Annotated in this window: 53 protein-coding genes (2 of these 53 only partly in view); 28 read left to right on the top strand and 25 right to left on the bottom strand. The window is 71.2% G+C overall.

The genetic code is table 11. From position 1 onward, the window contains the following. Positions 1-1,155, bottom strand: the 5' portion of a protein-coding gene (locus OG897_RS03720; protein ID WP_266656549.1) for an amidohydrolase family protein. 75 nt of this gene lie to the left of the window's left edge; 1,155 of the gene's 1,230 nt are visible here — the first part of the coding sequence; it begins with the start codon at positions 1,153-1,155; its stop codon lies off the left edge, out of view. Between the two features lie 243 nt (positions 1,156-1,398). On the opposite strand from OG897_RS03720, the gene OG897_RS03715 reads away from it, so the two are divergent. The 3 genes from OG897_RS03715 (at position 1,399) to OG897_RS03705 (ending at position 5,327) form a co-directional block, all read left to right on the top strand. Further along, entirely contained in the window at positions 1,399-4,353 is a 2,955-nt protein-coding gene (locus tag OG897_RS03715) for a BTAD domain-containing putative transcriptional regulator (RefSeq protein ID WP_266652834.1), read from the top strand. Between the two features lie 246 nt (positions 4,354-4,599). After that, positions 4,600-4,782, top strand: a complete 183-nt coding sequence (locus OG897_RS03710; RefSeq protein ID WP_266652832.1) for a hypothetical protein — start codon at positions 4,600-4,602, stop codon at positions 4,780-4,782. A gap of 179 nt (positions 4,783-4,961) precedes the next feature. Further along, positions 4,962-5,327, top strand: a complete 366-nt coding sequence (locus tag OG897_RS03705; protein ID WP_266652831.1) for a DUF6247 family protein — start codon at positions 4,962-4,964, stop codon at positions 5,325-5,327. An 18-nt stretch (positions 5,328-5,345) separates the two neighbouring features. Here the strand turns inward: OG897_RS03705 and OG897_RS03700 are convergent, their stop codons facing one another. Next, a complete protein-coding gene (locus tag OG897_RS03700) occupies positions 5,346-6,935 on the bottom strand; it encodes a FadD3 family acyl-CoA ligase (protein WP_266656547.1) in 1,590 nt (529 codons plus the stop codon). A 164-nt stretch (positions 6,936-7,099) separates the two neighbouring features. Here OG897_RS03700 and OG897_RS03695 point away from each other — a divergent pair, with 164 nt between their 5' ends. From OG897_RS03695 to OG897_RS03685, 3 genes are read left to right on the top strand one after another with little or no spacing between them, the layout of a single operon-like run. Next, positions 7,100-8,251, top strand: a complete 1,152-nt coding sequence (locus tag OG897_RS03695; RefSeq protein WP_266652829.1) for a lipid-transfer protein — start codon at positions 7,100-7,102, stop codon at positions 8,249-8,251. Between the two features lie 5 nt (positions 8,252-8,256). Beyond that, a complete protein-coding gene (locus tag OG897_RS03690) occupies positions 8,257-8,721 on the top strand; it encodes a Zn-ribbon domain-containing OB-fold protein (RefSeq protein WP_266652827.1) in 465 nt (154 codons plus the stop codon). After that, positions 8,718-9,515, top strand: coding sequence for an enoyl-CoA hydratase/isomerase family protein (locus OG897_RS03685; protein ID WP_266652826.1), 798 nt, complete (start codon positions 8,718-8,720; stop codon positions 9,513-9,515). Before OG897_RS03690 ends, OG897_RS03685 begins: the two co-directional genes overlap by 4 nt. Positions 9,516-9,683: 168 nt before the next feature. Here OG897_RS03685 and OG897_RS03680 read toward each other — a convergent pair whose 3' ends face one another. After that, entirely contained in the window at positions 9,684-10,292 is a 609-nt protein-coding gene (locus OG897_RS03680) for a hypothetical protein (RefSeq protein WP_266652824.1), read from the bottom strand. Between the two features lie 221 nt (positions 10,293-10,513). On the opposite strand from OG897_RS03680, the gene OG897_RS03675 reads away from it, so the two are divergent. Continuing rightward, positions 10,514-11,038 (top strand): hypothetical protein, encoded by a 525-nt coding sequence (locus OG897_RS03675; protein ID WP_266652823.1) that lies wholly within the window; start codon positions 10,514-10,516, stop codon positions 11,036-11,038. A 120-nt stretch (positions 11,039-11,158) separates the two neighbouring features. Here the strand turns inward: OG897_RS03675 and OG897_RS03670 are convergent, their stop codons facing one another. Next, positions 11,159-13,552, bottom strand: coding sequence for a PQQ-binding-like beta-propeller repeat protein (locus tag OG897_RS03670; protein WP_266652821.1), 2,394 nt, complete (start codon positions 13,550-13,552; stop codon positions 11,159-11,161). A gap of 163 nt (positions 13,553-13,715) precedes the next feature. Then, the gene (locus tag OG897_RS03665) at positions 13,716-14,555 is read right to left on the bottom strand and encodes a VOC family protein (protein ID WP_266652819.1); all 840 of its coding nucleotides are present in this window, start codon (positions 14,553-14,555) and stop codon (positions 13,716-13,718) included. A gap of 329 nt (positions 14,556-14,884) precedes the next feature. Between OG897_RS03665 and OG897_RS03660 the strand changes: the two genes are divergently transcribed. Continuing rightward, positions 14,885-15,532, top strand: coding sequence for a TetR family transcriptional regulator (locus OG897_RS03660; protein ID WP_266652817.1), 648 nt, complete (start codon positions 14,885-14,887; stop codon positions 15,530-15,532). Positions 15,533-15,714: 182 nt separating this feature from the next. Here the strand turns inward: OG897_RS03660 and OG897_RS03655 are convergent, their stop codons facing one another. Both OG897_RS03655 and OG897_RS03650 read right to left on the bottom strand, forming a co-directional pair. Further along, complete coding sequence (locus OG897_RS03655) at positions 15,715-16,203, bottom strand: nitroreductase family deazaflavin-dependent oxidoreductase (protein ID WP_266652815.1); 489 nt, start codon at positions 16,201-16,203, stop codon at positions 15,715-15,717. Then, the gene (locus tag OG897_RS03650; RefSeq protein WP_266652813.1) at positions 16,203-17,309 is read right to left on the bottom strand and encodes an acyl-CoA dehydrogenase; all 1,107 of its coding nucleotides are present in this window, start codon (positions 17,307-17,309) and stop codon (positions 16,203-16,205) included. The genes OG897_RS03655 and OG897_RS03650 overlap by 1 nt, the downstream gene beginning before the upstream one ends. Before the next feature lie 106 nt (positions 17,310-17,415). Here OG897_RS03650 and OG897_RS03645 point away from each other — a divergent pair, with 106 nt between their 5' ends. From OG897_RS03645 to OG897_RS03635, 3 genes are all read left to right on the top strand, one after another. After that, positions 17,416-18,600 (top strand): acetyl-CoA acetyltransferase, encoded by a 1,185-nt coding sequence (locus OG897_RS03645; protein ID WP_266652811.1) that lies wholly within the window; start codon positions 17,416-17,418, stop codon positions 18,598-18,600. Positions 18,601-18,736: 136 nt separating this feature from the next. Further along, the gene (locus tag OG897_RS03640) at positions 18,737-19,996 is read left to right on the top strand and encodes an FAD-dependent monooxygenase (protein ID WP_266652809.1); all 1,260 of its coding nucleotides are present in this window, start codon (positions 18,737-18,739) and stop codon (positions 19,994-19,996) included. A gap of 16 nt (positions 19,997-20,012) precedes the next feature. After that, positions 20,013-20,708, top strand: a complete 696-nt coding sequence (locus OG897_RS03635) for a pyridoxal 5'-phosphate synthase (RefSeq protein ID WP_266652807.1) — start codon at positions 20,013-20,015, stop codon at positions 20,706-20,708. 37 nt (positions 20,709-20,745) lie between these two features. On the opposite strand, the gene OG897_RS03630 is transcribed toward OG897_RS03635, so the two are convergent. After that, on the bottom strand, positions 20,746-21,150 hold the full coding sequence (locus OG897_RS03630; RefSeq protein WP_266652805.1) for a Zn-ribbon domain-containing OB-fold protein: 405 nt from the start codon (positions 21,148-21,150) through the stop codon (positions 20,746-20,748). A 244-nt stretch (positions 21,151-21,394) separates the two neighbouring features. On the opposite strand from OG897_RS03630, the gene OG897_RS03625 reads away from it, so the two are divergent. Beyond that, positions 21,395-22,588 (top strand): NAD(P)/FAD-dependent oxidoreductase, encoded by a 1,194-nt coding sequence (locus OG897_RS03625; RefSeq protein ID WP_266652803.1) that lies wholly within the window; start codon positions 21,395-21,397, stop codon positions 22,586-22,588. Positions 22,589-22,631: 43 nt separating this feature from the next. On the opposite strand, the gene OG897_RS03620 is transcribed toward OG897_RS03625, so the two are convergent. The 3 genes from OG897_RS03620 to OG897_RS03610 form a co-directional block, all read right to left on the bottom strand. Beyond that, complete coding sequence (locus tag OG897_RS03620) at positions 22,632-23,297, bottom strand: nucleotidyl transferase AbiEii/AbiGii toxin family protein (RefSeq protein ID WP_266656545.1); 666 nt, start codon at positions 23,295-23,297, stop codon at positions 22,632-22,634. Between the two features lie 5 nt (positions 23,298-23,302). After that, positions 23,303-23,695 carry a hypothetical protein gene (locus OG897_RS03615; RefSeq protein WP_266652801.1) on the bottom strand — a complete coding sequence of 131 codons (393 nt, stop codon included), beginning with the start codon at positions 23,693-23,695 and terminating at the stop codon, positions 23,303-23,305. 122 nt (positions 23,696-23,817) lie between these two features. Next, on the bottom strand, positions 23,818-24,276 hold the full coding sequence (locus OG897_RS03610; protein WP_266652799.1) for an ATP-binding protein: 459 nt from the start codon (positions 24,274-24,276) through the stop codon (positions 23,818-23,820). Positions 24,277-24,508: 232 nt separating this feature from the next. On the opposite strand from OG897_RS03610, the gene OG897_RS03605 reads away from it, so the two are divergent. The 8 genes from OG897_RS03605 (at position 24,509) to OG897_RS03570 (ending at position 31,676) form a co-directional block, all read left to right on the top strand. Then, positions 24,509-25,387: a helix-turn-helix transcriptional regulator gene (locus OG897_RS03605; protein ID WP_266652796.1), complete on the top strand. Its 879-nt coding sequence runs from the start codon at positions 24,509-24,511 to the stop codon at positions 25,385-25,387. A gap of 11 nt (positions 25,388-25,398) precedes the next feature. Next, positions 25,399-25,599, top strand: coding sequence for a DUF397 domain-containing protein (locus OG897_RS03600; protein WP_266652794.1), 201 nt, complete (start codon positions 25,399-25,401; stop codon positions 25,597-25,599). Positions 25,600-25,615: 16 nt separating this feature from the next. Then, positions 25,616-25,798, top strand: coding sequence for a DUF397 domain-containing protein (locus tag OG897_RS03595; protein WP_266656543.1), 183 nt, complete (start codon positions 25,616-25,618; stop codon positions 25,796-25,798). A 279-nt stretch (positions 25,799-26,077) separates the two neighbouring features. Beyond that, complete coding sequence (locus tag OG897_RS03590) at positions 26,078-26,923, top strand: NmrA family NAD(P)-binding protein (protein WP_266652792.1); 846 nt, start codon at positions 26,078-26,080, stop codon at positions 26,921-26,923. A 79-nt stretch (positions 26,924-27,002) separates the two neighbouring features. Beyond that, positions 27,003-27,548 (top strand): DinB family protein, encoded by a 546-nt coding sequence (locus OG897_RS03585; protein WP_266652790.1) that lies wholly within the window; start codon positions 27,003-27,005, stop codon positions 27,546-27,548. Between the two features lie 157 nt (positions 27,549-27,705). Next, positions 27,706-30,009: an acetate--CoA ligase family protein gene (locus OG897_RS03580; protein ID WP_266652788.1), complete on the top strand. Its 2,304-nt coding sequence runs from the start codon at positions 27,706-27,708 to the stop codon at positions 30,007-30,009. A 70-nt stretch (positions 30,010-30,079) separates the two neighbouring features. Then, complete coding sequence (locus OG897_RS03575) at positions 30,080-30,922, top strand: enoyl-CoA hydratase/isomerase family protein (RefSeq protein ID WP_266652786.1); 843 nt, start codon at positions 30,080-30,082, stop codon at positions 30,920-30,922. Between the two features lie 82 nt (positions 30,923-31,004). Then, positions 31,005-31,676 carry a flavin reductase family protein gene (locus tag OG897_RS03570; protein WP_266656542.1) on the top strand — a complete coding sequence of 224 codons (672 nt, stop codon included), beginning with the start codon at positions 31,005-31,007 and terminating at the stop codon, positions 31,674-31,676. 80 nt (positions 31,677-31,756) lie between these two features. Here OG897_RS03570 and OG897_RS03565 read toward each other — a convergent pair whose 3' ends face one another. Together OG897_RS03565 and OG897_RS03560 are read right to left on the bottom strand one after the other, a co-directional pair. Then, positions 31,757-32,584 carry a hypothetical protein gene (locus OG897_RS03565; RefSeq protein WP_266652784.1) on the bottom strand — a complete coding sequence of 276 codons (828 nt, stop codon included), beginning with the start codon at positions 32,582-32,584 and terminating at the stop codon, positions 31,757-31,759. A gap of 45 nt (positions 32,585-32,629) precedes the next feature. Continuing rightward, positions 32,630-33,907, bottom strand: a complete 1,278-nt coding sequence (locus OG897_RS03560) for an MFS transporter (protein WP_266656541.1) — start codon at positions 33,905-33,907, stop codon at positions 32,630-32,632. A gap of 112 nt (positions 33,908-34,019) precedes the next feature. Here OG897_RS03560 and OG897_RS03555 point away from each other — a divergent pair, with 112 nt between their 5' ends. Then, positions 34,020-35,024, top strand: coding sequence for a GlxA family transcriptional regulator (locus OG897_RS03555; protein WP_266652782.1), 1,005 nt, complete (start codon positions 34,020-34,022; stop codon positions 35,022-35,024). A gap of 167 nt (positions 35,025-35,191) precedes the next feature. Here the strand turns inward: OG897_RS03555 and OG897_RS03550 are convergent, their stop codons facing one another. Both OG897_RS03550 and OG897_RS03545 read right to left on the bottom strand, forming a co-directional pair. Continuing rightward, entirely contained in the window at positions 35,192-36,241 is a 1,050-nt protein-coding gene (locus tag OG897_RS03550; RefSeq protein WP_266652780.1) for a Zn-dependent alcohol dehydrogenase, read from the bottom strand. Next, on the bottom strand, positions 36,238-37,176 hold the full coding sequence (locus tag OG897_RS03545) for an SDR family oxidoreductase (RefSeq protein WP_266652779.1): 939 nt from the start codon (positions 37,174-37,176) through the stop codon (positions 36,238-36,240). The genes OG897_RS03550 and OG897_RS03545 overlap by 4 nt, the downstream gene beginning before the upstream one ends. A gap of 117 nt (positions 37,177-37,293) precedes the next feature. Here OG897_RS03545 and OG897_RS03540 point away from each other — a divergent pair, with 117 nt between their 5' ends. Beyond that, entirely contained in the window at positions 37,294-38,220 is a 927-nt protein-coding gene (locus tag OG897_RS03540) for a cyclase family protein (protein WP_266652778.1), read from the top strand. 282 nt (positions 38,221-38,502) lie between these two features. Here OG897_RS03540 and OG897_RS03535 read toward each other — a convergent pair whose 3' ends face one another. From OG897_RS03535 to OG897_RS03525, 3 genes are all read right to left on the bottom strand, one after another. Beyond that, positions 38,503-39,258, bottom strand: a complete 756-nt coding sequence (locus OG897_RS03535; protein ID WP_266652777.1) for an anti-sigma regulatory factor — start codon at positions 39,256-39,258, stop codon at positions 38,503-38,505. Between the two features lie 446 nt (positions 39,259-39,704). Continuing rightward, positions 39,705-40,622 (bottom strand): acyl-CoA dehydrogenase family protein, encoded by a 918-nt coding sequence (locus tag OG897_RS03530; protein ID WP_266652775.1) that lies wholly within the window; start codon positions 40,620-40,622, stop codon positions 39,705-39,707. A gap of 10 nt (positions 40,623-40,632) precedes the next feature. Next, positions 40,633-41,775 carry an acyl-CoA dehydrogenase family protein gene (locus OG897_RS03525; RefSeq protein ID WP_266652774.1) on the bottom strand — a complete coding sequence of 381 codons (1,143 nt, stop codon included), beginning with the start codon at positions 41,773-41,775 and terminating at the stop codon, positions 40,633-40,635. Between the two features lie 250 nt (positions 41,776-42,025). On the opposite strand from OG897_RS03525, the gene OG897_RS03520 reads away from it, so the two are divergent. Further along, entirely contained in the window at positions 42,026-43,570 is a 1,545-nt protein-coding gene (locus OG897_RS03520; RefSeq protein ID WP_266656539.1) for a class I adenylate-forming enzyme family protein, read from the top strand. A gap of 623 nt (positions 43,571-44,193) precedes the next feature. Here OG897_RS03520 and OG897_RS03515 read toward each other — a convergent pair. Then, on the bottom strand, positions 44,194-44,724 hold the full coding sequence (locus OG897_RS03515) for an EF-hand domain-containing protein (RefSeq protein WP_266652773.1): 531 nt from the start codon (positions 44,722-44,724) through the stop codon (positions 44,194-44,196). A gap of 130 nt (positions 44,725-44,854) precedes the next feature. Beyond that, positions 44,855-45,229 (bottom strand): STAS domain-containing protein, encoded by a 375-nt coding sequence (locus OG897_RS03510; protein WP_266652772.1) that lies wholly within the window; start codon positions 45,227-45,229, stop codon positions 44,855-44,857. A gap of 264 nt (positions 45,230-45,493) precedes the next feature. Here OG897_RS03510 and OG897_RS03505 point away from each other — a divergent pair, with 264 nt between their 5' ends. Both OG897_RS03505 and OG897_RS03500 read left to right on the top strand, forming a co-directional pair. Beyond that, a complete protein-coding gene (locus OG897_RS03505; protein ID WP_266652771.1) occupies positions 45,494-46,108 on the top strand; it encodes a sigma-70 family RNA polymerase sigma factor in 615 nt (204 codons plus the stop codon). 29 nt (positions 46,109-46,137) lie between these two features. After that, positions 46,138-47,259, top strand: a complete 1,122-nt coding sequence (locus tag OG897_RS03500; RefSeq protein ID WP_266656538.1) for a zf-HC2 domain-containing protein — start codon at positions 46,138-46,140, stop codon at positions 47,257-47,259. A gap of 159 nt (positions 47,260-47,418) precedes the next feature. Here OG897_RS03500 and purU read toward each other — a convergent pair whose 3' ends face one another. From purU to OG897_RS03480, 4 genes are all read right to left on the bottom strand, one after another. After that, positions 47,419-48,306, bottom strand: coding sequence for a formyltetrahydrofolate deformylase (gene purU, locus OG897_RS03495; RefSeq protein WP_266652770.1), 888 nt, complete (start codon positions 48,304-48,306; stop codon positions 47,419-47,421). A 29-nt stretch (positions 48,307-48,335) separates the two neighbouring features. Beyond that, a complete protein-coding gene (locus tag OG897_RS03490) occupies positions 48,336-48,851 on the bottom strand; it encodes a hypothetical protein (protein ID WP_266652769.1) in 516 nt (171 codons plus the stop codon). Positions 48,852-48,928: 77 nt separating this feature from the next. Then, on the bottom strand, positions 48,929-50,221 hold the full coding sequence (locus OG897_RS03485) for a hypothetical protein (RefSeq protein WP_323187978.1): 1,293 nt from the start codon (positions 50,219-50,221) through the stop codon (positions 48,929-48,931). A gap of 507 nt (positions 50,222-50,728) precedes the next feature. After that, on the bottom strand, positions 50,729-52,117 hold the full coding sequence (locus tag OG897_RS03480) for a transcriptional regulator (RefSeq protein ID WP_266652767.1): 1,389 nt from the start codon (positions 52,115-52,117) through the stop codon (positions 50,729-50,731). 285 nt (positions 52,118-52,402) lie between these two features. Between OG897_RS03480 and OG897_RS03475 the strand changes: the two genes are divergently transcribed. Genes OG897_RS03475 through OG897_RS03465 form a run of 3 tightly spaced genes read left to right on the top strand, consistent with a single transcriptional unit; the run spans position 52,403 to position 55,592 of the window. Continuing rightward, positions 52,403-53,098, top strand: coding sequence for a bifunctional DNA primase/polymerase (locus OG897_RS03475; protein ID WP_266656536.1), 696 nt, complete (start codon positions 52,403-52,405; stop codon positions 53,096-53,098). Between the two features lie 41 nt (positions 53,099-53,139). Continuing rightward, complete coding sequence (locus tag OG897_RS03470) at positions 53,140-53,958, top strand: ABC transporter ATP-binding protein (protein ID WP_266652766.1); 819 nt, start codon at positions 53,140-53,142, stop codon at positions 53,956-53,958. Further along, positions 53,955-55,592, top strand: a complete 1,638-nt coding sequence (locus tag OG897_RS03465) for a transporter (RefSeq protein WP_266652765.1) — start codon at positions 53,955-53,957, stop codon at positions 55,590-55,592. The genes OG897_RS03470 and OG897_RS03465 overlap by 4 nt, the downstream gene beginning before the upstream one ends. 31 nt (positions 55,593-55,623) lie before the next feature. Here OG897_RS03465 and OG897_RS03460 read toward each other — a convergent pair whose 3' ends face one another. Beyond that, positions 55,624-55,789, bottom strand: the 3' end of a protein-coding gene (locus OG897_RS03460) for an alpha/beta fold hydrolase (protein WP_266656534.1). The gene runs 713 nt beyond the window's last position; 166 of the gene's 879 nt are visible here — the last part of the coding sequence; its start codon lies beyond the right edge, outside the window; its stop codon occupies positions 55,624-55,626.

Below are 55,789 nucleotides of genomic sequence, written 5' to 3'. Positions count from 1 at the left end.
CACGTCCGCGTCCAGATGCCCCATCTGGGACTCCCCGACCTCCTTCGACTTCGGCCAGGTCGAGTCCGAGTGCGGGTAGTCCGTCTCGTACAGGACGTTGCCGACGCCGATCGAGTCGAGGTTCTTCAGGCCGAACGCGTCGTCGAAGAAGCAGCCGTAGACGTGCTCGGCGAAGAGCTCGGACGGGGGGCGGTGGACCTTGTCGGCGACTCCGCCCCAGCCCCGGTTCTCCTCCCAGACCACGTCCGCGCGTTCCAGGATGTACGGGATCCACCCGATCTGGCCCTCCGCGTACATGATCTTCAGGCCCGGGAACCGCTCGAACTTCCCGCTCATCAGCCAGTCCACCATCGAGAAGCAGCAGTTGGCGAAGGTGATGGTCGAACCGACGGCGGGCGGTGCGTCCGCCGAGGTGGAGGGCATCTTCGAGGAGGAGCCGATGTGCATCGCGATGACGGTGCCGGTCTCCGCGCAGGCGGCGAGGAAGGGGTCCCAGTCGTCCGTGTGGATGGAGGGGAGGCCGAGGTGCGGGGGTATCTCGGAGAAGGCGACCGCGCGGACGCCCCGGGCCGCGTTGCGGCGGACCTCGGCGGCGGCCAGTTCCGCGTCCCAGAGGGGGACGAGGGTGAGGGGGATGAGGCGGCCGTGGGCTTCGGGGCCGCACCACTCCTCCACCATCCAGTCGTTGTACGCCCGCACCCCGAGGAGGCCCAGCTCCCGGTCCGGCGCCTCCGTGAAGGTCTGGCCGCAGAAGCGGGGGAAGGTCGGGAAGCAGAGGGCGGACTGGACGTGGTTGACGTCCATGTCGGCGAGGCGGTCGGGGACGGAGAAGGATCCCGGGCGCATCTGCTCGTACGTGATGACTTCGAGCTTGATCTCGTCCCTGTCGTAGCCGACGGCCGTGTCGAGCCGGGTGAGCGGCCGGTGCAGGTCCTCGTACACCCACCAGTCACCTATCGGGCCCTCGTCGCCCTTCTCGCCCATGACCGGGGCGAACTTGCCGCCCAGGAAGGTCATTTCCTTCAGGGGCGCACGGACGATGCGCGGGCCGATGTCCCGGTACTTGGCGGGAAGGCGGTCCTGCCAGACGCCGGGGGGCTCCACCGTGTGGTCGTCCACCGAGATGATCTTCGGGAAGGTTGCCGTGTCGTCCATGTCTTCCATGTCGTACGTCTCCCTGTTCGTCACCGCACCGGGCTCCATCGATCGTCACGGTACCGTCGATCTGACGATCCGTCAGGTGGCTGGACGTACCGGGGCTACCGCACTTTCCGCCCGCATTCTTGAGGTTCCTCTGAGGTTTGCGTGCTGACGCGCTCGGCATGGACAGGGCAAACTGGCACTGTCAACAAGGGCTGCAACAAGGGCGCTACGGGAAGTACCGGCAGGAGGAGTGCGATGGACGGCATACCGGGCGGCGGCGTACCGGGCGAGGCCACTCCCCACACCACCCCCGACCTGCGCTTCAGCATCCTCGGCCCGGTCCGTTCGTGGCGCGGCGGCGAGCCCGTCCCGGCCGGTTCCCCGCAGCAGCGCGCCCTCCTCGCGCTGCTGCTGCTGCGTGAGGGCCGCACCGCCACCGCCGCCGAACTCATCGACGGGGTGTGGGGCGTGGAGCCGCCCTCGCAGGCACTCGCGGCGATCCGTACGTACGCCTCCCGCCTGCGCAAGGCGCTCGGTGCGGACGTGCTGGTCAGCGCGGCGGGCGGGTACGCGATCCGGCCCGCGCCCGGGGCGCTCGACCTGTCCGTGGTGCGGGAGCTGGCGGCCGACGCGGACAAGGCACGGGCGGGCGGCGACCGCTGCGAGGCGCGCGCCCTGCTCGCGAAGGCGCTCGGGCTGTGGGACGGCGAGGCGCTGGCCTCCGTACCCGGACCGTACGCGGACTCGCAGCGGGCGCGGCTGGAGGAGTGGCGGCTCCAGCTCACGGAGACCCGGCTCGACCTGGACCTGGAGGTCGGCTGCCACGCGGAGGCGGTGTCGGAGCTGACCGCGCTGACGGCCGCCCACCCGCTGCGGGAGCGCCTGCGCGAGCTGCTGATGCTGGCCCTGTACCGCTGCGGGCGGCAGGCCGAGGCGCTCGCCGTGTACGCGGACACCAGGAGGCTGCTGGCCGACGAACTCGGCGTCGACCCGCGCCCCGAGCTGTCCCGCCTCCAGCAGCGCATCCTGGAGGCCGACGAGGAACTCGCCCAGCCGGTCGAGAGCCCGACGGCAGCGGCCCCCGCCCTTGTCCGGCCCGCCCAACTCCCCGCCTCCGTACCGGACTTCACCGGCCGCACCTCCTTCGTACGCGAACTCGGCGAGCAGCTCGCACAGGCCGAGACCAGCGTGATGGCGGTCTCCGCCCTCGCCGGAATCGGCGGCGTGGGCAAGACGACCCTCGCCGTGCACGTCGCCCACGCCGCACGCCCGCACTTCCCGGACGGCCAGCTGTACATCGACCTCCAGGGCGCGGGCTCCCGCCCCGCCGAACCCGAAACCGTCCTCGGTGCCTTCCTCCGCGCGCTGGGCACCCCGGACACCGCCATCCCTGACTCCCTCGACGAACGCGCGGCCCTCTACCGCTCCACCCTCGACGGCCGCCGCGTCCTCGTCCTCCTCGACAACGCCCGCGACGCCTCGCAGGTCAGGCCCCTGCTCCCCGGCACGCCGGGCTGCGCGGCGCTCATCACGGCCCGTACGCGCATGGTCGACCTGGCGGGCGCGCACCTGGTGGACCTCGACGTGATGTCCCCCGAGGAAGCGCTCCAGCTCTTCACGCGCATCGTCGGCGAGGAGCGCGTCGCCGCCGAACGCGAGGCCGCGCTCGACGTGGTCGGCGCGTGCGGATTCCTCCCCCTCGCCATCCGCATCGCCGCCGCACGCCTCGCCTCGCGCCGCACGTGGACGGTCTCGGTCCTCGCCGCGAAGCTCGCGGACTCGCGGCGCAGGCTCGACGAGCTCCAGGCGGGCGACCTGGCCGTCAAGGCCACCTTCGAGCTGGGTTACGGCCAGCTCGAACCCGCCCAGGCCCGCGCCTTCCGCCTGCTGGGCCTGGCCGACGGCCCGGACATCTCCCTCGCGGCGGCCGCCGCCGTACTGGACCGGCCCCTTTACGACGCGGAGGACCTGCTGGAGGCCCTCGTCGACACGTCGTTGCTGGAATCGGCCTCCCCCGGCCGCTACCGCTTCCACGACCTCGTACGGCTCTACGCGCGTGCGTGCGCGGAGCGGGACGAGCAGCCGGAGGAGGAGCGGGGGGCGGCGCTGTCGCGGCTGCTGGACTTCTATCTGGCGACGGCGGCGGGGGTGTACGCACTGGAGCGGCCGGGGGATCGGTTGGTGGATCACCTGGAGCCGTCCGACCGCACCGGCCTGGTCTTCACCGACCGGCACGCGGCACAGGACTGGCTGTACCGGGAGGCGGGTCCGCTGCTGGCGTGCGTACGTCAGTCGACCGAGGCGGGGACGGTGCGGCGGGCGGTGGATCTGCTGTGGGCGGCGCTGGACCTGGGGGAGTCGGGGGCCAACGCGAGGGAGTACGAGTCGACGGCCCAGTCCTTGCGCACGGCGGCACGCGCACACTCCGACGGTCGTGCCGAGGGGCGGGCTCTGGTGGCCCTGGCCGATGTACACCACACCTCGGGGCGCTTTGCGCAGGCCGAGCAGGAGGCCGAACAGGCCATGCAGCTAGCCAGTGACGCCGGGGACCCGCTGCCCACCTGCTGGGCCCCCAACGCGCGCGGCATCATGGCGCTCTACCAGAACAGGCACCAGGACGGCGAGACCCATCTCACCGCTGCCATCGCCAACTTCCGCAGCATCGACGACCGCCCCGGCGAGGCCAGCGCGCTGTGCAACCTCTCGCGCATCCACCTGGCGACCGGCCGCACCAGCAGTGCCGTGTCGCTCGCACAGCAGGGGACTGACATCTATGACGGGATGGGGCATTCCTTGCGCGGGGCCAACGGCCGTTACGCGCTCGGTCTGGCACTCGCCCAGGACGGACAGCGCGCAGCAGCCCAGACTTGCCTTGTCGAGGCCCTCGAAGTATTCCGGAACAGCCGCCAACGGCTCTGGGAAGGCATGACCCTGTTCCGCCTTGCCGAGGTCGACCTGACCGAAGAGCAGCCCGCCCAGGCGGCGACAAAGGCAGAACAGGCTCTGAACGTCCTGCGTGGCATCGGCGGCGAGTGGCGGCGCGGCCAGGTGCTCACGACACTGGGCGACGCCCTCGACGAAGTGGGGCAGAGCGGCCGGGCCCAGGTGTGCTGGCGTGAGGCACTCGCCATTTTCGATACGGCGGATGCGCCGGAGGCCGATGCCGTGCGCAGGAAGCTGGTACTCGGGCCGAAGTCCAGGTCGGCCTGAAGGTCCGGACGGTTCCGGTCTCGCCCTGCCCCGGACCCGGGCGGACCCGGGCGTTCATCATTCGTTTATCGCCGTCCGGCATGCTCCTTTCCATCGGATCCGTCGCGTCGGGGGGCAGGCGGGACCGAGCCCGGGGGCCCTCACTATCGTGAACGTCCCTGATCAGGAGCCCGTCTTGCCGTCCACGGGGGAACGACCGGGCGGGCTCCGCCCACCTGCCAAGCACGGACACAACGGGAGCACCTCATGAGCGACGCCAAGAAGACCGAGGCCGACATCAAGCCGCTCGATATGCACGCCACGTCGGAGCCCGCCAAGACCGACGACATGCACGCCACGTCGGAACCGGTCGCGGCCAAGGACATGCACGCCACGTCGGAGCCCGCCAAGACCGACGACATGCACGCCACGTCGGAACCGGCCAACTAAGACCTTCCTGCACGGGGATCGGCCGCGGCGGCGCGGAGGGGGAGCCGCCGCGGCCGTCTGGTTTCCCGGGCCGGGCCCGCCTCGGCGTCGTATCCGCAGGTCAAATGGGTACGAAAGTGAGGCAACCCGCGCCCCCGTTCCGCCCTCCTCCCGTACGAGACTGCCTCGGAAGGACCGGAATGACCGCCCAGCGCCACCCTTCGCCCGCCTCGGAACCCCTCCTCCCCCGCCCGGACCGCACGACGGCCGCCCTGCGCGCGGCGGTGGCGCGGCTCATGCCCTCTCAGCTTCCCGAGATGGAACGCCAGATGGAGGAGGCCCTCTCCTCGGCCGCACGCACGGGCCGCCTGTCCCCGCTCACGTCGTTCCTGGACAGCTGGGCGGTGGCAGTGGAGACAGCCCGCATTCCGGAGGCGGCGAAGCGACTGCGGGACGCGGAACGCGCGGTACGGGCGGCCGGCCCGGGATCGGCGGAGTGGCGGTCGGCGATGGAGGAGATCGGTGCGGTGCAGGGCGAGGCACGGCGGGCACTGGCGGAGGACTGAGGGCTGGGGGCTCAGGGCTCAGGGCTCGGGTAGGACCCGCCCCCGCAGCTCCCCCTTCACCACCTTTCCGCTCGCGTTCCTCGGCAGCTCCGCCACGAATTCGACCTCCCTCGGGACCTTGTAGTTGGCCATTTCGCGGCGGGCCCACGCGATCACGTCGTCCGAGGTCAGCGTGGTGGCGGAGGGGCGGCGGACGACGTACGCCTTGCCGACCTCGCCCAGGCGGGGGTCCGGGATGCCGATGACCGCGACGTCCGCGACCGACGGGTGCAGGCCCAGGAGCTGTTCGATCTCGGCGGGGTAGGCGTTGAAGCCGCCGACGATGAACATGTCCTTGATGCGGTCCGTGATGCGGAGGTTTCCGGAGGGGTCCAGGACCCCGACGTCGCCCGTGCGGAGCCAGCCGTCCGGGGTGCGGGAGGCGGCCGTGGCGGACGGGTCCTCGAAGTAGCCGCTCATCACGTTGAAGCCTCTGACCAGCACTTCTCCCGGTTCACCTGGGGGGGCCTCGACCCGTACCTCGGTGCCGGGGATGGCCCGTCCGGAGGTCGTGGCGATGGTGGAAGGGGCGTCGCCCCGGCGGCACATCGTCACGATGCCGGACGCCTCCGAGAGGCCGTACGCGGTGAGGACCGTCGCGATGCGGAGTTCGGAACGGAGGCGTTCGACGAGTTGGAGGGGGACGACCGCCGCGCCGGTCACGACCAGGCGGAGGGCCGTGAGGTCGTGGGATCCGCGGGAGGGGTGGTCCAGGAGGGACTGGTGGAGGGTCGGGGGGCCGGGGAGGACGGAGATGCGTTCGGCGGCGATGTTGGCGAGGACCGTGTCCACGTTGAAGACGGGCTGCGGGATCATCGTCGCGCCCCGGGTGAGGCAGGCGATGATCCCCGCCTTGTAGCCGAAGGTGTGGAAGAAGGGGTTGACGATCAAGTAGCGGTCGCCTTCGCGGAGGCCCGCCAGGTCGGCCCAGATGTCGTAGGCGCGCAGGGTCTGGGTGTGGGTGATGACCGCGCCCTTGGGACGGCCCGTGGTGCCCGAGGTGTAGACGATGTCGGAGGGGGCCGACGCGGAGATCTCCGTCGCGCGGGCGCGGACTGCGGCGCCGCTCACCGATTCACCGCCTGCCAGGAAGTCCTTCCAGGTCAGGAAGGTGGAAGGGGCCGCGTCGTCGGAGAGGACGACGACGTCGGTGAGGTGCGGGAGGGCGGGGAGCGGACCGGTTGCCGGGCCCTCGGCGGTCGCGCGGCGGAGAGAGGCGACGTACGAGGTGCCGAGGAAGGTGCCCGTGATGAAGAGGAGCTTGGCGCGGGACTGGTCGAGGACGTAGGCCGCCTCGGCGCCCTTGAAGCGGGTGTTGAGGGGGACGAGGACCGCTCCGGCGGTCACCGCGCCGAGGGCGGAGACGATCCAGTCGAGCGTGTTCGGGGCCCAGATGGCCACCCGGTCGCCGCACTGGACGCCCCGGGCGAGGCAGGCCGCCGCCGCGCGTTCGACGCGCTCGCCGAGTTCGGCGTAGGAAATGCGAGTGCGGCCTTCGACGACCGCCTCCCGCTCGCCGTACCGCTCGGCGGCGTGCCGTACCAGTTCGGGGACCGTGCGCCAGGGCATCTCGGTGGTGCCGCCTCGGCCCTCGGCCCCTGCTGTCCCGTCGTCCTGTGCGTCGTCGAACTGCATCGGAAGCCCTCCCACACCACTAGCTGACTATCCGTCAGATTAGCTGTAGCCTGTCGCGCTGTCAGCAGTCAGGACGATCGCGGAGGGGGCCGGGAAGCATGCCAGCAGCACTCAAGGACGCGACTGCGATAGTCGGGATAGGGCAGACCGCATTTGCCAAACAACTCCCGCAGAGCGAGAAGGAGTTGGCCTGCCGGGCGATCCTCGCCGCACTCGACGACGCGGGAATCGACCCTGCCGAGGTCGACGGCTTCGCCTCGTACACCATGGAGGAGACGGACGAGGTCGAGGTCGCGAAGGCTGTCGGCACCGGGGACCTCACCTTCTTCTCCAAAGTGGGCTTCGGGGGCGGCGGTTCGTGCGCGACCGTCGGCCACCTCGCCTCCGCGATAGCGACCGGGCAGGCGAGCGTCGGGGTCGCCTGGCGTTCGCGGAAGCGCGGGAGCGGGCCAAGGCCCTGGAAGAATAAGGCGGTTCAGCTTCCCACCCCCGCCCAGTGGACCCGCCCCTTCGGCCTCCTGCGCCCCGCCGACGAGATCGGCATGCTCGCCCGCCGCTACCTGCACGAGTACGGCGCGACCCGCGACCACCTCTTCAACGTCGCCCTCGCCTGCCGCAACCGGGCGAACCAGAATCCCGCCGCCATGATGTACGAGCGCCCCCTGACCCGGGACATGTACATGAACGCCCGCTGGATCAGCGAACCCCTCTGCCTCTTCGACAACTGCCTGGAGACGGACGGCGCGTTGGCGTGCGTGATCGTCAGCGCGGAGCGGGCCCGTGACTGCCGAAGGAAGCCCGTGTACGTGCACTCCGTCGCCCAGGGCCTGCCCGCCCAGCACCACGGCATGGTCAACTACTGGAACGACGACCCGCTGACCGGGCCTGCCTGGACCGCCGCCCGACACCTGTGGAAACAGGCCGACTTCGGGCCGGACGACGTGGACGTGGCGCAGATATACGACGCGTTCACGCCTCTCATCCCGCTCTCCCTGGAGGGGTACGGCTTCTGCGGGCGCGGCGAAGGGGCCGCCTTCACGGAGGGCGGGGCGCTGGAGAGCGGCGGGAGGCTGCCCATCAACACGGGCGGCGGCGGCCTCAGCGAGGCGTACGTCCACGGCTTCAACCTCATCAACGAGGGCGTCAAGCAGCTCCGAGGCACCTCCACCGCCCAGGTCCCCGACGCCTCCACCTGCCTGGTCACGGCGGGCGAGGGCGTGCCGACTTCCGCACTGCTCCTGAGGAGTTGAGCCCCTTGCCGAACTCGACGGACTCCGCGACCGGCCTCCTCTCCCCCGCCGTCGACGCCGACGGGGCCCCCTTCTGGGAGTACGCCGCCCAGGGCGAGCTCCGCGTCCAGTCCTGCGCCGAGGCCGACTGCGGCGAGCTGCGCTTCCCGCCCCGCCCGTGCTGCCCGCACTGCCACTCCTTCGCCTCGACGTGGCGGCTGATGAGCGGGCGCGGCACGATCTGGTCGTACGTCGTGCCCCATCCGCCCCTCCTGCCCGCCTACGCGGCACAGGCCCCGTACAACGCGGTGATCGTGGAGCTGGCGGACGCCCCGCGCATCCGGCTCGTCGGCAACATCGTCGCCTCAGCGGACGCGGCGCTCGACTCGGTCGATCCGGGGCGGCTGCGGATCGGGGCGCGGGTGCGGGTGGCGTTCAGCGAACTGCCGGACGGGACGACGGTCCCGCGCTGGCTGCTGGAGCGGCCATGAGCGTGCGCAGCACAGAAAGCGCAGGAAGCGTACGAGTGGACCGCGACAAGGGCACCGGGGTCGCGGTCGTCACGCTGGACCGCGAGGCGAAGCTGAACGCGATCGATCTGCCGATGGCAGCTGAACTCGCCTCCACCTGGCGGGAGTTGCGCTTCGACGAGACCGTGCGGGCGGCCGTCCTGACCGGCGCGGGGGCGCGGGCCTTCTGCACCGGGATCGACCGCTCGGTGGACGTCCCGCAGCCCTCTTCCCCGTACTCCGTCGACGATCCGCTCCTCACCATCGGCCCGAAGGCGAACGACCTGTGGAAGCCGGTGATCGCGGCGGTGCGCGGGATGGCGTGCGGCGGGGCGTTCTACCTGCTGGGCGAGGCGGAGTTCGTGGTGGCGGGCGAGGGCGCGACCTTCTTCGATCCGCACACGACGTACGGCATGGTCAGCGCGCACGAGACCGCGCTGCTCGCGCAGCGGATGCCGTACGGGGAAGTGGCCAGGACGGCGCTGATGGGGACGGCCGAGCGGATGTCGGCACGGCGGGCCTACGAGGTGGGGTTCGTCTCGGAACTCACCCCTGACGGGGGCGAGTTGGAGGCGGCCGTGCGCTCGGCGGAGGTGATCGCCGGGTACCCGACGGAGGCCGTGCAGGGGACGGTCCGGGCGGTGTGGGCGACGAAGGAGGGGGCGCGGGCGCAGGCGTACGCGCAGGCGCCGCAGTTGATCGCGCTGGGGAATCTTCCGGCGGAGCGGCAGGCGGAGCTGTTCGGGAAGCGGGGGGCCGACTTCCGGATGCGCTGAGCTTCGATCGTTCGCCTGGGAGGCGGGCATGGCGGAGGGCGATCTGCTCGCGCTCGTACGGGCGAACCTGGCGGGCTGAAGCGTGCCGCCCGCTCCTGGGCGGACGGGCGAGGGGCCCGGCCGGGTGCGTGGTGCGCACCCGGCCGGGCCCCCGGTGGGACGTACGGCTCAGGAGCTGGTGCGGGTCGGGTACTTGACCTCGCAGCGGCCCGAGAGGGTCTCGGTGGACTTCTTCACGTACACGGTGGAGACGTCGACGGAGCGGGACTGGCCCGGGGCGACGGCGACGATGCTGGTGGTGCGGGAGCCCACGGTGGAGCCCTGGTTGGTGAAGCGCACCGTGAAGTTGTAGGTGTAGGTGCTCGACGAGCTGCTGTTCGTGGCGGTGATGGTGGCGAGCATGCCGCGCGACGGGTCGTACTTGCAGTCGGAGATGCGCAGGTCGCGGTTGGCCGCGTTGCTGCCGCCGCCGCTCACGCCGGGGACCGAGCCGCCGGTGCTGCTGGAGCTGGACGAGCTGGAGCTGTCCGAGCTGCCGCCCGTGGTGGAGGAGCTGGAGCTGCTGCCGTCGTAGCCACCCGTGGACGCCTGGTAGTCGCCGCCCGATGAGGAGCTGGAGCTGCTGGAGTCGCTGCCCCCGCTGCTGCTGGAGCTGCTGGACGAGCCGCCGTGGCTGGAGCCTCCGCCGCAGCTGCCACCGTGGGAGCCACGGGCTCCGGTGAGCGCGACGACGGCTATGCCGAATACGGCCACTGCGCGGACATGGCGGAGCTTCATGCTTCCAACCCCCGTTGATGTGAAGCGAGATGAGACGTCATGGGATGTACCGAAATCGGACGACTCTGGCAGGAGTCGCCATAAATAAAGATCCCGTAAGGGCGAGTGCATGACACCCTAGCAGCGCCTGTCACATGGCGTGTCCCGAACACCGGGCGTAGCGTCGAAGCTCCGCAGACCCTCACAAAACCCCTCGCAGAACTCGACACGAGGAGCCCGAGATGGTCAGAAACGCCCTCGGTGCGGTCCTTGCGCTCGCCGGCGCGACGGCCGCCGTATGGAGCCCCTTCCGGGCCTGGAACGACGGTCGGCACGGTCGTGACTACCGCATCGAAGACCTCTTCAACGGGATCACAGACGTCAAGGCGTCGCTCGTCGGTTCCCTGCTGCTGCCGTTCGTTTTCGCGGCCGTCGTGGTCCTGATCGCGGTGTTCCTGCGGTCCCGGTTCCTGGTGGCGCTGGCGGGGCTGGTCGTGCTCGGCTTCACCGTGCTGTGGATGGTCCGCCAGGGGCAGGCGGCGGACGGCATCGCCGTCAACGCGGACGGTTCCGGCCTCGGGATGGGGGTGGCGAGTGCGGCGGGCGGCGGCGTGCTGATGCTGCTGGCGGCGGTGGTCATGAACGGGCGCGGGCGGCGCCCCCGGCGTCCCCGCAAGGACGCTCCGGCTCCCTACGACCACGAGGGGGCCACCTACGAGCCTCCGCCGCAGGTCCCGACCATGGACGGGGAGCGTCCGGGCCAGTAGGTCTCGCCGGTCGCGGGGCTGGAGTCACTGCCTGGGGCTACGCCCCTCGCCCCCTGCACGGCTTCGCCGCGCGTCCTCAAGCGCCGGACGGGCTGAAGGTGCGTGACGGGCTGGGAGCCTTCACCGCGCCCGGCCCGTCGCCGTGCCCTTGACCGCGTCCAGGGCGTACACACAGCGGTCCTTGCTGCACGCGTACACGATTCCGCCCTCCGCGACCGGAGACCCCGTGATCTCTCCGCCCGTCTTCAGCTTCCAGCGCAGCTGACCGCCCACCGCGTCCACGGTGTAGAGGCAGTGGTCCGCCGACCCGAAGTGCACGCGCCCGTCGGCGACGACCGGAGCCCCCACCAGCTCGCCCCCCGCCGCGAACCGCCACTTCGGCGTACCCGTCACGGCGTCCAGCGTGTACAGCGCGCTTCCGCTGCCCACGTGCACGTGGCCGCCCGCCACCAGCACCGGCTCGATCGACTGCCGCGACTCGGTCGCGATCCGCCACCGGTCCTTGCCGGTCGACGCGTCCAGCGCGTAGACGGTGCCGAGGTAGTCGGCGAGGTAGACCCCGCCGCCCGTCACCGCGGGGCCCGGTGCGAAAGCGGGCGGGGACAGGAAGACCGCCGGTGCCTCGAAGTGCCACCGCACGTGTCCCGAATCCTGGTCGACCGCCAGCACCCGCGTCCCCGCGGACACGTACACATGGCCGTCCTCCGCGGAGGTCACCCGCACCGGCACGTTCCCGCACGAGGCGGCGTCCCCGATCGGATACGACCAACGCTCCACCCCGGACCGGGAGTCGAGCGCCCGGAGCCGCGCGTCCTGCCACACGTACACGGTGTCGCCGTGCACGTCAGGGCCTGCCTCCGGCGTCTCGAAGTCGGTCTGCGCGCCGGTGATCTCCCACAGCTTCTGCCCGTTGGACGCCTCCCACGCCTGGACCCCACCGCCCCGGGTCCCCGTCACGACGGTCCCCCGCGCGGCCTTCAGCGAGTACACCCACGCGTCCGTCTGGAGCCGCCACCGTTCCGTACCGTCCGCCGCGTCCAGCGCGTAGAGCGTCGGGCCGTCGGAGGCGTGGATGCGCCCACCGGAGACCGCCATCGCCCACGCCACGTCCCGCGTCTTGAACTGGCGGCGGCCCGACGCCACGTCCAGCGCGTGCACCTCGAACGAGGTGACGTAGACCAGGTCGCCCGCGACGGCCGGAGTTCCCCACACGTCGTTCGACATACGGAACCGCCACGGCCGCCACCCGGAGGGCGAAGGCCCCTCCGGCGGCTGCGGGGGTACGGAGGCGGGCACGGCCGGAGCGACCGGAGCGCCGTTCACCGCCACCCCGCCCGGCGGGCGTACCCAACCGGTCGCCGGACCCCCGGCCTCCGCCACGGCGGCAGCAGCTGCCGCGCCGAGCCCGTCGGCCACCCGGGGCCCGGGTCCGATCGGCACCTTCGCCCCGGCGAGCCGGATCGGTCCGTCCGCGTACGACGGCGGGGGCGGGGCGGCCTGGCCGGTACGCGGGTCGGCGTACCGGTCGCGCTGCGGCGGCGGGTAGGGCGGCGGGTTCTGCGGGCGCGGCGGCGGGGCCGGGTCGCGGCGCGGCTGGACGACGGGGGCGGGGGCGACCCGGCCACCGCCCCGGCGCTGCTCGATCATCGCGGTGGCCCGGCCGGGCAGCCACGCCGAAGCCGTGCCGGAGTCGTCGCCGCCCGAGGAGAAGAGGTGCGGGGCGAGCTGCGCCTGGAGGTCGGCGGGGCTGGGGCGCATGGCCGCCTCCATGCCCATGCAGGACTCGATCAGCGGACGCAGTTCGTCCGGGAGTCCTTCCAGGTCAGGGCCTTCGCGCAGCAGCATGAAGACGGTCTCGACCGGGTTCGCGCCGTGGAAGGGGGCGTGTCCGGTGGCCGCGAAGACGAGGGTGGAGCCGAGCGAGAAGATGTCGCTCGCCCCGGTCACGCTCCGCGAGTCGCGGGCCTGCTCGGGAGACATGTACGCCGGGGTGCCGACGGCGACGTTCGTCATGGTCAGGCGGGTGTTGGAGACGCCGGACGCGATGCCGAAGTCGATGACGCGGGGGCCGTCCTCCACCACCAGGACGTTGGATGGCTTGAGGTCGCGGTGGACCAGACCCGCCCCGTGGATGGACTGGAGGGCCTCGGCGATTCCGGCGGCCAGCCAGCGCACCGCGTTCGCGGGCATGGGCCCGCACTCATTCACTATTTCTTCGAGGGAGGGGGCCGGGACGTACGCCGTCGCCAGCCACGGCACCGCCGCCCTCGGGTCGGCGTCCACCACGGCCGCCGTGTAGAAGCCGGAGACCGCGCGCGCCGCCTCGACCTCCCGCGTGAAGCGGACCCGGAACAGCTGGTCCTCGGCGAGTTCCGTCCGTACGGTCTTGATCGCCACCCGGCGACCCGACGCGGACCGCGCCAGATAGACGAGCCCCATCCCGCCGGCCCCGAGCCGTCCCAGGACCTCGAACGGGCCGATCCGCCGCGGATCGTGCTGCGTCAGCTGCTCCACTTGCCTGCCACCTCCCCGTACCAGGCCGCGAAACACAGCCCCGAGGGGCATTCTTCCTGTCGGAGGCTGTGGTGGCTAACCCGGGGCCGGAATGGAATGTTTCCCCCCATTCCGCACACGTTTGGTGGAGATTCCGGTCGCAAGTGGAAGGGGATGCCCCTCCTTATGCGTCTGAGGGCCCGCCCTCAGGCTCCGCCAGCATCGCGAACACCGCGCCCTGGTCGTCGACCACGATGGCCATCCTCCCGTACGGAATGTCGAACGGCGGGTGGGTGACCCGGCCGCCGAGCCGCCGCACCTCCGCCGCCGCCCGGTCGCAGTCCTCCACCAGGAAGTACGAGAGGAAGTGCGGCGGCATCTCGGCCGGGAACGCGTCGTGGATGACGGTGCGTCCGCCGACCATCGAGTCCGGGCCCGGCTCGGCTCCGGCGGGCGACCAGCCCAGGTAGTCCACGCCGCCGCCGTCCTCGGAGAGGTCGGTGCCCCGGAAGCCGAAGACCTTCTCGTAGAAGGCGTCGACGCGGTCCCTGCCGGGTGCGCGCACGAACACCTCGGTCCAGCAGAAGGCACCGGGGGCCGCCGTCTGCTCGAAGCCGGGGTGGCTGCCGCCCTGCCAGACGCCGAAGACCGCGCCGCCGGGGTCGGCGATCTGCGCCATCGTGCCGTATGGGCCGACGGCCACGGCGTCCGTGACGATCTGTCCGCCCGCCTCCCTCGCGCGGGCGACGAGGGCGCGGGCGTCCGGGGTGGCGAAGTAGACGCCCCAGGCCGTGGGCATGCGGCCGTCGGCCTTGGCGGCGAGCCCGGCGACGTTCTTGCGGGCCTCGCCCTCGCCCACGTACGCCTGCGTGTAGTAGCCCTGGCTCTTCTCCGCGGGCTCGTCGAAGGTCCAGCCGAACAGTGCGCCGTAGAAGCGCCTGCCCGCCTCGATGTCGGGGAGGGAGACATCGATCCAGCAGGGCACGCCCTCCGCGAACGAGGGTCCTTCGGCGAATGCGGTCATGGACCGATCCTTCCCGCTTGGGGAAATCCCCGCTCGGAGATATCCACCGATGTTGTCCACAGGCTGTTGATAACACTATTGGGGGAGGCTGCCGGGTGCCCTGCCGCATACCGCCATTCGAAGTCCCCACCCTGCGGAAGCGCCACCGGAACACCGCCGGAGCCCAGCCGGAGCCCAGCGGGAGGCCAGTCAGAGCCCGGCGGGAGCCTCCCCGGCCCCTTTGCCCCCGCCCTTCACACCGCAACCGGCCCAAGATGCCTCAACTCTGGCCGGAAACCCATTTGCACTCGCCGAATCGCGCTCCGATCACCCCTCGGTAAGCTGACGGCATGACAGGACAAGTACGCACCGTCGACGGCCGCGTGGCCGGTCGACGCGGTCAGGCGACGCGGCAGAAGCTGCTCGACTGCCTCAGTGAAATGCTCAGCTCGTCCCCTTACCGGGACGTCAAAGTCATCGACGTGGCTCGCAAGGCCGGGACTTCGCCCGCGACCTTCTACCAGTACTTCCCCGACGTAGAGGGCGCCGTCCTCGAAATCGCGGAGGAAATGGCCAAGGAGGGCGCGGGGTTGACCGACCTCGTCGCCGGGCGCTCGTGGGTCGGCAAGGCCGGAGCGCAGACCGCCGAACAACTCGTCGACGGCTTCCTCGACTTCTGGCGGAAGAACGACGCGATCCTGCGTGTGGTCGACCTCGGCGCGGCGGAGGGCGACAAGCGGTTCTACAAGATCCGCATGAAGATCCTGAACTCCGTCACCAACTCCCTCACGGATTCGATGAAGGAGCTCCAGGCGAAGGGCAAGGTCGACAAGGACGTGTCCCCGGCGGCGATGGCGGGCTCGCTCGTCGCGATGCTCGCGGCCGTCGCCTCGCACCAGAAGGGCTTCACGACCTGGGGCGTCAAGCAGGCCGAACTCCGCCCGAACCTGGCGCAGTTGGTTCACTTGGGCATTACGGGTAAAAAGCCCGCCAAGTAGCAGTACCCGTACCGGACGAACCCCCACCAAGTCCTGTCACCCGATGGCGGATCACGCATGTGGTCCGCCATCGGCGTTCCCAAGGGACCTCGGGCAGGGCCACCGGACAAAGGGGTCACGAGGTCAAGGAGTCACGAAGCCAAGGGATCACGGGGTCTAGGGATCACCTGGCCGACGAACCGTCAGCGCCGTTCGATCCGGAACAGCCGGATCTCCCTCTCGATCCGCTTCTGGTACGTCGCGTACGGCGGCCAGAACCCCAGCACCGCCCGCCACGCCTCCGCCCGCTCCTCCCCCTTCAGCAGCCGCGCCCGCACCGGGATGTCCTGCCCCTCCCAGCTGACGGAGACCTCGGGGTGGGCCAGCAGGTTGCCGGTCCAGGCGGGATGCCCCGGACGGCCGAAGTTGGACCCGATCAGGATCCAGGTCCCCTTCTCCGGCTCCGGCATGCAGGCCAGCGGTGTCACCCGGGGCTGCCCGCTCTTCGCCCCCTTCGCGGTGAGGACCACCCCCGGCAGCATCCGCGTGCTCATCATCGTCCTGCCCCTGCTGAGCCGGTGGACGGCGCGGTCCATGGCCGGGATGACGTGCGGGGCGATCCTCGCGAACGTACGCGTGGAGGACACCTTCTGCATCAGCTTCACACCGCGCGCACCCGTCGTCGCCGCCATCACACGGCCTCCCTCTCGTCCGCCTTCTCGTCCGCCGACCCGTCCCCCGTGCCGCCGCCACCGGCCGGGCCGAACAGCCCCGACACCTCCACCGCCCACGCCCGCAGCCGCTCGACCGGGCCGAACAGCACCTCGTCGCGCGCCACCCGCGCGAAGCACGCCTGCGCGTCGCGCGTCTGCGCCTCGTGCGCATCGCCCTCGCCCCGCATCGCCTCGGTCGCCGCGGAACGGAGCGCCTCCAGGCCCTGCGCGAGGGCGAGCCCGCCGCCGCCCGCGTCCACCGGGTTCCACACGGTCCGGTACGCGGCCGAGCGCGCCGCCTCCACCGCCGCGTGCACCTCGGCGAGCCGACCCTCGCCACCCCTCCCCCGCGCCCGGGCGACGGTCCGCCCGAGCAGCCGTTCCGCGACCCCGACGGCCTCTGCCGCGAGGACGGCCGCAGCGGCCCGCCCCACCCCGGCGAGCGCTTCCGCCACCCCCTCCCCCGAGCCCAGCAACTCGCCCTCCACGTCCCGGAGTTGCAGCGTGGCCAGCGGCCGGACCTCGTCCGAGGCCGCCTGCCGTACGCGCGCCAGCCCGACCGCGTCCTTCGCCCGTACGAGAAAGAGCAGGACCCGCCCGCGCGCGAAGCCCCCGGCGTGCGCGGCGACGAGCAGCAGGTCGGCGCTGTGCCCGTCGAGCACTTGGTCCGCCTGCCCGTACAGCACCCAGCCCTTCTCGCCGCGCCGTGCCTGCACGCCGCCGGAACGGCCGCCGCCCGCCCAGTCCCCGGCGGCGTTGGAGCCGGTCAGGCCGAGCGCGACGGACAGCGCGCCCCCGGGCACGGCGAGCGCGGCACTGCTGCGACCTGCGGTGATGTCCGGCAGGAGGGTGTCCTTCTGCACCTGCGACCCGAGGGTGGCGATCAGCGGCGCGGCCAGTACGGACGTCGCGAGGAGCGGTGGCGAGAGCGGCGCACGTTCCAGTGCGTCGGCGAGCCGCCCCCAGAGTTCCCGGCGGCGCTCCCCCTCGGCCCTCGTGACGAACAGTTCGTGCAGAGCGTCGTGCAGAGCTTCGTGCAGAGTGCGGCGGATCGCGTCCTGCTCCGCGGTGAAGGCGGCATCCATCCGGTGTGCTCCTCCCCTGAATCTGACGGGGCGTCATGCTAGGCGGCGTCCGCACCAATTCCCATAGTCACGTGCACACGTGAACACCTGATGTACCGTCAGATTCATGACATCACCCTCGCGCAAGGCCCACCAGGTCCGCAAGGTCGCTGTCGCAGGTGTCGCGCTCGCCGACTGCGGCCGGGTGGACGAAGCCACCCCGTACGCGCTGCACGCCCAGGCCGCGCGCCGCGCGCTCGCCGATGCGGGCCTCGACCGCTCCGTCATCGACGGCTTCGCCTCCGCCGGGCTCGGCACGCTCGCCCCGATCGAGGTCGCCGAATATCTGGGCCTGCGCCCCCGCTGGGTGGACTCCACCTCGGTCGGCGGCGCCACCTGGGAGGTCATGGCCGCACACGCCGCCGACGCCATCGCCGCAGGTCACGCCAGTGCCGTACTCCTCGTGTACGGATCCACGGCACGTGCCGACATCAAGGCGGGCCGCCGCACGTCGAACCTCTCCTTCGGCTCGCGCGGCCCGCTCCAGTTCGAGGTTCCGTACGGGCACACGCTGGTCGCGAAGTACGCGATGGCCGCGCGCCGTCACATGCACGAGTACGGGACGACCCTGGAGCAGCTCGCCGAGGTGGCGGTGCAGGCGCGGGCGAACGCGGCGACGAACCCGGACGCGATGTTCCGCACCCCGCTCACGGTGGACGAGGTCCTGTCGGGCCCGATGATCGCCGACCCCTTCACCAAGCTGCACTGCTGCCTGCGCAGCGACGGGGGCTGCGCGGTGCTGCTGGTCGCCGAGGACTACGTACCGGACATGGCGAAGGAGCCGGTGTGGGTGCTGGGGACGGGGACGTCGGTGTCCCACACGACGATGTCGCAGTGGGACGACTTCACCGTCTCCCCGGCGGCGAGGAGCGGCCAACTCGCTTACGAACAAGCCGGATTGAGCCCGTCGGACGTGGACGTGGCAGAGATCTACGACGCCTTCACCTACATGACGCTGGTGACGCTCGAAGACCTGGGCTTCTGCGCGAAGGGGGAGGGCGGGGCGTTCGTGGAGAAGGGGCGGCTGCTGCGCGACGGGGAGCTGCCGGTGAACACCGACGGGGGCGGCCTGTCGGCCTGCCATCCGGGGATGCGGGGCCTGTTCCTGCTGGTGGAGGCGGTACGGCAGCTGCGGGGCGAGGCGGGGGCCGGGCAGGTCCGCAAGGCGGGCGGGCGGCTGCCGGAGGTGGCGGTCGCGTCGGGGACGGGCGGCTGGTTCTGCTCGTCGGGAACGGTGCTGCTGGGGCGGTGAACATCAGCGGAACGACCACCTCCAGATAGATCTATACAAGCGTCATAGACAAGCGTATAAAACGCTCGTACAGTCGAGTCATCGGCCGCCGCACCCACGCACCGGCCGACACGAACTCGCTGACGAGGAGCCCGACATGGGACACCACACGACCCCCGAGCCCATCCGCACCGCCCGCACGGTCCTGATCTCCGGCGCGAGCATCGCGGGCCCCGCCCTCGCCCTCTGGCTGCACCGGTACGGCTTCGTGCCGACCGTCGTGGAGCGCGCCCCCGAGCTGCGCTCCGGCGGCTACAAGGTCGACCTGCGCGGCACGGCCGTCGAGGTCTGCAAGCGGATGGGCATCATGGACGAGGTCCGCGCCCACTCCACCGACATGCAGACGGGTTCCTACGTCGACGCCGACAACAAGACCGTCGGCGAGCTCCCGGCCGAGATCTTCGGCGCCCGGACCGGCGAGGACGACGAGATCATGCGCGGCGACCTGGCCCGCATCCTCTACGACCGCACCCGCGACGACGTCGAGTACCTCTTCGACGACTCAATCGCCTCCCTCACAGAGGACGAGGACGGCGTCCTGGTCACCTTCGAGAACGCCCCGCCCCGCCGCTTCGACCTGGTCGTCGGCGCGGACGGCATGCACTCCCACACCCGCCGTCTCACCTTCGGCGACGAGCAGCAGTACAGGCGCCACCTGGGGGCGTACATCTCGATCTTCACGGCGCCGAACGACCTGAACCTCGACCGCCACGAGGCGTACCACGCGCTCCCGGACAAGCTGGTGTGCGCGTACAGCTCGCGCGGCCAGACGACGGCGAAGAACATGTTCGTCTTCGCCTCGCCGGAACTCTCCTACGACCACCGCGACACGGCCGCCCAGAAGCGACTGCTGACCGACGCCTTCGCGGCGGACCGGGGCTGGCAGATCCCGCGCCTGCTCACCAACGCGGCAGCGGCGGACGACTTCTACTTCGACTCGATGAGCCTGATCGAGCTGGACCGCTGGTCGAAGGGCCGCGTCGTCCTCCTCGGCGACGCCGCGCACTGCACCTCACCCGCCTCCGGCCAGGGCACGGGCCTCGCCCTGATCGGCGCGTACACCCTTGCCGGTGAACTCGCCGCCGCAGACGGTGACTTCGCCCGTGCCTTCGCCGCGTACGAGAGCCACCTGCGTCCGGGGGTCGAGCACACGCAGACCTTCGCGCGGAAGTTCGTCGGCGAGATGACGATGGACCGGAAGTGGAAGATCCAGCTGCGGCTGCTGATGGTGCGGATGCTGCCGAAGATGCCGTGGAAGGGGTTCATCGCCAAGAAGATCGCGGAGGACGTACAGAAGATGGCGCACGCGGTGCCGCTCAAGGAGTACGCGGGGGTCGTCGGCCACCGCGCGGCGTGACGGGCACAATCGCCCCATGACGTACGACGACGAAGCCCGTGACGAAGCCGGAGCCGCCCGCGACTTCCGCACGCTCCTCCACTCCCTCCGGGTCTGGGACGGCATCGACCTCCCGCACTTCGCCCCGGAGGCCGCCCCCGCCACCCCGCTCCCCCTCTTCCGCGCCTGGCTGCGCGAAGCGGCCGAGGCGGGCCAGCCGGAAGCCCACGTCATGACCCTCGCCACCGCCGACGCGGACGGCCGCCCCTCGACCCGGGTCCTCACCCTCCACGACGCGGACGAGGACGGCTGGCACTTCGGCACCCACAGCACGAGCCGCAAGGGCCGGGAGCTGGCCGCCCGCCCGGACGCGGCCCTCGGCTTCTACTGGCCGGTCCAGGCCCGCCAGGTCCGCGTCGAGGGGCAGGTACTCTCCGGCACGCCCGAGGCGGCGACGGCCGACCTGCACGCCCGCTCGACGGGAGCCCTGGCCGCCGCCCTCACCGGCCGCATGAGCGACGTACTCCCTTCCCAGGCGGAGTTGAGGGAGGCTTCCGAAGCCTCCTGGACGCGCGCGGAGGCCGACCCGACCCTCACCGCCCCCACCTGGACGCTGTACGCGCTCGCCCCGACGGCGGTCGAGTTCTTCCAGGGCGACGCCCGGCGTCAGCACGTACGACTGCGCTACCGGCGGGACGGCGAGCGCTGGGTGCGCGAGCTGCTCTGGCCGTAACGCCGCATCCTGTCGAGGACCTCAGACCAGGAGGACCTCAGACCAGCCGGAACACCGGCACCGCGTACCCCTCGCCCGCCCGGAAGACCACCTCCACCTCGGCCCCGATCCGCAGCGCGGCCTCCTCGCAGTCGACGACCTCGGTCATCATCCGGGGCCCTTCGGCGAGGTCGACGACGGCGGCCACGTACGGGACCCGTTCCCCGTACGGGGGCAGGTCGTTGCGGTGCACGACCGACCAGGTGTAGAGCGTCGCCCGCCCGCTCGCCCGCTCCCAACTCCCGTTCTCACTCCAGCAGTACGGGCAGAACTCGCGCGGATAGTGGTGTGCGCGCCCGCAATCGGCACACCGCCGCACCAGCAACCGCCCTTCGGCGGCGGCTTCCCAGTACGGCCGGGTGAAGGCATCGATGTCGGGGACGTCAGCAGCAGTCGTCGCCATCGTCAGAACCATCCGATCGCATGATCGAGGGACCAGGTCTGCCAGGACGTCTCGAACGGTCTGCACAGGAACAGCCCCTTCAAGCGCTTCTGACGGTACGTCAGTTCACCGGACGAGCCTCCAGTCCGCAAGGCCCCCGCACCAACCACCCACCACACCCCCACCCCGCGTGATCAATTCGCAACCCGATTCCCCTCTTGACCGAGACCTATCAACCGAGCACGCACGGTTACGCTCACGCCTCATGGCCTCCAGCGACCGCAACCCCGGCTCCCCCGGCATAGCCACCACCAACGACCGCCCGGTGTACGTCATCGGAGCGGGCCCCGGCGGTCTGGCAGCGGCGGCAGCCCTGCGCGCCCGGGGCGTCCGTGCCGTGGTCCTGGAGAAGTCCGACCAGGTCGGGGCGTCCTGGCGGGCCCACTACGACCGACTGCACCTGCACACCACCCGCGCTCTGTCGGGCCTCCCGGGCCTGAAGATGCCGCGCTCGTTCGGCCGCTGGGTCTCCCGGGACGACGTGGTCCGCTACCTGGAAAAGTACGTGGACCACCACGAGTTGGAGATCGTCACGGGCGTCGAGGTCTCCCGTGTCGACCGCACCCCGGACGGCTCCGCCTGGCTCCTCCACGCCAGCGGCGGCCGCGAGCTGACGGGCTCCGCCGTGGTCGTCGCCACCGGCCACAACCACACCCCGCACCTCCCGGCCTGGCCCCACTCGGCCTCGTACAAGGGCGAACTCCTCCACGCCGCCGACTACCGCAACCCAACTCCCTTCCAGGGCAAGGACGTCCTGGTCGTTGGCGTCGGCAACACGGGCGCGGAGATCGCCGCCGACCTCGCCTCGGGCGGTGCTTCCCGCGTACGCCTCGCCGTCCGCACACCCCCGTACATCCTGCGCCGCACCACGGCGGGCTGGCCCGCCCAGCGCACGGGCATCCTGGTGCGCCGCCTCCCGGTGGGCCTGGTGGACCGGGCGGGCGACGTGGTCTGCCGCCTCTCGGTCCCCGACCTCTCGGCCCAGGGCCTGCCCCGCCCCACTCGCGGGTTGTACTCGCGAGTGAACGAGGGCGCGATCCCCGTCCAGGACGTGGGCCTGATCGCCGCGATACGGGCGGGCGAGGTCGAGCCGGTCACCGCACTCGACTCCTTCGACGCCGCGACGGGCGAAGCCCTCCTCGCGGACGGCTCCCGCCTCGCCCCGGACGTGATCATCGCCGCCACGGGCTACCGCCGCTCCCTGGAGGGGCTGGTCGGCCACCTCGGCGTGCTGGACGCACAGGGCCGCCCCACCGTCCACGGACCCCGCACGTCCCCCCAGGCCCCCGCCCTGCACTTCACGGGCTTCACGAACCCGATCTCGGGAATGTTCCGCGAAATGGCCCTGGACGCGGAACGCATCGCGCGGGCGGTGGCACGCGCTCCCCGGCACCGCTGAATCCCCTTACGCCCGCGAGCTGGCCCACCACGTCCTCTGTCAGTCAGTGCCCGAAATCATCGGAATCCTCAAGGAGCCGGGCGGCGAGATCGTCGGCCCATTCCACGGCCCACACTCGGAGAGCGGAGATCGCGGCGTCGTTGAGGCCGTAGGCGGCGAAGGCTTCGTCGTCAGTCCACTCGGCTCCGGCAAGGTTTGCCTGCAGGTCTTCCTGTTCGAAGCGGCCACGGGCATGCCGACGGCCGAATTCCTCCAGGTCGGCAGCGCTCCAACGACGGGAGGCTGCGAACACGTCGATGAGATCGCGTGGCGCACCACGGTCGGCGAGGGCACGGACCTTGGTGCCGATGACATCCTCCTCAGCGAGAACGGGCCCGTACGGACTCCTGACGACTGGCCGCCAGAAGACTTCCTTGAGAATGTCGACTTCACACTCCTGCCCCGTATTCGGGTCAGCCACGGTGAAACGGGCGGAGAGCGGGGCGGTCTCAAGCGCCGCCACCCTCCAACCCCGACCTTCGAGCCCGGCACGGAGCGTGGCGGCGATGTCGGCCATGGGTGCCGGGTTTTCGGTGGCGACGTCGAGGTCCTGGCTGGGACGGTTCACCAGGCGGTGCGCCCGCACGGCGTATCCACCGGTGAGAACCAGCGGATACGGGGACCCGAGCGCGATCACATCCGCCAGGAGCCGTGTGTGCAGCTCCGGCATGTCCGTCACGCGGCTGCTCGGGCGCGAGATGCGAGCTGGGGAAAGGCTTCTTCCCATACGGTGCGCACGGTGCGGCCGACGAGGGTGCGCAGCACGGGCCACAACTCTTGGAGCAGGTTCTCGTTGAGGTAGCGCGGAAGGTCCTCGCGCAGGCCCTCGTGCAAAACCGTGCGGTACAGCCCCATGCGCTGGCGGGGCTTGCCCAGGTCGTACGAGGTCATTCCGGACCAGGCCAGGTGCAGCGGCAGCTCCACGATGCCCTGGCTCGGGCCGCGCAGCTCATCCAGGGAGTCCGGCAAACGGCGCAGGAACTTTTCCCGGTACAGCGCCAGGTCCTCGGTGGCCGCGCCCGAGAACCCCATCGTCGCAGGAGCGAGGTGCTGTGGTCTGGAGGACATCTCCCCATTATCCCCTCTGCCTCCTCCGCGGCGACTCCCCAGGCAGGGCCGCACGGCAAAAGATCCCCGGACACCACCCTGCTCGAAACGCCGCCCCTCCTCCGTCACCGGCTCGGCCTCCATCACGGCAGCCACCCCTCGAACCGGTACCCGCGCTCGAACCGCCCCAGCTCGAACCAGGTGGCCTTGCCCTCCCCAGGCCCGTGCGCGCACACGCCCCATGCGTCGGCCCCGCCCGAGACGAGCTGCATACCGCGCCCGCCCTCGGAATCCGGGGCCGGACTCTGGCACTGGGGCCGCCCCGGAGCCTCGTCGTGCACGAGGACGCGGAGGAGCTTGCCGAGGTCGGTCCACCCGGCGAAGAGGGTGATGGGCCCGGCGGTGCCGCTCAGGGTGCACGCGGCGATGGAGTTCGTGACCACCTCGGACGTCAACAGCACGGCAGCGTCGAGGAGTTCACCTCTCCCGGCGGCTTCGACGAGGGTCCGTACGGTCTCCCGGGCGTTACGGACCCAGGCGGGGTCGGGCGGAAAGACCAGGGATACGTCGGCGGTGAGGGCGGGTCGGTTCCGGTTCCGCATGCTTCCTCCTCGGCGTGCGCTGGCTCGTACGGTCACGTACGGGCAGGTCGCGGTGACCAGGTCCGCCCGTCAACTTCCGTGAGGGTGGGGGTACTTCCGCTCTTCGAAGGTAGGGAACCCGTTCCGAGAGTTGCAACCGTTTCCGAGGAATGTCACCGATGTGAGTGACGTACGAATAACCACGTGGCCCACGCCAGTTGGCCCCGGCACACTGCTTCGCAGGAGGTCAGACATGCCACCCAGGAGCAATCCCAGCGAACGACACCGCCGCCTCGGCCTAGAACTCCGCAAACTGCGGAACAGCGCGGGCCTGTCCGGCGACCGCGCCGGTGCCCTGCTCGACGCCGACCGCACGCGCATTAGCAACATTGAGGCGGGCCGCGTCGACGTGTCCCGGAACCGGCTCTACAAGCTGCTGCGCGAGTACGGCTGCCCACCGGGCCCGTACTTCGACGGGCTTATGGAGATGGCGCAGGCCACGGGGAAGGGGTGGTGGGACGAGTTCCGGGACACCGTCGCGCCCTCCGGCATCGACCTTGCGGAGCTTGAGTTCCGATCGAGCCGGATCAGAATCCACGAGCCGCTGTTCATCCCCGGCATGCTGCAAACCGCCGACTATGCCCGTGCCGTACTCGCAACCATGGAGGACGAGTCAACGCTCGACCGCTTCACCCGGTTCAGGATGGAACGGCAGCAGATCCTCGATGGCGAATCGCCCATGAGCTACCACGCGGTCATCCACGAATCGGCGCTGCGCGTCAGGGTGGGCGGAGCGCAAGCCATGCGCAAGCAACTGCTCCGCCTCATTGAGGTTGCACGACTCCCCAACGTCACGATCCAGATCTTCCCGTTCGAAGCGGGGGTCTACGCCGCATTCAGCCGTCCCTTCATCCTCTTCGGCGGCGCGACCCAGGAGCTTGACACCGTCTATCTGGAACACCCTTTGAACTCCGCCTTCTTGAGTGAGGTCGGGACATTGGACGAGTACGCGAGGATGTTTGACCGGCTGAGCGAACTCGCACTCGCACCGATCGACCCGGAAGCCAAGCCCGAGTCCCATGACACCCAGGACTCGATTAGCCTGATCCAGCACGTGATGTACAGCCTGTAAGAAGGAGCCTGATGCCTCAGCTCAGTTGGCAAAAGTCGTCGTTCAGCACAGGGGGCTCGCAAGAGTGCGTCGAGCTGGCGATCGACCCAACGGGCCGCATCCACCTCCGCGAGAGCGACGACCCCACCCACGTCACCACCGTTACGCCTAACGGCCTGACCGGACTGCTGCGTACCGTCAAAGCAGGAGCGTTCTCTAGCCCTACGAGCTGACCAGGAGCATCCCGTGATGGAACCCGACTGGCAGAAGTCCAGCTTCAGCGGCAGCAGCGGCCAGGGCGAATGCGTCGAGCTGTCCGCATCCGCAACGGGCCGCATCCACCTCCGCGAGAGCGACGAGCCGGGCCGGATCGTCACGCCCGCCCCCGCCGCCTTGGCCGCCCTCCTCGGCACCCTCAAGCGCCAGCACTGAGCACCAGACACCCAGCCCTGTCAGGGGAGGCCACCGAAACCGGTCTCCCCGTACCCGGCCCCCGCCGCCGGGAGCGGGGAAGCTCCACCCCGTGCCCCACTCCTCGCCAGGGTGACGCCAGCTACCCGCACCGTGCGGAACGGGCCCCACCCGGACCGGAGCCCGGACCAGCCGCACAGGATCGGCAACTGGGCCAATACGCGGCCTAGTTGGAGCCTAACCTCGTCCACAGCCGGGCAACATGACAGCCCCGGCACCGATCACCCGACGAGGAGCCGCATGACGATTCTGGTAACTGGTGCCACGGGAAACCTGGGCCGCCTCGTGGTCGAGCACCTCCACAGCACCGGGCACCCGGTCCGCGCCCTCACCCGCGACGCGAGCGCAGCCGGGGCCGGGGCCGCCCGCCTCCCCGACGGCGTCGAGATCGTCGAGGGTGACCTCACCAAGCCGGACACCCTCGCCGCAGCCCTCGACGGTGTCAGCGCCCTGCACCTCCTCGGAGCCACCGGGCACGACCACACCCCTCTCACCACGGGCCCGGAGATCCTGGCCCTCGCCACCGAAGCGGGCGTTCAACGCCTGACGGTCCTCGCGGTCGGCGACGACGAGAGCGGTCTGACCACGGCGGTCCGCACCAGCCCCCTGGAATGGACGTTCGTCTGGCCGATCGACCTCATGTCCAACACCCTCGGCTGGGCCGACACCATCCGCACCACGTCCGAGGTCCGCGAACCGTACGCCGCCCGCCGGACCGCCTCCGCCGACGAGCGGGACGTCGCCGAGGTCATCGCCGCCGTACTCACGAGCACGAACGGCAGCCACGCGGGACGCAGCCTCCACCTCACGGGCCCCGAAGCCCTCACCCCGGCCGCCAAGGTGGCGGCCATCGCGGCGGCGACAGGCCAGGAACTCCGCTTCACGGAACTGACCGACGACCAGGCCCGCGAACAGTGGCGTGCGGAGGGCTGGCCCGACGAGGGCATCGACTTCATGCTGCACATGTGGGCGACCGTGCCCGCGTCGGTGGCCGACACGACCTCGGCCGTCGAAGACGTCCTGGGCCGCCCGCCCCGCCCCTTCGCCGCCTGGGCCGCCGACCACGCCGCCGCCTTCCGCCCCTGACCCGCCCCACCCACGCACCGGCCTCGGTACCAGCCCCGGTACCGAGGCCGACGCACCCACACCCACCGGAGGGACCCGCATGCCCGACGCACCCGACGACCTCACCCTTGGCCTCTTCCGCCGCGTACGAAGGGAGTTGACCGCCGCCGTCGAGGGCCTGGACGACGACGCCCTCATCTGGCGGCCCTCCCCCGCCACCCACTCCATCGGTTGGCTCGCCTGGCGCATCACACGCGGCCAGGACCGGAACCTCTCCGAACTCATGGGCATCCCCCAACTCTGGCTTTCCGACGGCTGGGCCGACCACTTCCACCGCCCCGCCGACCCCTCCGACACCGGCCTCGGGCACACCCCGGAACAGGTGGCGGCCTTCCACGCCCCGGGAAGCAAGGACCTCCTCGCCTACCACGACGTCGTCCACACCCGCACCGAGCGCTATCTCACCGAGGCCCCGGACCACGACCCGGCCCTCACCGTCCCGAGCCCCACCCTCCCCTACAGCCCCGCCGCCCAGGAACGCCTCCAGGGCCTCCTTGCTGACTTCTTCACCCACCTCGGCCAGATCACCCTCCTCGTCAACCTCCTGCCCGACCACGCCCGGACCGCGAGCGGCACCGGGACCTGACCGGCATCGCCGGGCTGATCACTGACCCCCGCTCCGGCACCGGAATCCGAACAGGTCCCTTCCGCCCTGTTCCTGACGTACCGTCAATTCAGTAATCTGACAGAGCGTCAGTGAATTGCCATTCCGGTCTCCACAACGAGCAGGAGCGGGCTCAGCGATGCTTGGATCAACACACGGCACCCTCACCTCCGGCCTCCGCGCCCGCGTCGTCGCCTGCGGGGACGAAGCCCGGTCCGCCTCCGTCCACGGCACGACCGCCGCCGCGACCCGGGCCCCCGGCGCCCCGGGGACCACGACCGCCGACGCCGCCGCCTCCGGGGTCGGTACCGCGACCGCCGCCGACCTGGACGTCAGCGGGCGCCCGCTGTACGCCCCGGTGCCGGATCTGGACCGGTTCTTCCGGCCCGAGTCCGTCGCCGTCGTCGGCGCTTCCGATGCCGAGGGCCGCCCCAACACGGGGATCACCCGCCAGCTCATCGCCTGGGCCGAGCGTGTGGGGGCCCGCCTGCACCCCGTGCACCCGTCCCGGGAGTCCGTATTCGGGCTGCCGTGCGTGCCCTCCGTCTCCGATCTGCCCGAGCAGGTCGATCTCGCCGTGCTCCTCGTGAAGAACCCCCTCCCTCTCGTCCATCAACTGGCCGACGCCAAGGTCAGCTTCGCTGTCGCCTTCGCCTCCGGTTTCGCCGAGACCGGTGAGGACGGGGCCGCCGCCCAGGCCCACCTGGCCGCCGCCGTCGCCGCCACCGACTCCGGACTACGTCTCCTCGGTCCGAACACCAACCTCAACGCCTTCGAAGCCTTCCGGGACGATCTGGAAGGACCCGCCATCGCCCTCATCACCCAGTCCGGCCACCAAGGACGCCCTGTCTTCTCCCTCCAGCAGATCGGTGTGCGGCTCTCGCACTGGGCTCCCACCGGTAACGAGGCCGATCTGGAGACCGCGGACTTCATCTCGTACTTCTCCACGCGACCCGAGGTCGGCGCCATCGCCGCCTACATCGAGGGCCTCAAGGACGGCCGCTCCTTCCTCCTCGCCGCCGACCGCGCCGCCCGCAGCGGCGTGCCCGTCGTCGCCGTCAAGGTCGGGCGGACCGAGGCCGGAGCCCGTACCGCCGCCTCCCACACCGGGAAGCTGACCGGCGCGGACGACGTCGTCGATGCGGCGATGCGGCAGTTCGGTGTCATCCGGGTGGACGGTCTGGACGAACTCCAGGACACCGCCGCCCTGTTGGCCCGCGCCCGCAAGCCCCTGGCCGACGGTGTCGTCGTGTATTCGATCTCGGGCGGAACGGGCGCGCACTTCGCGGACCTGGCGACGGCGGCGGGTCTCGACCTTCCGGCGCTGGACGCCGCCAAGCAGGCGGAGCTGCACGAGTGGATACCGGAGTACCTGAACGTGGCCAACCCGGTCGACAACGGGGGTCACCCCGTCGGGGACTGGCGCGGCCGGAAGATCATCGACGCGATCCTCGCCGATCCGGCGGTGGGAGTGCTGATCTGCCCGATCACAGGCCCCTTCCCTCCCATGAGCGACAAACTGGCCCAGGACCTCGCGGACGCCGCCGAGGCGACGGACAAGCTGGTGTGCGTGGTGTGGGGGTCGCCCGTCGGCACCGAGGCCGCGTACCGCGAGACCCTGCTCGGCTCGTCCCGGCTGGCCACCTTCCGCACCTTCGGCAACTGCATCACCGCCGTCCGGGCCTACCTCGACCACCACCGCTTCACGGCCTCCTACCGCTCCCCCTTCGACGAGGCGCCGCGCACGCCTTCGCCCTCGTTCCGCAAGGCACAGGCACTGATGCGCCCGGGCCAGCAGCTCAGCGAGCACGCGGCGAAACAGTTGCTGCGGGCGTACGGCATTCGCGTACCGCGTGAGCAGCTGGTGACCAGTGCGGCGGCGGCCGTGCGCTCGGCCGCGCAGGTCGGCTACCCGCTCGTGATGAAAGCCTCCGGTCCGCAGCTCGCCCACAAGACCGAACTCGGGCTGGTGAAAGTCGGGTTGACCTCGGCCAGTCAGGTCCGGGACGCCTATCGCGAGCTGACCGACATCGCCGCGTACGAGAACATCACCCTGGACGGAATCCTCGTCTGCCAGATGGTCGCGCGGGGCGTGGAAATGGTCGTCGGCGCGGGCCGCGACGCGCTCTTCGGGCCCACCGTCACGGTCGGTCTGGGTGGCGTGCTGGTGGAGGTACTCGGGGACGCCGCCGTACGCGTACCGCCCTTCGGGGAGCCGGATGCCCGCGCGATGCTCGGCGAACTGCGCGGGCACGCCCTGCTGGAAGGCGTTCGGGGGGCGCCCCCGGCAGACGTGGACGCCCTCGTCGAGGTGATCCTGCGCGTCCAGCGGATGGCCCTGGAACTCGGCGACGACCTCTCCGAGCTGGACATCAACCCGCTCATGGTCCTGCCGCGCGGACAGGGCGCGGTGGCCCTGGACGCGCTGGCCGTCTGCCGTTGACACCGCCGCCCCCAACCTCGTCGAGATCGTCGACCACGCGCTTCTCCACCCGAACCGGAGCCGTACACCCATGACTTCCCCCACTTCCGCATCGCCGGACAGCTCGTCACTCTCCGTGCATTCATTGATACTCCACGCCACTGACAACGGGGTCTCCTGGATCACCCTCAACCGCCCCGAAGCCATGAACGCCGTCACCTGGGACCAGCGGGAACGCATCATTTCGCTGCTCGCCGAGGCTTCCGCCGACCCCGCGATCCGGGCCGTCGTGATCACCGCCACGGGCAAGGGCTTCTGCGCGGGCGCGGACCTGCGGAGCAACAACCCGGCCACCGCGGGTCGCGAGCGCGTCCCCGGCGACGTCGCCCGTACGATCCGGCTCGGCGCGCAGCGGCTGATCACCGCCGTACTCGACTGCGAGAAGCCGGTGATCGCCGCCGTGAACGGCACGGCGGCCGGTATCGGGGCGCACCTCGCCCTCGCCTGCGACCTCGTCATCGCTGCCGAGGAGGCGAAGTTCATCGAGGTTTTCGTACGGCGGGGCCTCGTCCCGGACGGCGGCGGGGCCTATCTCCTCCCCCGCCTGATCGGCCCGCAGCGCGCGAAGGAGCTGATGTTCTTCGGGGACGCGCTCCCGGCGGCGGAGGCGGAACGCCTGGGCCTGGTCAACCGGGTCGTCCCCGCCGACGACCTCGACAAGACCGCCCGCGCCTGGGCCGAACGCCTCGCCGCGGGTCCCACCCGGGCGCTCGCCCTCACCAAGCAGCTCGTCAACGCGTCCCTCGACTCGGACCGCAGCACGGCCCTGGCTGCCGAAGCCTCGGCCCAGGAGATCAACATGACCACCGCCGACGCCAACGAGGGCGTCGCCAGCTTCGTCGAACGCCGCACGCCGCGTTACCGGGGCCTGTAATCGCACTCCTGCCCACGCCCTCGCGCGTCTTCCTATCTGACGGGCCGTCAGCTTCAATGGAGAGGTGATGGGACACGCAGGGATGGCGGCCACCGCCGTCCGATACCTCAGGTCCGTCGGCGCCGCCACGGTCGCCGAGCCGCAGGCAGTGGAAGCTCTGCCGCGCCCCGACCTGCGGGCCGTCCGCCCGGACGAACGGCTTCCACTTGATCCCGTCGAATTCCGGCGCGTACTCGGGAACTTCGCGAGCGGCGTTACCGTTATCACGTCACCGGGCAGTACCGCACCGGTGACCACCGCACCGGGAGCGGCAGCCGCTACGGGACCGGACGACGAACCACCCGCCGGGTTCGCCTGCCAGTCCTTCGCGTCACTGTCGCTCGACCCGCCACTGGTCGTCTTCATGGTGGCCCGTACGTCGACGACCTGGCCCCGTATCGCCCGCGCCGGGGTCTTCTGCGTCAACGTCCTGGGCGCCCACCAGGGCGAGCTGTGCCGAGGCTTCGCCCGAAGCGGCACGGACAAGTTCGCGGGCGTCGAGTACGACGCCGCACCCGTGACGGGTTCGCCACGGCTGGCGGGCGTACCGGCCTGGATCGACTGCACGATCCAGACCGTGCACACGGGCGGCGACCACCTGATCGTGGTCGGCCGCGTCGAAGCCCTGAGCGCGACCGCCCCGGACGCCCCGGAGAGCTCCCCCCTGCTCTTCCACCGGGGCGCCTTCGGTGGCTTCAGCGGCTTCAGCGCCTAAGGGGACTGGTCGGACTCGGGCTGGCTGGGCTCAGGCTGGCTGGGCTCGGGCCGGTTGGGCTCGGGCCGGTTGGGCTGGGGCTAGCTGGACTTGGGGTTCGGTTTGAGGCCCCAGGTCAGCTCCACCGTTGTCTTCGCGCCGCCGAACAGGACCACGTGGCCCTTGTCGCCGTACTTCTTGCTGCGCCAGTCCGCGAACGTCTTCGCCTGGAACTCGCACTGCTCCTGGAACGGGCCGCAGCCGGAGGCGATGCGGGCCTCCATGACGTCGCTGTTCTCGGGCCTGCGGATCTTGACCATGCGGATTCCGCGGATGTCGTCGAGGACTTCGTCGTCCTTCGTGGAGGGCGTCGACTTGATGTACGCCGTGAACTCGGTCTTCATGCCGTACCAGCGGTGCGCGCCCACCGTGGGGACGCCGTTGACGCGGTGGGGCTCCTGGGAGGGGTCGTTCTTCCCGTAGTCGGGGCCCCAGCACTCGCTCGGCCCCTCGGGGAGGCCGTCGTCACCGGTGCCCGGGTCGGAGGTGAGGTCTTCGCCGGTGCCGCCCACGTCCTCCGACGTCAGATCCTCGCCGGTGCCCCCGACATCCTCCGAGGTCAGGTCCTCCCCCGTACCCCCCACATCCTCCGACGTCAGGTCCTCCCCCGTACCCCCCACGTCCTCCGACGTCAGGTCCTCACCCGTACCCCCCACGTCCTCCGACGTCAGGTCCTCGCCGCCCCCGCCCGTCATCGGGCCCGGTGTGCTGCCGTCCGGGCAGACGATTTCCTTGCCCGTCGCCGCCCCCGCGCCTGCGGCCCCCGCGTGTTGCGTGCCGCAGGACGTCAGCGTCGTGGCGCACAGCGCGGCGGTGGCTGCCGTGAGCAGCGCGCGGCGGGTGGCTTTGGATATGCGGGTCCTGGTCATGGTGTTCCCCCACTTTTGCCCTGGTCAGGGGCCTCGTCAGTGGGGCTATCCTGCCATTTCGGGTTTCCGCGTCGGCCGCTTTTGGATGATGAGGGCCATCAGCGCGGCCATCGCGCACAGGGCCCCCGACGCGTACCAGACGACGTCGTACGACCCGAAGACGTCGCGCGCCAACCCGCCCAAGAACGCCACCAGTGCCGCCCCCACCTGGTGCGAAGCCAGTACCCAGCCGAAGACGATCGCGCTGTCCTCGCCGAAGTACTCGCGGCACAGCGCGATCGTCGGCGGGACCGTGGCCACCCAGTCCAGGCCGTAGAAGACGATGAAGAGCACCATCGGGGGATGGACGGAAGGGGCGAGCAGGAGGGGGAGGAAGAGGAGGGAGATGCCCCGGAGCGCGTAGTAGACCGCCAGGAGGCGACGGGCCTCGAAGCGGTCGGTGAACCAGCCCGAGGCGATCGTGCCGATCACGTCGAAGACGCCGATGACGGCCAGGAGTCCTGCTGCCGCCTGCACCGGCATGTGCGCGTCGTGTGCGGCGGGCACGAAGTGCGTCTTGACCAGGCCGTTCGTGGAGGCTCCGCAGATCGCGAAGGTCCCGGCGAGCAGCCAGAAGGGGCCGGTGCGGGCCGCCGAGAAGAGGACCTTGACCGCGCGACGGGCCGCACCCTGGACGGGTGCGGGCTTCGGGACGAACGCGCTCGCACCGTACGGGGCCAGGCCGACGTCCGCCGGGTGGTCGCGCAGCAGCAGCCACACGAAGGGGACGACGGCCAGCGCGGCGAGCGCGACGGTGATCGATGCGGGTTCCCAGCCGTGGTTCTCCACCAGCCAGGACAGGAAGGGGAGGAAGACGAGCTGGCCGGAGGCACCGGCCGCCGTCAGGATGCCGGTGACCAGGCCCCGGCGGGCGACGAACCAGCGGTTGGTGACCGTCGCCGCGAAGGCCAGGGCCATCGAGCCGCTGCCCAGGCCCACCAACACCCCCCAGAAGAGGATGAGTTGCCAGGCCGCCGTCATGGTGACGGTGAGCGCCGAGCCGATGGCTATGACCGTCAGCGCGCAGGCGACGACCCGGCGGATGCCGAAGCGGTCCATCAGTGCGGCGGCGAAGGGTGCGGTGAGTCCGTACAGCGCGAGGTTGACCGAGACCGCGAAGCCGATCGTGCCGCGCGACCAGTCGAATTCGCGGTGCAGCGGCTCGATGAGCAGACCGGGGAGCGAGCTGAACGCGGCGGCGCCGATGATCGTCACGAAGCCGACGGCCGCGACGAACCAGGCGCGGTGGATGCGGGGTTGGCTGGGGGTCTGAGGTGCGGGAATCGGCTCGTCGACCGGCCGTACGGGGGGTGTCGTCTGGGTCACGGGATCAGCTTGCGGGAGTCGCCCACGGCGATCGAGTGGCCCGAGGGACAGCATTCGTTACGATCGGGCCATGAGTACTGACGATGGCACCTCGGCCGGGAACCTCCATCGCGTCGCCGTCCTCGCCCTCCCCGAGGTGATTCCCTTCGAGCTCGGGATCCCGCACCGGATCTTCGGGCGGGCATACGACGCGGAGGGGGCGCGGCTGTACGAGGTCGTGACCTTCGGGACCCGGGCCGGGCAACTGATCGACACTCAGGCCGACTTCAAGCTGTACGTCGAGCACGGGCCCGAGGTGCTGGCGGCGGCGGACACCGTGATCGTCCCGGCCGCGTACGAGCCCTCCGAGCTGTACGAGGAGGGGCGGCTGCCCGAGGAGATCGCCGATGTCCTACGGCTCGTACGGCCCGGGACCCGGCTCGCCTCCATCTGCACCGGCGGCTTCGTGCTCGCCGCCGCCGGGCTTCTCGACGGGCGGCCCGCCACCACGCACTGGCACTGGGCCGAGCGCTTCCAGCAGTTGTTCCCCGCGGTGCAGGTCGATCCCGAGGTGTTGTACGTCGATGACGGCGATGTCCTCACCTCGGCGGGGGTCGCGGCGGGCATCGACCTCTGCGTGCACATGGTGCGGCGGGACTTCGGGGCGGCCGTCGCCAACGACGTGGCGCGGCGGAGCGTGGTGCCGCCGCACCGGGACGGGGGTCAGGCGCAGTACATCCGACGGCCGGTGCCGGAACCGCAGTTGGCCACGACCATGGCGGCGCGGGCCTGGGCGCTGGGGCATCTGCACGAGCCGATCCAGTTGCGGGACATGGCGGAGCAGGAGTCGATGTCGGTACGGACCTTCACGCGGCGGTTCCGCGAGGAGGCCGGGGTGAGCCCGGGGCAGTGGCTGGCGCAGCAGCGGGTGGAGCGGGCGCGGCATCTGCTGGAGTCGAGTGATCTGGACATGGAGCAGGTGGCGAGGGAGGCGGGGTTCGGGACGGCGCAGTCCATGCGGGGGCATTTGCAGGGGGCTCTTGGGGTGTCGCCGATGGCGTATCGGCGGACGTTTCGGATGGGGCGGAGCGGTTGATCGGGGGGGTGGGTGCGGCTAGTTGCGGGCTGGCGTCACAGACTGGGGCTACGCCCCTCGCCCCCTGCACGGGCTTCGCCCGCGCGTCCTCAATCGCCGGACGGGCTGGAATGGGTGCCCCCGCCCGCCCTCGATCGTCGTACGGGCTGATTTGCCCCGCCGGGCGGTCAGAAGGTCAGTACACCCCGCGCCACCCTCCCCTGCTCCGCGTCCTGGGCCGCCTTCGCGAAGTCCTCCACCGGGTACGTCTCCGTCACCAGCTCGTCCAGCAGCAACCGCCCCTGCCGGTACAGCTCCGCGTACAGCGGGATGTCGCGCTGCGGGCGCGACGAGCCGTACCGGCAGCCCAGGATGGACTTGTCCAGGAACATCGCGGCGGGGATGAAGGTGGCCTCCTCGGCCGGGGCGGTCATGCCGAGCAGGATGGCCTGGCCGTGCCGGTCGAGGAGGTCAATTGCGGCACGAATCAAGGAGGTTCGGCCGACGCATTCGAAGACGTGGTCCGCGCCGGTCGGGAGCAGGTCCCGCACCGCGTCCGTCGACGTCAGGAAATCCGTCGCGCCGAAGAGGCGGGCCGACGCCTCCTTCGCCGGGTTGGTGTCGACGGCGACGATCCTGGACGCGCCCGCGATGCGCGCGCCCTGGATGACGTTCAGACCGATGCCGCCCGTGCCGATGACGACGACCGTCTCACCGAGGGCCACCCGCGCCCGGTTCAGTACCGCGCCGACCCCCGTCACCACGCCGCAGCCCATGAGTGCGGCCGACGTGAGCGGGATGTCGGAGGGGATCTTGACGGCCTGGACCGCCTTCACCAACGTCCGTTCCGAGAAAGCGGAGTTGGAGGCGAACTGGTAGAGCGGCGTGCCGCCGCGTGAGAACGGCTGGCCCGGCATTCCGATCGCCTTGCGGCACATCGTCGGCCGGCCTCGGTCGCACTCCGTGCACGCCCCGCAGCCGGCGAGGGTGGACAGGGCGACGTGGTCGCCGGGTGTGACGTGGGTGACCCCGGCGCCCACCGCCTCCACCACGCCCGCGCCCTCGTGGCCGAGCACCACCGGCACGGGGAAGGGGATCGTCCCGTTGGTGACCGAGATGTCGCTGTGGCACAGACCCGCCGCACGGATGCCCACCAGGACCTCCCCCGGGCCCGGGTCGCGTATCTCCAGGTCGTCGACGACCTCGACCTGCTTCCCGTCAAAGACGACCGCCCTCATCGCTCTCCCCCTTCAGTCCCCGTCGCGTTGGGCCGTTCCTTCTTCGCCGCCGCCTCGCGCATCGCCTCCAGCTGCGCCAGCATCGGCATCGGGTCCACGCCCACCGTGCCGGGCAGGAAGTCCGCGATCGATTCGGGCGTCCAGGAGCCGGAGGCCGCGTACCCCGCGCGCAGTTCGCGGGGCTGCGCCCACACCGCGATCTTGGGTCCGGCGATCGTGTAGACCTGGCCGGTGATCCCCTCGGCACGGGCCCTCTCGGAGAGGAGGTAGACGACGAGGGCGGCGACGTCCTCGGGCTCGCCGATCTCCTTCAGCTCCATGGGTACGTTCGCCGACATGCGCGTACGGGCCACGGGCGCGACCGCGTTCGCCGTCACACCGTACTTGTGCAGGCCGAGCGCGGCGCTCCGTACGAGGGAGATGATCCCGCCCTTGGCCGCGCTGTAGTTGGCCTGCGCCACGCTGCCCTGGTGGTTGCCGCTGGTGAAGCCGATGAGGGTGCCCGAACCCTGCTTGCGCATCACGGCGGAGGCCGCCCGGAAGAGGGTGAAGGTGCCCTTGAGGTGGGTGGCGACGACGGGGTCCCACTCCTCCTCGGACATGTTGAAGAGCATCCGTTCGCGGAGGATCCCGGCGACGCAGACGACTCCGTCGATACGCCCGTACTGGGCGAGGGCGACGTCAACCACCCGCTGGCCGCCCGCCATGGAGGAGATGTCGTCCGCGACGGCGACGGCCTCCCCGCCGTCCGCCTCGATCTCCTTGACCACCTCCATGGCGACCTCGCTGGTCGGCTCCGCGCCCTCCATCGAGACCCCGTAGTCATTGACGACCACACGCGCGCCCTCCGCCGCGCACGCCAGCGCCACCGCCCGCCCGATCCCACGACCCGCCCCGGTCACCGCTATGACCTTTCCGGTCAAGAAGTTCCCCATCACCACGCCTTCCCAAGGTTTCTGACGGACCGTTAGATTTTATGGCCCGAGCGTCGGTCCTGCACAAGACCCGAGACGCACCGGACCGGAGACGCACCAGACCTGGGAGGCCCGCACATGTCGCTGCCCGCCGAGTTCCACGACATCGCCAAGCGCGTGAACAACTGGGGGCGTTGGGGAGCGGACGACGAGATCGGCACCCTCAACCTGATCACCGACGACGTCGTACGGGCCGCCGCGCGGACCGTGCGCACCGGCCGGCGCATCCCGCTCGCGCTGCCCCTCCAGCAGGACGGCGTGCAGACCGGAGTCATCCCGGGGCGGGTCAACCCACTGCACTCCATGGTTCAGATCAACCAGGAACTGTTCGGCCCCGGAACCGTCGCCACCAGCGACGACGCCGTGACCATGGGCCTCCAGGCGGGCACCCACTGGGACGCCCTCACCCATGTCTCGCACTCGGGGAAGATCTACAACGGCCGCCCCGCCGACACCATCGCCCCGCACACCCGTGCCGCCTTCAGCGGCATCGACAAGGCCCGGCACGTCGTCTCGCGCGGCGTCCTGCTGGACGTGGCCCGCGCCCGGGGTGTGGAGCGGCTCGCCGGGGACCACGCCGTCACGCCCGAAGACCTGGAGGCGGCCGAGGAGTTGGCGGGCACGAAGGTGGGCGCGGGCGACATCGTGCTCGTACGGACGGGGCAGATCCAGGTGTACCTGGGCGGGGACAAGCACGGGTACGGGTATCCGTCGCCGGGGCTTTCGATCCGTACGCCCGAGTGGTTCCACGCCCGGGACGTCGCCGCCGTCGCGAACGACACCCTCACCTTCGAGATCTTCCCGCCGGAGATCGAGAACCTCTGGCTGCCGGTGCACGCCCTCGACCTGGTCGAGATGGGGATGCTCCAGGGACAGAACTGGAATCTCGAAGAGTTGTCCACAGCCTGTGCACAAGAGAAGCGGTACGCGTTCCTGCTGTCCGCGATGCCGGAGCCGTTCGTCGGCGGAACAGGCACACCGGTCGCCCCGGTCGCGATCCTCTAGCCGTACGCCCGCCCGTACCTCCACCCGTGCGTCCGGCCCCGCAGCCGTACGCGCGGCGCTTCCGGTCGTACGCACGAGCAGGCGACCGTACGTACGAGAAGGCCACCGCATTCCCGCCGCAGCGGAAGGCGGCCGTCCCCCAGGACGGCCGCCACCACGTTCCGACCCGCACTCGTCGAGGAGGGCGGTGCGGCCGCCTCGACGTCCCCTCGCTCACGAATCGCTCGTTCAAGCGTGATCAGGAGGCCGGGAGGCGTCAACAGCACCTCGACGAAACGCGCGCTATGTGCGATTTGTGACGGCGCACGACGGCTTGTACGAGGGCTCGAAGGGGGGCTCGAACGGCTTCTTGAAAGGCGACTCCGCCACCGGCTCGCGCCGCGCCTCCCGCGACGTGTCCCGAGGACCCTCCCAAGGGGTCTCCCGGGGCGTCTCCCGGCGAGCCTCGCGCGCGGCATCCCGTCCGGCGGACTCGGACCCGTTCGCCCCGGCCGCCCGGGGCGGCAGCACCTGCCGGTCCACCTCGCACCAGATCCGCTTGCCCGCACCCTCGGTCTGCCAGCCCCAGCGGTCGGCGAGACCGTCGACGAGCTCCAGACCGCGCCCGTTCGTGTCGTCGCCCTCCGCGTGCCGGGGCCTCGGCGGGCAGGCGCTGGAATCGGCGACCTCCACCCGCACCGTGCCGCCCGAAGCCGCCAGCACGCCCGCTGCGGTGCCCGAAGCGGAACCGGAGCCCGGCGTCCCGTTCAGGCACGTTTCCCCGGTAAGCCACTCACCGGGAGGCCCGTCGCCGGACGCCCCCTCCCCGGCGGTCCCCTCGCCGGGAACCCCGGGCAGCAGCATCCGCAGCACCGCCGGACAGCCCGTGTGCACGACGGCGTTGGTGACCAGCTCCGAAATGAGCAGGACCAACGTCTCGGCGACGGGTTCGTCGGCCTCTATGCCGCACCCGACGAGCCGGGAACGTGCCCACCTACGGGCTCGTCCCACCTCCGAGGGGTCGGCCCCGACCTCCAACTGCACCTGAAGCACCTGCACCGCTCACACCATCCGAACCGGCGGACACAACGCCTCGCGTCTCCACAGGGTCACGGAACGTGATTCCCTTGTGGGACAGCATGGTTGACGTACAGTCACCGCAACAAGCGCTTCAGGCATATTCCAGCGCGAAGGAGTACGCGTCCTGCATACTGTGCGACGCACGCTGCGGAGAGTCGAACGTGAGCGCTCGTGACGCCTTCGCCCGACGCGAGAAGTGGTTCGGACGAAGCGCGTCGCCCGGTCCGGAGCCGCCGTACAGGCCGCACCGGGAATCCCGCGCTCCACCACCACTCGCATCTGACGGAGCGTACCCGAGCGATGACCCGACTCCGGCCCGTGACGACTCCTGCAAAGGACACAACCCGATATCGACACAGGGTGACCCGTTCATGACTCCTTCTGGCAGCGGCCGTTCACGTCGTTTCGCCCAGAAGTACGGCCCCTCACACGCCGTCGGCCAGAAGTGCGGCCGCCAGTTCCTCTTCCGTCTCCGCCTTCGACGGGCCGCGCCCGGCCCGTACCCATGCTCGCTTCAGATGCAGATGTACGTCAGCCTCCCACGTGAAGCCCATGCCCCCGCACACCTGGAGGCAGTCGCGCGCGTTGCCCACGGCGGCCTCGTCGGCGAACAGTCCGGCCGCCGCTCCGTCGACGTCCGACCCCGTGACCGCCGCCGCGTACACGGCCGCACGGGCCGTCTCGACGCGCACCAGCATCTGCGCGCACAGGTGCTTCACCGCCTGGAAGGCCCCCACCGGCTGCCCGAACTGCTCGCGCTCGCACGCGTGTTGGACGGCGAGCTCAAGCGTGCGGGCGGCCGTCCCGAGCTGCTCGGCGGCGGTCAGGAGAACGGCTTCCCTCGGGTACGGGTGCGAGGTCGGCCCGTCGAGCCGGTGCAGCGGCGTCAGCGGATCGACCGAGCGCACCGGCTCGACGGCACCGCGCAGGTCCGCCGCACCCGCACCCGCCCCCCGTACGACGTCCGCGTCGGCGAGGTGCGCGACGAGCCGCCCGTACGGAGCCGTGACGACCGCCTCCCCCTCCGCCGCGCCCTTCACCTCGCCCGCCGCGAGGTGCGTCTCGACGAGGGGCCCCGGCAGCAGCACCCGGCCCGCCTCCTCGAAGAGCAGCACCGCCTCCGGCATCCCGAGGCCGACGCCGCCCTCGGACTCGGGGAGGCGCAGGGCGAAGAAGCCCGCCTCGCCGAGGGTGCGCCACAGGCCCCGGTCCAGCGCCCCACCGCTGCTCGACGAGGCGCGGTCGACCGCCGCACGCAGGGCCTCGCGGTCGAAGCGCCGCGCGAGAAGCTCCCGGACGCCGCGCTTCAACGCCCTCTGTTCATCGGTCAGTTGAAAGTCCATGCGACTCCCCTCACCGGCCCTTCGGGAGGCCGAGGATGCGCTCGGCGACGATGTTCCGCTGGATCTGGGAGGTACCGGCGGCGATGGTGTACGAGAGGGAGGAGAGCCGGTCGAGGGTCCAGTCGTGGCCGAGGTCGAAGGACCCGGCCCCCAGGACCTCGGCGGCCGTGTCGTACAGCTCCTGACGGGCGTGCGAGTAGCGGAGCTTGAAGACGGAGCCACCGGCTCCCGGAACGCCGCCCGTCTTCTGCGCCTCGCTCACGTTCCACTGGGTCAGCCGCCACAGCGTCATGAACTCAGCGTTGAGCCGCCCCAGTTGGCGCCTGATGACCGCATCGTCCCAGGTGCCGTTCGCGCGCGCCTCACGGGCGACCGCCGCCAGGGTGCGACGGCAGGCGACGACCTCGCCGACGAAGGCCGTACCCCGCTCGAAGGAGAGCGTGACCATGGTGACGCGCCAGCCGTCGTTCTCCGCGCCGACCCGGTTCGCGACCGGCACCCGCACCTCGTCGAGGAACACCTCCGCGAACTCGGTGGACCCGGCGAGGGTGCGCAGGGGCCGGACGGTGATGCCGGGCGCGTCCATCGGCATGGCGAGCCAGGTGATGCCCTTGTGCTTGGGGGTTTCGGGTGTGACGGGAGTGGTGCGGACGAGAAGCTCGCACCAGTCGGCCACCTCGGCGTGCGAGGTCCAGATCTTGGACCCCGAGACCACGTACTGATCCCCGTCCCGGACGGCCTTCGTCCGCAGCGACGCCAGGTCGGAGCCCGCGTCGGGCTCGCTGAAGCCCTGGCACCAGACCTCGTCGCCGCGCAGGATCGGCGGCAGCCAGCGCGCCCGCTGCTCCTCGGTGCCCTCGGCGGCGATGGTCGGCCCCGCGTGCAGCAGCCCGACGAAGTTCGCGCCGACGTACGGGGCCCCGGCGCGCTCGGTCTCCTCCAGGAAGATCAGGTGCTGGGTCGGAGTGGCCTCGCGCTGGAGGTCGGCGTACCCGGCGTCGTACAGCATCCGCTGCCAGGCGGTGTCGTACGCGCGCCTGCCGGGCCAGTCGAGGGGGTCGGGCCGCTCCGGCAACCCGGGCAGCACCTCCCCGAGCCACCTCCTCAACTCCTGCCGGAATCTCTCCTCTTGCTCCGTATACGTGAGGTCCATCAGCGCGCCCGCCGCTCCTGTCCAGGCCCATTCCGGGCATCCTGATCGCCTTGCCGCGCATCAGCCGGTGGATCATCCCGTCGTCGAGTCCCTCGACCGACGTGGCCGAGGGCGACCTCCTTGGTCTGACGACCCGTCAGAACCGAGGCTAGCCCGCACACCTCTGGACCGACAAGGCGTAGCGCCCTACGCTCACGGCCAGTTCTGACTATCCGTCAGTTGCCTACGGGAGCGTGAAGTGACTTCACCCATGCACACCGCCCGCGCACTCGACGGGGCCCCGACCCTGTGGGATCTCGTCTCCCGCCGCGCCGACCTCACCCCACACCGCCCGGCGCTGCTCCAGGAGGACCGCTCCGTCACCTTCGGCGAGCTCAGGGACCGCGCGGAACGGGTCGCGGCGGGGCTGCACGAGCTGGGGGTACGGGCCGGGAGCGTGGTCGCCTGGCAGCTCCCGACCCGCGTCGAAACGATCCTCTTCTCCCTCGCGCTGGCCCGCCTCGGCGCGGTCCAGTCACCCGTCATCCCCTTCTACCGGGACCGCGAAGTGGGCTTCGCGCTGCGGGAGTCACAGGCGGACTACTTCGCCGTGCCGGGCGAGTGGCGGGGCTTCGACCACGCCTCCATGGCGCACCGCCTCGCGCTGGAACTCCCGCGCCCCCTCCTCGTGCTCCAGGCGTACGACGACCTGCCCGACGCGGACCCGAACCTTCTCCCCCCGACCCCCTCCGACGGCACGTCGGTCCGCTGGATCTACTGGACATCGGGCACGACGTCCGCCCCGCGCGGGGTGCTGCACACGGACCGCTCCCTGATCGCGGGCGGCTCCTGCCTGGCGCACGCCCTGCACCTGTCACCGGACGACGTCGGCTCGATCGCCTTCCCGTACGCGCACATAGGCGGCCCTGACTATCTGGTGATGCTGCTCCTGTACGGCTTCCCGGCCGTCCTCTTCGAGCAGTTCGCGATGCCGGACGCTTTGGCTGAATACCGCCGCCACGGGGTGACGGTGGCTGGGGGCTCGACGGCGTTCTACTCGATGTTCCTCGCCGAACAGCGCAAGACCCCGTCCACACCGGTACTCCCGACGCTGCGGCTGCTCGCGGGCGGCGGCGCGCCGAAGCCGCCGGAGCTGTACCACGCGGTGGTGCGGGAGCTGGGCTGTCAGCTCACCCACGGATACGGGATGACGGAGGTGCCCATGATCACGATGGGCGCGCCGGACGACACCGCATCGAACCTCGCGACGACGGAGGGGCGGCCCCCGGAGGGCATGTCGATCCGGATCACCGACCCGGAGGGCAAGCCGGTCCCGGCGGGGGTCGACGGGGAGGTGCGGCTGCGCGGGGAGGCGGTGTGCCAGGGGTACTTGGGGGCGGCGGCGTCCTCCGGTGCCTTCGACCCGGACGGCTATCTGATCACCGGCGACCTGGGGCATCTGACGAGGTCAGGGCACCTAGTACTGACGGGGCGGCTCAAGGACGTGATCATCCGCAAGGGCGAGAACATCTCGGCCAAGGAGATCGAGGATCTGCTGCACGGGCATCCGGCGGTGGGGGATGTGGCGGTGATCGGGCTGCCGGACGCTGCGCGGGGGGAGCGGGTGTGTGCGGTCGTGGAACTGCGTTCGGCTGAGGTGGGGTTGACGCGGGAGGAGGTGGTCGCGTATTTGCGCGGGCAGGGGTTGGCCACGTACAAGCTGCCGGAGCAGGTGGAGGTGGTGGATGCGCTTCCTCGGAACGAGACTTTGCGGAAGGTCCTGAAGTACCGCTTGCGGGAACAGTTCGGCAACTGAGGGCCCCTTCGAGGGGCGCGGCTCTGCACCACGGCGCGGACGTGCCCCTTGAGGGGCGCGGGGCCGCATCACGCGCGCTCCCGGCTTCGCGGGGTCTGGGAGGGTGCGCCCCTTTAGGGGCGCGGGGAACTGCGCGGCCAGCCCCAACGCGCCCGCACGTACGCCCCCCAAGCCTCGCGAGTTTAGGTGAAGGGGCGGGGAGGGGCAGCCCGCCGCAGGCGCACCCGGGCGCGGCGCACCCATAAGGCGAGGTAACGGCGGGCAGCACCGGGGCGGGCCCGGAGCGAGGGGGGCCGCCCCCTTGCCCGCCCGTCCCGCCCCCGGGGGGCGGCCCCGCCGCCCAAGGGGGCTAGGCAGGGCGGAGCCCAAGGGCGCCTGGGCGGAGGCGGAAGGGGCTGGGTCCGCCGCCCAGGGAGGCTAGGCGGGAGCGGAGGGGCGGAAGCGGAGGGGGCTAGGCGGGAGCGGAGCCCGAAGGGGCGAGGCGGAGGGCGGCAGCGGGCGCAAGGGGGCGAGGCGAAGGCCCCGTCGCCCGAGGGGGTTAAGCAAGGCGGCGCCCAAGGAGGCGAGGCGGGGCGCCGCCCGAGGAGGTGAGGGAGGCGAAGGGAGGCCGCCGACCGAGGGGGTTATTGGGGGTCGGGGGTGTCGACTGTGTAGTAGGTGGCGAAAGCGGTCAGGGTTTCGTTCTCGGTGATGCGCCCATCGCCATCCGCATCCAGCGCCGCCGCAACCTGCCCCGCAACCCGCTCGTCCGCCCCGAGGACCCGGAGCAGCCGGGTCGCCGCCCCGACCGTGACGCCGTCCCCCTCCCCCTCCGACGCCGCCGCGATCTCGATGGCCGCGTGCAGGAAGGGCCTGGCGATCTCCGCGAACCGCTTCGGGTTGTCCCGCAGCCGCTTGACCGCACCCGTCACGAACTCGTCGCGGCTGACCCGCTGGTCGCCGTCCACGTCCGCGATTCCGGCCATCCCCTGCCAGAACGCCTCGGCCCCGCTGTAGAGGGCCTGGCCCTTGTCGCAACGGGCGGTGGTGTTGAACTCGGCAAGGATGGCGGCCGCCGCGGCACTGAAGTCCTCGCGGTCGATGTATCCGTTGCCGTCCTGGTCGAAGGAGGCGAAACGGGCCGCTGTCTTGCGCTCGTACTCTGCGCTGTCCATGCAGGCGAGCGTACGTGCTTGACGTGTGGAGGAAGCCGTTTCCGCAGGGAAATCATCCACCGGTGGGCCAGTTGGACATCAGGCCGACAGCAACTTCCTGGACATCAGGCCGACAGCGACTTCCCGTGCGTCAGGCCGACAGCGACTGCGCCGTATCGTCCACCGCGGTGTCCACATCGGGGAACACCTCGAAGAGGCGTCGCACACCAAGTGCCGCCAGCACCCTGTTCACATGGCTCCCGTCGATCGCCCCCCGCGCCGGCAGGATGAGCCGCAGACTCCCCTGGCACGACCGCATCAGCCGCCGCGCGGCGATCAGCACCCCCACCCCACTGGAGTCGCAGAACAGCACGTCCGACAGATCGAGCACCACTCTGTGGCGCCCGTCCGCGACGGCGTTGTGCACGTGCTGGCGCACAGCCGGTGAGGTCACCAGGTCCAGTTCGCCGGAGATGTGCAGCACGGCCCAGCTGCCGTGCTCTGCGCCTGTCACCTTCAGCGTCACGCGTCGGACCTCTCAGCTAACCGGAAGTAACCCTTCCTCATCGCGGCTTCCCTAGCCGCCTCCCCATGAAACACCGCCTGCCTGTGCGGCTCGTACACAGGAGGTACGTATTGACCGGATCACTACCATCCCGGACCGCGCGAGGGGCGCACTTGTCACAAAGGGGCGTGCGCCGACCGGTCATCGCACTACATTCGAAAGAGCTAGGGATTCGGCACGCGGCGGCACGGGATTCCGCAGCGGTACGGGGCTTGGGGGGATCGGATGCCGAAGGACGCACCGCCGCGCTGGGACCGCAGGATGCAGCAGCGGCTGGCGCGGGGCGAGGCGGCGGCGCTCGGCGAGCTCTACGACAGGTTCGCCTCCCTCGTGCACAGCCTGGCGCACCGGGTGCTGGACGACGAGGACGCGGCCGACCAGATCACCCGTGACGTCTTCGGGCACGTCTGGGAAAACCCTCAGTCGTACGATCCGAAGGACGGCTCCATGCGGGCCTGGATCGCCCGGCTCACCCACCGGCGTGCCGTGCACCGGCTCCGGCAGGACGAATCGGCCGCCCTCGCGGAAGGCGAGGGCACGGCGGAAGAACTGGAACTCAAGGTGCACCGGGCGGCCGCGGCGGCCCGCGCGGACTACATCGTGACATCGATGCCCGCGCCCCTGAGGGAGGCCCTGGAACTGGCGTACTTCCAGCGGCACGACTACCGGCAGACCGCGTCCCGGCTGAGCATCACCGAGGACGAGGCGCGCCGCAGACTCCGGCTGGGGCTGCAACTGCTGTCGACGGCGAACACCGTCCCGGGTACGGGCCCTGGCTCCGGCCTGGACACCGTCGCCGACACCAGCGCCGGCGCACAGGGCTTCGGGGGCAGGCTGTGAGCGAGACGTACGAGGCGGAGGCCGGGGGCGTGCCCCCGGGGGCGGACGGCACGGTCCTCTCGCACCGGGTCCTCAAGTCGCTGCTCGGGGCGTGGGCGCTGGCCGCCTGCTCCGCCGAGGAGACCCTCGTCGTGGAGGAGCACCTCACCGAGTGCGCCCCGTGCGCGGAGGAGGCGCTGCGGCTGCGGGACGCGGTCGGGCTGCTCCAGGCCGAGCGCGGGCTCGACCTGGACCCCATGCTGCGCTCCCGGGTCCTTGACACCTGCCTGGGCCGCCGCCCGGCGCGCATCCCGGTACCGGCGTGGGCGCAGCCGTACGACACGGAGACGGCCCGCCTCGACGCCCTCCTCGCGGACATCGACCCGGGCGAGTGGCACGCGCCCGTGCAGCTGCGCTGGTTCGAGGGGGAGCATCCGGTGCGGCGCAAGGCGACGGTCGCCGCGGTCATCGGACACCTGATGACCGTCGACGGCCTCGTCGCCGACGCGCTGGGCCTGGCCGACCCCCTCGCGCTCGACGGCGGCGGCGATCCCACCAGCCGTACGGAGGCGTACTGGCTGGGCTCCCGGCAGCCTCCCACCCGGGCCGTGCGCGTCCCGTGGCGCGAGCAGGGCCACACGCTGGTACGGACGGTGTCCTTCGCGGGCCGGGGCGCCGCCGAACTGGAGGTCTCGTACGGCGCCTTCTCCCTGCCCCTCAAGGACGCGCTCCTTGAGCGTGCCTTCGAGTGCTGGGTGCACGCCGACGACATCGCGCACGCCGTGGACTACCCGTACGAGCCGCCCTCGGGGGCGCATCTGCACGAGCTGATCGATCTGGCGGCCCGGCTGCTGCCCGGCACGCTGGCCGCCCGCCGCCGGGCCGGACTCGCGCCGCCCGCGCGGGGGCTCGTCGCGGCGGGCTCTCCGGGGCGCACGCTGCACCTCGAAGTGGAGGGCGCGGGCGGCGGGCACTGGTACATCCCGCTGGACTCCCCCGCCGCCGCTGCCTCTCCGGAGCACGAGGTGGCGCACATCGCGCTGGACGGCGTCGAGTTCTGCCAGCTCGCGGCCGGGCACGTGTCGCCGCAGGAGGCCGCGGCGGGGCAGGGCGGCGACAAGGGGGCGGTGCGGGACGTGCTGTTCGCGGCGGCGTCCCTGTCACGGCTGTGACGACGTACGTCGGCAGGACCGGCAGGACGACGCGCTGAAGGGTGCGCGCGTGCACCCGCAGGAGGGTGCACGCGCGAGCACCTCTCCTGGTGCCAGGCGCATCCTCGAACCAGGCTCTCCTGGTGCCAGGCGCATCCTCGGACCAGGCGACTCCTGGTGCTAGGCGAAGACGACCGTACGGTGCCCGTTGAGCAGCACCCGGTGTTCGCTGTGCCACTTCACCGCGCGCGCCAGCGCCTGGCACTCCACGTCGCGGCCGATCGCCACGAGCTGCTCCGGGGTGACCTCGTGGCCGACCCGCTCGACCTCCTGCTCGATGATCGGCCCCTCGTCGAGGTCGGCCGTCACGTAGTGGGCGGTCGCGCCGATCAGCTTCACGCCGCGCGCGTGCGCCTGGTGGTAGGGCTTGGCGCCCTTGAAGCTCGGCAGGAAGGAGTGGTGGATGTTGATGATCCGGCCGCTGAGCTGCTTGCACAGGTTGTCGGACAGCACCTGCATGTAGCGCGCGAGGACGACCAGCTCGACGTTCTCGGCGGCCACCAGGTCGAGCACCTGCTGCTCGGCGTCGGCCTTGGTGTCCTTCGTCACGGGGATGTGGTGGAAGGGGATGTCGTACGTGGAGACCAGCTCGCGGAAGTCCGGGTGGTTGGAGACGACGGCGGCGATCTCCACCGGCAACGCGCCGATCCTTGAGCGGAACAGCAGGTCGTTCAGACAGTGCCCGAACTTGCTGACCATCAGCACGATCCGCATCCGGTCCTCGGCCCGGTGGATCTGCCAGTCCATCCGGAAGGAGTCGCCGATGGCGGCGAAGCTGGCGCGCAGCTTCTCGACGGACACCGGAGCCTCGGCGGAGAAGGCGACCCGCATGAAGAACAGTCCCGTGTCGTGGTCGCCGAACTGCCTGCTGTCCTCGATGTTGCAGCCGGTCATGAACAGGTAGCTGGACACGGCGTGCACGATGCCCTGTTTGTCCGGGCAGGACAGGGTGAGGACGTAGTGGTCGGTTTCGGGCCGTTCTGCGGACTGGGGGGTGGGGTCGCTCATGACCCCAGAGGATCGCACACCGTACTGATTCAGGCAGACCTGGTCAGAATGCGGATGACCTCCAGGGAGCGCGGCGCGACGTCCGGGTCGTCGCCGTCGCTCTGCGCCATCCGTACGTGTGCGTCGCGGGCGGCACGCACGGCGTCGGGCCAGCCCGGGTTGGCCAGGTACGCCGACACGGGGGCGTCCGCGCCGACCTGGTGCATGATCCGCAGGACCCGGAGCACGGCCACGTCCACGAGGGCCGCCTCGTCCGGGTCCCTGAATATGGACCCGACGTACTTCTCGGCGGACCAGTTGTCGAGCCAGGTGTCCTCGACGAGGCGGTAGACGGCGTCGGTGATGTCCCCGTAGCCCTCCTGTCCCGCGAGCCAGCACTCCTGGTGGAAGACGGGGTCAGAGAGCATGTGCAGCGCGGAACGCACCTGAGTGCGCCAGCGCCACCACGGCATGTCATTCAGCGGCATGCCGCCCATGGTGGTGGAGCGACGGCCGCGACGGGAAGGGTTCGCTGAACTTTGCACGGTTGCCGATCGTACGGGCATGCGAATCCGGACCGGACAAAGCCCCCATGGCGCGACCGCGGCGACGTGCCTGCCGCGCCGCGCACACGGGACCCTCGTTACAGCTCGCTCGCCTGGTGCTTGGTCAGGCCGTACTTCCCGGCGATCGCGTTCCACGGGCTCACGGCCTGCTGCTTCTTCTGCGAGGCCGTACCGCTCTCCCGGTCGCCCGCGCGCCGCTCCTGGGTCGCCTTCGCCTTGCCGTCGCGGCAGAAGCGGTCCTTGTCGCCCGCCACCCTGTCCGCCCACTGCGCGTAGTGGTCGTCCGCCGCCGCCGACGCCTGCCAGGCACCGTTGAGCGCGGCGGTGAGCTCCGCGTGGCCGGTCAGTTTGTCGACCTTGAGGGCCTGCAACCGGGTCACCAGGCCGCGCCGCTGGGTGGCTGCGGCGCGCAGGTCGGTGGCGGCCTGGGACAGGTCGCCGCAGCTGCCGATGGCGGCGACCGCGTTGATCACCGAGGCCCGGCTGTCGTTGCTGTCGGCGAGCAGTTTGTCGAGCGCCTGTGCCTGCGCCTTCGCCGGGTCGGCCGCCGAGTCGGCGGTCTCCTGGTTGGGCAGCTTCGAACCGGCGGCGGTGTTCGTGGTGTCGTCCTTCGCGCCCTTGTCGTCGTTCTTGGAGCTCAGCAGCGCGCCGATGCCCAGACCGATCACCGAGCAGCCGACGACCACGGCGGCGACGAGCGGAATCGGCGAGATCTTGCGCTTGCGCGGGGCGGGACCGCCGTTCTGCGCAAGGGGCTGCTGGAACTGCTGGTAGCGCGCTTCCTCCTGCTCGGCCTCCTGCTGCCGGGGCGGCAGGAAGCGCGGCATCTGCTGGGTGGAGGCCGCCCCCTCGGGCTCCTGCGCACCGGCAGGGGGCTGCGTGCGGAAGAGGCTGTCGAACTCGGCGAGCGGCTGCCGCTCACCGGGGATGCCGGGGAGCACGGGCGCGCCACCGCCCTGCGTGCCGTACTGCGCCTGCTGAGGGCTCTGCGGCATCTGGTGCTGCTGTGGCATCTGGTGCTGTGGGTTCTGCTGCTGCGGGTTCTGCGCGTACGGAGCGTCCGCGGGCACCGGCGGGAGGTACTGCGTGGCGTCCGCGTCCGACCCGGCGGGCGGCTGGAGCGCCTGCTGCCCGAGGAACTGGGTCCCGTCCAGGTGACCGGGCGGGGCCGTCGGTGCGGACCCCACGGGGTTCTCCGGCGGCAGCGCACCCGGCCCGGACGGCCCGGACGGCACGGGCGGCATGAACTGCGTCGGCTCGGCGTCCCCGCCGGACACGACGGGCTCCGACGGCACGACCGGCATGTACTGGGTGGGCCCCGCATCCGGGCCTGGCGCGGCGGGCGCACCCCACACGGGCTGCTGAGGCACCTGCGCCTGCCCGGGCTGTTGCTGCGCCTGTTGCGCCTGCTGGGGTGTCTGCTGCTGCGCCCCCGGCCCCCACGGCTGGCTCCAGCTCTGCCCCTGCGGCGGTGTCGCCTGCCCTGGTGCCTGCCCTGGCGCGTGTCCTGGCACCTGTCCTGGTGCGTGACCCGGCATCGGGCCCGGCATCGGACCCGGTGCCCCGGTCCACTGCTGCTGTGCCGGGGGCAGCACTACGCCCTCGTGTGCGGGGCGCACAGCGGGATGCTGCGGCTCATCACCCTGCTCGCTCTGCGTCAACGGGGGCTCCTGCCATCGGTACTGGGCGGCCTCGCCGCAGGGGCGAGGGACGGAATCACCGGTTCACGCTACCGGGTGACACCGCCCCCGGGCCACGCACCCGCGATCCGTGCAGGCCAGCCCCGTACCCCTACAGCCTCCTCGTAACGAAAGGACGGGAGTTGACGCTGATGACGCGCCGCATTGACGCGTAGCACCGCGCCAGGAGCCGCGGCGCTACGCCGCCTGGATCTCCATCCGCGCCCCGAACTCCCGCACCGCGGGCTCGTCGCGGTACGGGGCGAGCCGCTGCTGGAAGTCCTCCAGGTACTCCGCACCCCGGTTCGACCGCAGGGTGCTCAGCAGCTCCACAGCGCGCGTGCCGGTGTGACACGCCTGCTCCACCTCCCGCTGCTGCACCTGTGCGGTCGCCAGGAGCACGAGGCCGATGGCGCGCCTGCGCACCCTGCTGTCGGGGTGCCCGGACAGGCTCTCGTTCGCCCTGCGCGCCGCCGCGTCCGCCTGCCCCAGGTCGCGGTGGCAGTGCGCCAACTCATCGGCCAGGTAAGCCTGGTCGAAGTGCGAGATCCACACCGGGTCGTCCCCGGAGTCCCCCGCGTCGTGCGCCCTCTCCATCGCGGACTGCGCCTTCGCCGACACGGAGCCGCAGGTGCGCTCGTCCCCCAGCAGGGCGTGCCCCCGCGCCTCCGCCGCGTAGAACATCGCCTCCGCACGCGGGGTGACCCTCCCCCGCGCGCCTTCCTGCGCCGCCCGCGCCAACTGCGCGATCTCGCGGGGGTTCCCGAGCTGCGCCGCCAGGTGACTCATGGAGGCGGCCAGCACGTAGCCGCCGTAGCCCCTGTCCCCCGCCGCCTGGGCGAGCCGCAGCGCCTGGATGTAGTACCGCTGCGCCAGCCCCGGTTGGCCGGTGTCGACCGCCATGTATCCGGCAAGCTCCGTCAACCGTGCGACGGCGGCGAAGAGTTCCCGCCCCACCGCCTCCCGGTACGAACCCGACAGCAGCCCGGACACCACACTGTTCAGGTAGTGCACGACGATCGGCCGCACGTGCCCGCTGCCGAACCTGTGGTCCAGCGCGGTCAGCGCCTCCGTCGTCGCCCGCACCGCCTCCACGTCGCTGGGCCCCACCCGCGACCCCGCCGTGCGCGCCACCTGGTGGTCCGCACCCGTGATCAGCCAGTCCCTGCTGGGCTCCACCAGGGCGGAGGCCGCCACCGACGACCCGGACAGGAAGTCGCGGCGCCCCACGTCGCTGCGCCACAGCTCGCAGACCTGCTCGATGGCCCCCAGTACGGTCGGCGAGAACTGGAGCCCGATGCCGGACGCCAGGTTCTTGCCGTTGGCCATGCCGATCTCGTCGATGGTGACGGTGCGCCCCAGCTTGCGGCCGAGGGCCTCGGCGATGATCCCGGGGGCCCGCCCACGGGGCTGCTGGCCGCGCAGCCACCGGGCCACTGAGGTCTTGTCGTAACGGAGATCGAGTCCGTGCTCCGCGCCGCACATGTTGACCCGTCGGGCCAGCCCTGCGTTGGAGCATCCGGCTTCCTGGATGAGCGCCTGGAGTCGTTCGTTCGGCTGGCGGGCGACGAGCGGCCTGGCTGCCATGTGTACCCCCTGGTGCGGGCGCTGATGAAGTCCTCGTGAATTCCTCTGAATTCGTGCGGAGATCACTGCCCGGTGTATATGCAAAGAATGCAGGTCATACGTGGAGATGCCGGAAGCCGGAGGTATTTCCGGTACCTCCTCGCCTCCACTTCTGTGGTTGCCCGCTCCCCGCACCGCAGCCACCTGCGCGCCCCCGCCCGTGCACCCATGCGCCCCGTATGCAGGATCGATGCTCCATCTCCCGGTCGCGCGCGCCCGTAACCACAGGTGGTGGCTGGAGTTGAGCTGTTCGTGGAAGAGACCATCGGAGTCACGGACGTCACGGACGCAGCCCAGATCCCCCAGCAGCGCGGCGATCAACTGCTCGACAGCGCCGTGCGGTACGCGGAAGAACGGCACTGGGACGTGGTCCCCGGCACCTGGCTGGAGGCCGAAGAGGGGGTGGAGCGCTGCACGTGCGGGGACGTGGCGTGCGCCGCCCCCGGTGCGCACGCGGCGAAGAACGACTGGGCGACACAGGCGACGGGCAGCGCCGTCGCCGCGCGCAGGATGTGGCAGAAGAACCCGAAGTCCTCGATCCTGCTGCCCACCGGGCGCACCTTCGACGCCATCGACGTGCCGGAGACGGCCGGTTTCCTGGCGCTCGCCCGCATGGAGCGCATGGAGCTCACCCTCGGTCCCGTCACCAACACCCCTGACCGGCGCCTGCTGTTCTTCGTGCTGCCGGGCGCGGGGGCCAAGATTCCCGATCTGGTACGGAAGTTGGGCTGGGCGCCCAGCGCGCTCGACCTGATCGCGCGCGGCGAGGGCGACTACGTGGCGGCCCCGCCGACCCGGATGGGCGCGATGGGCGCCGTGCAGTGGGCGCGCCGCCCCACTCCCGCGAACCGGTGGCTGCCGGACGCGGAAGAGCTGATCAGCCCTCTCGCGTACGCCTGCGGGCGTGAGGCAGCAGCTGCACGGGGGCGCGCTCGAACATAGGGTGGGCCCCGTATCACGGGGACCCACGAAAGGCAGACGACATGCCTGACCAGGCATTCGACAAGGCGGGCGGAGCGCGACCTGCGCCGCCCGCCGCTGTACGTGTTCAGGGATTGTGGAAGCGGTTCGGCGAGCAGATCGCCGTCGCCGGAATCGATCTGGAACTACCGGCCGGGAAGTTCATCGGCCTGGTCGGCCCGAACGGGGCGGGCAAGACCACCACGCTGTCGATGGTGACGGGGCTTCTGCGCCCCGACCAGGGCACCGTGCACATCGGCGGCCACGACGTGTGGGCCGACCCGGTGCAGGTGAAGTCGCGGATCGGCGTGCTGCCGGAGGGACTTCGCCTGTTCGAGCGCCTGTCCGGGCGCGAACTCCTGGCGTACAGCGGGCGGTTGCGGGGGCTGCCCGGTGACGAGGTCGACAAGCGCGCCACGCAGCTTCTTGAGGTGCTCGATCTGGCGGGCTCCCAGCACAAGCTGGTCGTCGACTACTCGACCGGCATGCGCAAGAAGATCGGTCTGGCGGCGGCTCTGCTGCACAACCCGGAAGTGTTGTTCCTCGACGAACCGTTCGAGGGCGTCGACCCGGTGTCCGCGCAGACCATCCGTGGAGTGCTGGAGCGGTACACCAGCTCCGGTGCCACGGTCGTCTTCTCCAGCCACGTCATGGAGCTGGTGGAGTCGCTGTGCGACTGGGTGGCCGTGATGGCCGCAGGACAGATCCGCGCCCAGGGCACCCTCGCGGAGGTGCGGGGCGACGCTCCGACGCTTCAGAACGCGTTCCTGGAGCTCGTGGGGGCCAACGGGCGGGACGCCGGTGAGAGCCTGGACTGGCTCGGCGGCGGAGCGGCGCGATGAGCGTCGTCGCGGGACACACCCCCGGGACCGCCACTCCGGCCTCGGTCTCGACGGGGCTGACGCCTCTGTTCGTACGGCTGAAGCTGTCGCTGCTGAAGAACGGGCTGCGGCAGTCCTCCGGGCGCAAGGCGGCGTTCATCACGAGCGCCGTACTGGTGCTGCTCTTCTCGGCGCTGCTGCTGGTGGGGCTGCTCGCACTGCGCGGGACGGACTACGCGTCGACGGTGACGCTGCTGCTGGCGCTCGTCGTCGCTGTCGCGTGGACGTTCATGCCGCTGTTCTTCCCGAGCGGGGACGAGACGATGGACCCGTCACGGCTGGTGATGCTGCCCCTGCGGCCCAGGCCGCTGGTGCGTGCGCTGCTCGCCGCTTCGCTGGTGGGCATAGGGCCGCTGTTCACGGTGTGCCTGGCGGTCGGGTCCGTGATCGCCGTCGCGCACGGCTTCGCGGCGGCACTGACCGCCGTCGTCGCCGCCGTCCTGCTGGTGCTCACGTGCGTGGCGCTGGCGCGGACCGTCGCGACGGCGAACGTACGGCTGCTGACCAGCCGTCGCGGACGCGACCTGGCCGTGCTGAGCGGCCTGATCATCGCGGTCGGCATCCAGTTCGTGAACTTCGGCTGGCAGCGGCTGGCCGCCACCGGTGGCATGTCGGTCCTGGACCCCGTCGCGGACGTCGTGCAGTGGGTTCCTCCGGCCTCCGCGGTCGGTGCGGTGCACTCGATGAGCGAGGGCGCGTACGGGCGGGGGGCGGTGCAGCTGCTGCTCGCCCTCGTGGTGCTCGCGGCGCTGCTGTGGTCGTGGGAGCGCGGGCTCGTCAAGCTGATGACCGCGCCGGACGGCTCGACGCTCCAGGCGTCGTCGGGGGCCTCCCGCAAGGAGTCCAAGGCGGGGCTGCTGGCCCGGCTGCTGCCGGACGGACGGTCGGCGGCGACCGCGCAGCGCGTGCTGCGGTACATCTGGCGCGACCCGAAGACGAAGGGCGCGTGGATCACCTCGCTGGCGATCGGTCTGATCGTCCCGGTGTTCAACGTCATCCAGGGCACCGGGTCGGTGTACTGGGCGTGCTTCGCCGCCGGGATGCTCGGGATGCAGACCTTCAACCAGTTCGGCACGGACACCTCCGCCTTCTGGATGGTCGCGACGACCATCTCGACGGTGCGGGACGCGTACGAGGAGCTGCGGTCGCGGCTGCTGGCGATGCTGGCCATCACCGTGCCGTACACGTTCCTGGTGACGGGGGTGACGACGGCGGTCGTGGGTGACTGGGCGGCGCTTCCGGAGGTGCTGGGGCTGGCGTTCGCGCTGCTGGGCGCGCTGCTGGCGGCGGGCCTCGTGGCGTCCGTGCTGTATCCGTACTCGATCCCGCAGGAGGGCGCGTACAAGAACGTGGCTCCGGGGCAGGGGTCACTGGCCTGGATGTCCCTGATGGTGGGGCTGGTCGCCTCCACTGTGGTGTGCGGGCCGCTGATCGCGCTGACCGTCTGGGTGCACGTGGCGGGGCTCGCGACGTGGTTCCTGCTGCCGCTGGGGATCGCGTACGGGGTCCTGGTGACCTGGCTCGGGCTGAAGCTGTCCGCTCCTCGGCTGGCGGCGCGGCTGCCGGAGATCCTGGCGGCGGTGAGCAAGGGGTAGCAGAGGGGGTGGGGCGGGCCGTGCGGCGGTCCTACCGGGCGGGGACGGACTTGCCGGCCGTTTCCTCCAGGAAGGGTTCGACGGCCGCCCGCCAGCCCTCCGGCTGGTCGTAGTGGACCAGGTGGCCCGCGTCCACCACCTCCGCGTACTGCCCCTGCGGCAGCACCCGCACCATCTCCTGGGCCTCGGCCCGGCCC

The sequence above is a fragment of the Streptomyces sp. NBC_00237 genome (genome assembly GCF_026342435.1).
In the GTDB taxonomy this organism is placed as follows: domain Bacteria; phylum Actinomycetota; class Actinomycetes; order Streptomycetales; family Streptomycetaceae; genus Streptomyces.
Note: the sequence above shows the minus strand (reverse complement) of the source record. Positions and strands in the feature narration are given on the sequence as shown.

Coding starts and splice junctions, on each gene's coding strand:
- OG897_RS03715 (WP_266652834.1), top strand. CDS start 1,399: ATGGACGGCATACCGGGCGGCGGCGTACCGGGCGAGGCCACTCCCCAC.
- OG897_RS03710 (WP_266652832.1), top strand. CDS start 4,600: ATGAGCGACGCCAAGAAGACCGAGGCCGACATCAAGCCGCTCGATATG.
- OG897_RS03705 (WP_266652831.1), top strand. CDS start 4,962: ATGACCGCCCAGCGCCACCCTTCGCCCGCCTCGGAACCCCTCCTCCCC.
- OG897_RS03700 (WP_266656547.1), bottom strand. CDS start 6,935: ATGCCCTGGCGCACGGTCCCCGAACTGGTACGGCACGCCGCCGAGCGG.
- OG897_RS03695 (WP_266652829.1), top strand. CDS start 7,100: ATGCCAGCAGCACTCAAGGACGCGACTGCGATAGTCGGGATAGGGCAG.
- OG897_RS03685 (WP_266652826.1), top strand. CDS start 8,718: ATGAGCGTGCGCAGCACAGAAAGCGCAGGAAGCGTACGAGTGGACCGC.
- OG897_RS03680 (WP_266652824.1), bottom strand. CDS start 10,292: ATGAAGCTCCGCCATGTCCGCGCAGTGGCCGTATTCGGCATAGCCGTC.
- OG897_RS03675 (WP_266652823.1), top strand. CDS start 10,514: ATGGTCAGAAACGCCCTCGGTGCGGTCCTTGCGCTCGCCGGCGCGACG.
- OG897_RS03665 (WP_266652819.1), bottom strand. CDS start 14,555: ATGACCGCATTCGCCGAAGGACCCTCGTTCGCGGAGGGCGTGCCCTGC.
- OG897_RS03660 (WP_266652817.1), top strand. CDS start 14,885: ATGACAGGACAAGTACGCACCGTCGACGGCCGCGTGGCCGGTCGACGC.
- OG897_RS03655 (WP_266652815.1), bottom strand. CDS start 16,203: ATGGCGGCGACGACGGGTGCGCGCGGTGTGAAGCTGATGCAGAAGGTG.
- OG897_RS03650 (WP_266652813.1), bottom strand. CDS start 17,309: ATGGATGCCGCCTTCACCGCGGAGCAGGACGCGATCCGCCGCACTCTG.
- OG897_RS03645 (WP_266652811.1), top strand. CDS start 17,416: ATGACATCACCCTCGCGCAAGGCCCACCAGGTCCGCAAGGTCGCTGTC.
- OG897_RS03640 (WP_266652809.1), top strand. CDS start 18,737: ATGGGACACCACACGACCCCCGAGCCCATCCGCACCGCCCGCACGGTC.
- OG897_RS03635 (WP_266652807.1), top strand. CDS start 20,013: ATGACGTACGACGACGAAGCCCGTGACGAAGCCGGAGCCGCCCGCGAC.
- OG897_RS03630 (WP_266652805.1), bottom strand. CDS start 21,150: ATGGCGACGACTGCTGCTGACGTCCCCGACATCGATGCCTTCACCCGG.
- OG897_RS03625 (WP_266652803.1), top strand. CDS start 21,395: ATGGCCTCCAGCGACCGCAACCCCGGCTCCCCCGGCATAGCCACCACC.
- OG897_RS03620 (WP_266656545.1), bottom strand. CDS start 23,297: ATGCCGGAGCTGCACACACGGCTCCTGGCGGATGTGATCGCGCTCGGG.
- OG897_RS03615 (WP_266652801.1), bottom strand. CDS start 23,695: ATGTCCTCCAGACCACAGCACCTCGCTCCTGCGACGATGGGGTTCTCG.
- OG897_RS03610 (WP_266652799.1), bottom strand. CDS start 24,276: ATGCGGAACCGGAACCGACCCGCCCTCACCGCCGACGTATCCCTGGTC.
- OG897_RS03605 (WP_266652796.1), top strand. CDS start 24,509: ATGCCACCCAGGAGCAATCCCAGCGAACGACACCGCCGCCTCGGCCTA.
- OG897_RS03600 (WP_266652794.1), top strand. CDS start 25,399: ATGCCTCAGCTCAGTTGGCAAAAGTCGTCGTTCAGCACAGGGGGCTCG.
- OG897_RS03595 (WP_266656543.1), top strand. CDS start 25,616: ATGGAACCCGACTGGCAGAAGTCCAGCTTCAGCGGCAGCAGCGGCCAG.
- OG897_RS03590 (WP_266652792.1), top strand. CDS start 26,078: ATGACGATTCTGGTAACTGGTGCCACGGGAAACCTGGGCCGCCTCGTG.
- OG897_RS03585 (WP_266652790.1), top strand. CDS start 27,003: ATGCCCGACGCACCCGACGACCTCACCCTTGGCCTCTTCCGCCGCGTA.
- OG897_RS03580 (WP_266652788.1), top strand. CDS start 27,706: ATGCTTGGATCAACACACGGCACCCTCACCTCCGGCCTCCGCGCCCGC.
- OG897_RS03575 (WP_266652786.1), top strand. CDS start 30,080: ATGACTTCCCCCACTTCCGCATCGCCGGACAGCTCGTCACTCTCCGTG.
- OG897_RS03570 (WP_266656542.1), top strand. CDS start 31,005: ATGGCGGCCACCGCCGTCCGATACCTCAGGTCCGTCGGCGCCGCCACG.
- OG897_RS03565 (WP_266652784.1), bottom strand. CDS start 32,584: ATGACCAGGACCCGCATATCCAAAGCCACCCGCCGCGCGCTGCTCACG.
- OG897_RS03555 (WP_266652782.1), top strand. CDS start 34,020: ATGAGTACTGACGATGGCACCTCGGCCGGGAACCTCCATCGCGTCGCC.
- OG897_RS03550 (WP_266652780.1), bottom strand. CDS start 36,241: ATGAGGGCGGTCGTCTTTGACGGGAAGCAGGTCGAGGTCGTCGACGAC.
- OG897_RS03545 (WP_266652779.1), bottom strand. CDS start 37,176: ATGGGGAACTTCTTGACCGGAAAGGTCATAGCGGTGACCGGGGCGGGT.
- OG897_RS03540 (WP_266652778.1), top strand. CDS start 37,294: ATGTCGCTGCCCGCCGAGTTCCACGACATCGCCAAGCGCGTGAACAAC.
- OG897_RS03530 (WP_266652775.1), bottom strand. CDS start 40,622: ATGGACTTTCAACTGACCGATGAACAGAGGGCGTTGAAGCGCGGCGTC.
- OG897_RS03525 (WP_266652774.1), bottom strand. CDS start 41,775: ATGGACCTCACGTATACGGAGCAAGAGGAGAGATTCCGGCAGGAGTTG.
- OG897_RS03520 (WP_266656539.1), top strand. CDS start 42,026: ATGCACACCGCCCGCGCACTCGACGGGGCCCCGACCCTGTGGGATCTC.
- OG897_RS03515 (WP_266652773.1), bottom strand. CDS start 44,724: ATGGACAGCGCAGAGTACGAGCGCAAGACAGCGGCCCGTTTCGCCTCC.
- OG897_RS03505 (WP_266652771.1), top strand. CDS start 45,494: ATGCCGAAGGACGCACCGCCGCGCTGGGACCGCAGGATGCAGCAGCGG.
- purU (WP_266652770.1), bottom strand. CDS start 48,306: ATGAGCGACCCCACCCCCCAGTCCGCAGAACGGCCCGAAACCGACCAC.
- OG897_RS03490 (WP_266652769.1), bottom strand. CDS start 48,851: ATGCCCGTACGATCGGCAACCGTGCAAAGTTCAGCGAACCCTTCCCGT.
- OG897_RS03480 (WP_266652767.1), bottom strand. CDS start 52,117: ATGGCAGCCAGGCCGCTCGTCGCCCGCCAGCCGAACGAACGACTCCAG.
- OG897_RS03470 (WP_266652766.1), top strand. CDS start 53,140: ATGCCTGACCAGGCATTCGACAAGGCGGGCGGAGCGCGACCTGCGCCG.
- OG897_RS03465 (WP_266652765.1), top strand. CDS start 53,955: ATGAGCGTCGTCGCGGGACACACCCCCGGGACCGCCACTCCGGCCTCG.